41 protein-coding genes and 1 tRNA gene (1 of these 42 running past the window's edge) are annotated in these 47633 nt (G+C 67.3%); 16 read left to right on the top strand and 26 right to left on the bottom strand.

Going from position 1 to position 47633, the window contains the following annotated elements:
• Positions 1-235: 235 nt before the first annotated feature.
• The 7 genes from K3F48_RS07275 (at position 236) to K3F48_RS07245 (ending at position 7019) form a co-directional block, all read left to right on the top strand.
• A complete protein-coding gene (locus K3F48_RS07275; protein ID WP_255608581.1) occupies positions 236-916 on the top strand; it encodes a cyclopropane-fatty-acyl-phospholipid synthase family protein in 681 nt (226 codons plus the stop codon).
• 234 nt (positions 917-1150) lie between these two features.
• A complete protein-coding gene (locus K3F48_RS07270; RefSeq protein WP_255608568.1) occupies positions 1151-2146 on the top strand; it encodes an ABC transporter substrate-binding protein in 996 nt (331 codons plus the stop codon).
• Positions 2143-2898, top strand: coding sequence for an ABC transporter permease (locus tag K3F48_RS07265; RefSeq protein ID WP_222574746.1), 756 nt, complete (start codon positions 2143-2145; stop codon positions 2896-2898). Before K3F48_RS07270 ends, K3F48_RS07265 begins: the two co-directional genes overlap by 4 nt.
• Complete coding sequence (locus K3F48_RS07260; RefSeq protein ID WP_222574745.1) at positions 2849-3586, top strand: ABC transporter ATP-binding protein; 738 nt, start codon at positions 2849-2851, stop codon at positions 3584-3586. The genes K3F48_RS07265 and K3F48_RS07260 overlap by 50 nt, the downstream gene beginning before the upstream one ends.
• Before the next feature lie 278 nt (positions 3587-3864).
• Positions 3865-4557, top strand: a complete 693-nt coding sequence (locus K3F48_RS07255; RefSeq protein ID WP_222574744.1) for a glutathione S-transferase family protein — start codon at positions 3865-3867, stop codon at positions 4555-4557.
• 29 nt (positions 4558-4586) lie between these two features.
• Positions 4587-5684 carry a tRNA epoxyqueuosine(34) reductase QueG gene (gene queG / locus K3F48_RS07250; protein ID WP_222574764.1) on the top strand — a complete coding sequence of 366 codons (1098 nt, stop codon included), beginning with the start codon at positions 4587-4589 and terminating at the stop codon, positions 5682-5684.
• A 105-nt stretch (positions 5685-5789) separates the two neighbouring features.
• Positions 5790-7019, top strand: coding sequence for a hypothetical protein (locus K3F48_RS07245; protein ID WP_222574743.1), 1230 nt, complete (start codon positions 5790-5792; stop codon positions 7017-7019).
• A gap of 85 nt (positions 7020-7104) precedes the next feature.
• On the opposite strand, the gene K3F48_RS07240 is transcribed toward K3F48_RS07245, so the two are convergent.
• The 3 genes from K3F48_RS07240 to K3F48_RS07230 form a co-directional block, all read right to left on the bottom strand.
• A complete protein-coding gene (locus tag K3F48_RS07240) occupies positions 7105-7425 on the bottom strand; it encodes a hypothetical protein (RefSeq protein ID WP_222574742.1) in 321 nt (106 codons plus the stop codon).
• 367 nt (positions 7426-7792) lie between these two features.
• On the bottom strand, positions 7793-12466 hold the full coding sequence (locus K3F48_RS07235) for a tetratricopeptide repeat protein (RefSeq protein ID WP_222574741.1): 4674 nt from the start codon (positions 12464-12466) through the stop codon (positions 7793-7795).
• A gap of 42 nt (positions 12467-12508) precedes the next feature.
• On the bottom strand, positions 12509-12838 hold the full coding sequence (locus K3F48_RS07230) for a hypothetical protein (RefSeq protein ID WP_222574740.1): 330 nt from the start codon (positions 12836-12838) through the stop codon (positions 12509-12511).
• Positions 12839-13370: 532 nt separating this feature from the next.
• On the opposite strand from K3F48_RS07230, the gene K3F48_RS07225 reads away from it, so the two are divergent.
• Entirely contained in the window at positions 13371-16358 is a 2988-nt protein-coding gene (locus K3F48_RS07225; protein WP_222574739.1) for a glycosyltransferase, read from the top strand.
• A gap of 36 nt (positions 16359-16394) precedes the next feature.
• On the opposite strand, the gene K3F48_RS07220 is transcribed toward K3F48_RS07225, so the two are convergent.
• Positions 16395-17951: a HAMP domain-containing sensor histidine kinase gene (locus K3F48_RS07220; RefSeq protein ID WP_222574738.1), complete on the bottom strand. Its 1557-nt coding sequence runs from the start codon at positions 17949-17951 to the stop codon at positions 16395-16397.
• A 201-nt stretch (positions 17952-18152) separates the two neighbouring features.
• On the opposite strand from K3F48_RS07220, the gene K3F48_RS07215 reads away from it, so the two are divergent.
• The 3 genes from K3F48_RS07215 (at position 18153) to K3F48_RS07205 (ending at position 20495) form a co-directional block, all read left to right on the top strand.
• Positions 18153-18785 (top strand): uracil-DNA glycosylase family protein, encoded by a 633-nt coding sequence (locus tag K3F48_RS07215; protein WP_222574737.1) that lies wholly within the window; start codon positions 18153-18155, stop codon positions 18783-18785.
• Positions 18786-18858: 73 nt separating this feature from the next.
• Positions 18859-19779, top strand: a complete 921-nt coding sequence (locus K3F48_RS07210) for a polyprenyl synthetase family protein (protein WP_222574736.1) — start codon at positions 18859-18861, stop codon at positions 19777-19779.
• Positions 19780-19787: 8 nt separating this feature from the next.
• Complete coding sequence (locus K3F48_RS07205) at positions 19788-20495, top strand: DUF1345 domain-containing protein (protein WP_222574735.1); 708 nt, start codon at positions 19788-19790, stop codon at positions 20493-20495.
• 2 nt (positions 20496-20497) lie between these two features.
• On the opposite strand, the gene K3F48_RS07200 is transcribed toward K3F48_RS07205, so the two are convergent.
• Both K3F48_RS07200 and K3F48_RS07195 read right to left on the bottom strand, forming a co-directional pair.
• Positions 20498-20779 (bottom strand): ribbon-helix-helix domain-containing protein, encoded by a 282-nt coding sequence (locus tag K3F48_RS07200; RefSeq protein WP_222574734.1) that lies wholly within the window; start codon positions 20777-20779, stop codon positions 20498-20500.
• Positions 20727-22730, bottom strand: coding sequence for a glycosyltransferase (locus tag K3F48_RS07195; protein ID WP_222574733.1), 2004 nt, complete (start codon positions 22728-22730; stop codon positions 20727-20729). Before K3F48_RS07195 ends, K3F48_RS07200 begins: the two co-directional genes overlap by 53 nt.
• A 112-nt stretch (positions 22731-22842) precedes the next feature.
• Between K3F48_RS07195 and K3F48_RS07190 the strand changes: the two genes are divergently transcribed.
• A complete protein-coding gene (locus K3F48_RS07190) occupies positions 22843-23667 on the top strand; it encodes a transporter substrate-binding domain-containing protein (protein ID WP_255608561.1) in 825 nt (274 codons plus the stop codon).
• A gap of 22 nt (positions 23668-23689) precedes the next feature.
• On the opposite strand, the gene K3F48_RS07185 is transcribed toward K3F48_RS07190, so the two are convergent.
• Positions 23690-24961 carry an Hsp70 family protein gene (locus K3F48_RS07185; protein ID WP_370631367.1) on the bottom strand — a complete coding sequence of 424 codons (1272 nt, stop codon included), beginning with the start codon at positions 24959-24961 and terminating at the stop codon, positions 23690-23692.
• Positions 24962-25096: 135 nt separating this feature from the next.
• Here K3F48_RS07185 and K3F48_RS07180 point away from each other — a divergent pair, with 135 nt between their 5' ends.
• Entirely contained in the window at positions 25097-26035 is a 939-nt protein-coding gene (locus tag K3F48_RS07180; protein WP_222574732.1) for a LysR substrate-binding domain-containing protein, read from the top strand.
• Here K3F48_RS07180 and K3F48_RS07175 read toward each other — a convergent pair.
• Positions 26017-26637, bottom strand: a complete 621-nt coding sequence (locus K3F48_RS07175) for a L,D-transpeptidase (protein WP_222574731.1) — start codon at positions 26635-26637, stop codon at positions 26017-26019. The genes K3F48_RS07180 and K3F48_RS07175 overlap by 19 nt on opposite strands.
• Positions 26638-26911: 274 nt before the next feature.
• Here K3F48_RS07175 and mepA point away from each other — a divergent pair, with 274 nt between their 5' ends.
• Positions 26912-27826, top strand: coding sequence for a penicillin-insensitive murein endopeptidase (gene mepA, locus K3F48_RS07170; protein WP_222574730.1), 915 nt, complete (start codon positions 26912-26914; stop codon positions 27824-27826).
• A 47-nt stretch (positions 27827-27873) separates the two neighbouring features.
• Here mepA and msrA read toward each other — a convergent pair whose 3' ends face one another.
• Together msrA and K3F48_RS07160 are read right to left on the bottom strand one after the other, a co-directional pair.
• The gene (gene msrA / locus K3F48_RS07165; protein ID WP_222574761.1) at positions 27874-28452 is read right to left on the bottom strand and encodes a peptide-methionine (S)-S-oxide reductase MsrA; all 579 of its coding nucleotides are present in this window, start codon (positions 28450-28452) and stop codon (positions 27874-27876) included.
• Between the two features lie 81 nt (positions 28453-28533).
• Entirely contained in the window at positions 28534-28842 is a 309-nt protein-coding gene (locus tag K3F48_RS07160) for a hypothetical protein (protein ID WP_222574729.1), read from the bottom strand.
• Between the two features lie 191 nt (positions 28843-29033).
• On the opposite strand from K3F48_RS07160, the gene K3F48_RS07155 reads away from it, so the two are divergent.
• Both K3F48_RS07155 and ispG read left to right on the top strand, forming a co-directional pair.
• Positions 29034-29123 (top strand) — tRNA-Ser (locus K3F48_RS07155).
• 202 nt (positions 29124-29325) lie between these two features.
• Positions 29326-30621: a flavodoxin-dependent (E)-4-hydroxy-3-methylbut-2-enyl-diphosphate synthase gene (ispG, locus tag K3F48_RS07150; RefSeq protein WP_222574728.1), complete on the top strand. Its 1296-nt coding sequence runs from the start codon at positions 29326-29328 to the stop codon at positions 30619-30621.
• Positions 30622-30716: 95 nt separating this feature from the next.
• Here the strand turns inward: ispG and K3F48_RS07145 are convergent, their stop codons facing one another.
• From K3F48_RS07145 to K3F48_RS07070, 16 genes are all read right to left on the bottom strand, one after another.
• Positions 30717-31406 (bottom strand): fumarylacetoacetate hydrolase family protein, encoded by a 690-nt coding sequence (locus K3F48_RS07145; RefSeq protein WP_222574727.1) that lies wholly within the window; start codon positions 31404-31406, stop codon positions 30717-30719.
• A gap of 6 nt (positions 31407-31412) precedes the next feature.
• Positions 31413-32606, bottom strand: a complete 1194-nt coding sequence (locus tag K3F48_RS07140; protein ID WP_222574726.1) for a DUF1624 domain-containing protein — start codon at positions 32604-32606, stop codon at positions 31413-31415.
• Positions 32603-33727 (bottom strand): GTP-binding protein, encoded by a 1125-nt coding sequence (locus K3F48_RS07135; protein ID WP_222574725.1) that lies wholly within the window; start codon positions 33725-33727, stop codon positions 32603-32605. The genes K3F48_RS07140 and K3F48_RS07135 overlap by 4 nt, the downstream gene beginning before the upstream one ends.
• A gap of 195 nt (positions 33728-33922) precedes the next feature.
• The gene (locus K3F48_RS07130) at positions 33923-34867 is read right to left on the bottom strand and encodes a metal ABC transporter substrate-binding protein (protein ID WP_222574724.1); all 945 of its coding nucleotides are present in this window, start codon (positions 34865-34867) and stop codon (positions 33923-33925) included.
• A gap of 3 nt (positions 34868-34870) precedes the next feature.
• On the bottom strand, positions 34871-35740 hold the full coding sequence (locus tag K3F48_RS07125; RefSeq protein ID WP_222574723.1) for a metal ABC transporter permease: 870 nt from the start codon (positions 35738-35740) through the stop codon (positions 34871-34873).
• Positions 35730-36488, bottom strand: coding sequence for a metal ABC transporter ATP-binding protein (locus tag K3F48_RS07120; protein ID WP_222574722.1), 759 nt, complete (start codon positions 36486-36488; stop codon positions 35730-35732). The genes K3F48_RS07125 and K3F48_RS07120 overlap by 11 nt, the downstream gene beginning before the upstream one ends.
• A 216-nt stretch (positions 36489-36704) precedes the next feature.
• Positions 36705-37982, bottom strand: a complete 1278-nt coding sequence (locus tag K3F48_RS07115; RefSeq protein WP_222574721.1) for a glycerate kinase — start codon at positions 37980-37982, stop codon at positions 36705-36707.
• 213 nt (positions 37983-38195) lie between these two features.
• Positions 38196-38564: an endonuclease domain-containing protein gene (locus K3F48_RS07110; RefSeq protein WP_255608548.1), complete on the bottom strand. Its 369-nt coding sequence runs from the start codon at positions 38562-38564 to the stop codon at positions 38196-38198.
• 302 nt (positions 38565-38866) lie between these two features.
• Positions 38867-39841 carry a CoA ester lyase gene (locus K3F48_RS07105; protein WP_222574719.1) on the bottom strand — a complete coding sequence of 325 codons (975 nt, stop codon included), beginning with the start codon at positions 39839-39841 and terminating at the stop codon, positions 38867-38869.
• A 27-nt stretch (positions 39842-39868) separates the two neighbouring features.
• On the bottom strand, positions 39869-42613 hold the full coding sequence (locus K3F48_RS07100; protein WP_222574718.1) for a phosphoenolpyruvate carboxylase: 2745 nt from the start codon (positions 42611-42613) through the stop codon (positions 39869-39871).
• Positions 42614-42694: 81 nt separating this feature from the next.
• A complete protein-coding gene (sucD, locus tag K3F48_RS07095; protein ID WP_222574717.1) occupies positions 42695-43582 on the bottom strand; it encodes a succinate--CoA ligase subunit alpha in 888 nt (295 codons plus the stop codon).
• Positions 43583-43604: 22 nt separating this feature from the next.
• Complete coding sequence (locus K3F48_RS07090; protein ID WP_222574716.1) at positions 43605-44774, bottom strand: malate--CoA ligase subunit beta; 1170 nt, start codon at positions 44772-44774, stop codon at positions 43605-43607.
• A gap of 50 nt (positions 44775-44824) precedes the next feature.
• Positions 44825-45454, bottom strand: coding sequence for a methenyltetrahydrofolate cyclohydrolase (gene fchA, locus K3F48_RS07085; RefSeq protein ID WP_222574715.1), 630 nt, complete (start codon positions 45452-45454; stop codon positions 44825-44827).
• A 33-nt stretch (positions 45455-45487) separates the two neighbouring features.
• The gene (locus K3F48_RS07080) at positions 45488-46348 is read right to left on the bottom strand and encodes an NADP-dependent methylenetetrahydromethanopterin/methylenetetrahydrofolate dehydrogenase (protein WP_222574714.1); all 861 of its coding nucleotides are present in this window, start codon (positions 46346-46348) and stop codon (positions 45488-45490) included.
• 195 nt (positions 46349-46543) lie between these two features.
• Complete coding sequence (locus K3F48_RS07075) at positions 46544-47485, bottom strand: D-2-hydroxyacid dehydrogenase (protein WP_222574713.1); 942 nt, start codon at positions 47483-47485, stop codon at positions 46544-46546.
• A 118-nt stretch (positions 47486-47603) separates the two neighbouring features.
• Positions 47604-47633 carry the final stretch of an aminotransferase class V-fold PLP-dependent enzyme gene (locus K3F48_RS07070; RefSeq protein WP_222574712.1) on the bottom strand. Its footprint extends 1164 nt past the window's final position, so only the last 30 of its 1194 coding nucleotides appear in the window; its start codon lies off the right edge, out of view; the stop codon is at positions 47604-47606.

Here is a 47633-nt window from a genome sequence, read left to right as displayed (position 1 = left end):
CGCCTGATCCTGCCGGCCAAAGCCGGAAATCCCAGTGTCCGCCTCGATCCAGCTACACCACGCTCTGGGACACGATCACGCCACATCCGTAGTCCCATGATGCGGACTCTGGCGGCGCGGTCGCTTGAGCTGGAGAATTGCGTTGAACATTTCAAATGATCTGCGTGCGCGCCTGGTGAAACCGGCGTTCCCGCGCTCGGCGAACTATGACGCCGCATGGCAATTCGAATCGTGGATGGGCCCAAATGTGCTTTGGCTCGCGGAGTGGACGAGCCAAGCGGTCCCCTTGCGGCCCGGCATGCGCGTTCTGGACATGGGCTGCGGCAAGGCGGCGAGTTCGATCTTTCTGGCGAAGGAATTCGGCGTTGCGGTCTGGGCTGCCGATCTATGGATCAAGCCTTCCGATAACTGGCCGCGAATCGAGGCGGCCGGGGTCGCGGACCGGGTTTTTCCGATCCAAGCCGAGGCGCATGCGCTCCCCTTCGCGCACGACTATTTCGACGTCATCGTCAGTTTCGACGCCTACCATTACTTCGGCGCGGACGATCTCTTCCTTGGGTATGTCGCGAAGTTCCTGCGTCCAGGCGGCCGCCTCTGCTTCGTCTCGCCGGGCGTAACGGAAGAGCTGCCGGACGGACCACCTGAGATGCTGCGCCCCTATTGGGAGTGGGAGTTTTGCAGCTTTCACAGCCCGGCGTGGTGGCGGCGGCACTGGGAGAAGACCGGGCTCGTCGAAGTGGAACTGGCCGACCTGCTCCCCGACGGTTGGCGACACTGGCTCGAATGGAACGAGGTCTGCGCCGAAGTTGGTGCTGGCTTCGATCTGACCAAAGAGAGCGAAATGCTACGGCTCGATGCGGGGCGGACGCTCGGATTCACGAGGGTCGTCGCCGCCAGACGACCCTCAGGAAAATAAATTCGGCGCCTTATTCCCTCTCTCCGTCAGCGGAGAGAGGGTAGCAAATTTATGACCCTCGCGAGGCTCGAGCAGTTCATCGGTTCGAAGCGACCTCACCCTCGCGAATGGCAGCGGTCAGACGACGAACTTCGGCCTTTGAGCGCATATCGCCGCATCGGAACCGCGCACAAAGCGCCGGGAAATATGCTAGTTTCGGATAGAGGCGTTTCCCACGAGCCGAGCAGGACCGAATTGCCGTCAGCCTTCCAAAGAATCCTCGTCGCCCTCCTCCTCGCCGCCTTCAGCGCGCCGGCGCAGGCGGCCGATCGCATCCGCCTCGCGCTGCAGAAGACTGGCACGGGCGCGTGGGAGGTTGCGGTCGCGAAGGCCTTCGGGCTCGATAAGCAGGCGGAGCTCGAGCTCGACGTCGTCGAGCTCGCCAGCACCGACGCCGGCAAGATCGCCATTCAGAACGGCGGTGCCGACATCGTCATTGCGGACTGGCTGTGGGTCGCCCGCCAGCGCGGCGACGGGGCCGGGCTCGTCTTCTATCCGCATTCCACCTCCATCGGCGCGGTGATGGCGAGGGACGCGAAGATCAAAAGCGTCGCCGATCTCGTCGGCAAAAAGCTCGGCGTCGCCGGCGGGCCGCTGGACAAGAGCTGGCTGCTGCTGCGCGGCTACGCCGAGCGCCAGGGCATCGATCTGCCGAGCAAGGCGACGATCGTCTATGGCGCGCCGCCGCTCATCGCCGAGAAGCTGGCGCAGGGCGAGCTCGACGCGGCGCTGGAGTTCTGGACCTTCGCCGCCGATCTCGAGGCGCGCGGCCTCGTCCGCGCCATCGACATGCGTGCGGTGGAGACGGCGCTCGGCGCCGCCGCCGCGCCGATCGTCACCGGCTATGTGTTCGACGAGCGCTTCGCGGCGCGCAACCAGAAAGCCCTCGTCCGCTTCTTCGCCGTGGCGGAGAAGGCCAAGCGCCTGATCGCCACCTCGGACGCCGCCTGGAAGATCGCGGCCGCGCGCATCGGCGCCAAGGACGAGGCGACGCTCGCTGCCTATCGCCAGCGCTACGCGGAAGGAATTCCGACCCGCTCCATCGCGGAGGAGCGCAAGGACGCCGCCGCTCTCTATGCGACCTTGGCAAAGATCGGCGGCTCGGCGCTGGTCGGCAGAGCGGCGAGCCTGCCGGCGGGAACCTTCTATGACCCGGATCTGGACCCGGACCCGGCGGGCGCGGAGCGGTGATCCGCCTCCTCTCGATCGCCCTGCTGCTGCTCTGCTGGCAGGCGGCGGCGCTATTCGCCGATCCGCGCCTGCTGCCCGGTCCCGCGCCGGTGTTCGCCGCGATCGTCGAGCAGGCGCAATCGGGCGCGCTCCTCGTCAATCTCGCCGCCACGCTCGCGCGCGTGATCGCGGCCTTTCTCATCGCCATGAGCCTCGGCTCCGCGCTCGGCTATGTGATGGGCCGGCGCGCGCTCCTCGATCGGCTGCTCGACCCTTTCGTCGTCGTGCTGCTGAATCTCCCCGCGCTCGTCGTCATCGTGCTCGCCTATCTCTGGGCGGGGCTCACCGAGGCGGCGGCGATCGGCGCGGTGGCGCTGAACAAGCTGCCCAACGCCATTGTCGTGATGCGCGAGGGCGCGCGGGCGCTCGACGCGCGGCTCGACGAGATGGCCGACGTCTTCCGCTTCTCGCGCGCGGCGCGGCTGCGCCACGTCGTGGCGCCGCAGCTCGCGCCCTATATCGCCGCGGCGACGCGCTCGGGGCTCTCGCTGGTCTGGAAGATCGTGCTGGTGGTGGAGCTGATCGGCCGCTCCAATGGCGTCGGCTTCGAGATCAATATGGCGTTCCAGCTTTTCGACGTGCGTTTGCTGCTCGCTTATGCCATCCCCTTCGTCCTCTTGATGCTCGGCGTCGAAACGCTTCTGGTGCAGCCCCTCGAACGACATGTCTCACGATGGCGCCGCAGCCCTGCTCGAGGTCAGGGTCTCGTCTAAGGACCATGTCACGGCCGGCGGCCGTTCGCTGTGCGTCCTTCGAGATTTGCAATTCACCCTGCCCGCCGGACGCGCCGGCGCGGTGGTCGGCCCGTCCGGCTGCGGCAAGACCACGCTGCTGCGCCTCATCGCCGGGCTCGACAGGCAATATCGAGGCTCGATCCGCCTGCCCGCCGGCGGGCGGCTCGGCATGGTGTTTCAGGAGCCGCGCCTGCTGCCCTGGCGCAGCGTCGTCGACAATCTGCGTATCGCCGCGCCGCAGGCGAGCGCGGCGACGCTCGCCGCTCTGCTGGCGCGGCTCGGGCTCGCCGAGCACGCCGAGCATTTTCCGGGCGAATTGTCGCTCGGCCTCGCCCGCCGCGTCGCGCTGGCGCGGGCGCTCGCCATAGAGCCCGATCTCCTGCTGATGGACGAGCCCTTCGTCTCTCTCGACGCGGCCCTCGCTCGCGAGCTGCGCGGAGAAATCGCCGCGCTGATCGACGAGAAGAAGGTGACGACCTTGATCGTCACCCATGACATTCGCGAGGCGATCGAGCTCGCCGACCGCGTCTTTCTTCTGTCGACGCGCCCCGCGCGGGTCGGCGCGACGCTGGAGATCGGGACGCCCCGCCGCGCTCTGACGAAAGAGGCCGCCGATGCGCTGCAGCGCGAGGCCGATGCCGCCATAGAGGCAATGCGGCGGCGATAGGTCCCGCCTGCCGAGGAGCCAGCGCGAGCTTTTGGCCGACGCCGTTCCGAACGTTAAGGACCTGCTAACGCCAGCTTCGAAAATGGCGCGGCGCCGGCGATGCGCCCGCCGCGCCGGCAGTGAAAAGAATTGTATAAAATCTCAACAAGATGACCCATAAAATTGGGCCAGTGTCCAGCAATGGCCGCGCTTGTCGCGCCGCGCGGTGGGGCCTATACGAAAAAATCCGCAGCGACGCGCCTCATTGTTCCTGCGTCGCGCTGTCAGACAAAGGCTCCATGCCCACTCTCTATCATCATCCGCTCTGTCCCCATTCGCGCTTCGTTCGGCTGATCCTCGCCGAATATGGAATCGAGACGACGCTGATCGAGGAGAGGGCCGCGGAGCGAAGGCGGGAGTTTCTGCTGCTCGATCCGGCCGGCCGCACGCCGGTGCTCGTCGACGACGACGACAGCGTCGTCTCGGGCGCCATGGTGATCGCCGAATATCTCGAGGAGACGACCGACCCCGAGCCGAGCCGCCCGCGCCTGCTTCCGCGCACGCCGCGCACACGCGCCGAGACGCGCCGGCTGACCGAATGGTTCAACCTCAAATTCTTCGAGGAGGTGACCAATTGGCTGGTCACCGAGAAGGTCTACAAGCGCTTCCTCGCCCCGGAGATCGGCGGCGGCGCGCCGGACATGGACCTGCTGCGCGTCGCGCGCGCCAATATCCGTCCCCATATGCGCTACATCGGCTATCTGACCGCGGCGCGGAACTGGCTGGCGGGCGAGACCTTGAGCTTCGCCGATTTCGCCGCCGCCGCGCATCTTTCCTGCGCCGATTATCTGGGCGACGTTCCATGGGACGAATACGAGACGGTCAAGCACTGGTATCAGCGGATCAAGTCGCGCCCGGCGTTCCGACCGCTGCTCTCGGACCGCGCCGTGGGGACGATGCCGGCGCCCCGCTACGCCGATCTCGACTTCTGACCCTCGAGGAGGAGCTGCGCCGCCGCGCCGTGGAGCTCGGCTTCGACCTCTGCCGCGTCGCATCCGCGAGCGCGCCGCCGCAGGCCGGCGAGCGGCTCGCCGACTGGCTCGCGAGCGGGGCGCATGGCGATATGGAATGGATGGCGGCGACGCCCGAGCGTCGCGCCGCGCCCCGGGCGCTGTGGAGCGATGCGCGCTCGATCATCGTTCTCGGCTCCAATTACGGCGCGGACGCCGACCCCCTCGCCGCCCTGGCGCGCCGCGAGCGCGGCGCGATCTCGCTCTACGCCCGCCGGCGGGACTATCACGAGATCATCAAGGGCCGGCTGAAGCAGCTCGCCTCCTTCCTGCTCGCGCGCGCCGGCTCGGGCGAGGCGAAAGTGTTCGTCGACACGGCGCCGGTGATGGAGAAGCCGCTGGCGCAGGCGGCCGGAATCGGCTGGCAGGGCAAGCACACCAACCTCGTTTCGCGCCGCTTCGGCTCCTGGCTGTTCCTCGGCTCGATCTTCACCGATCTGGCGCTCGCGCCCGACGCGCCGGAGCGCGACCACTGCGGCTCCTGCCGCATATGCCTCGACATCTGCCCGACCAACGCCTTTCCTGCTCCCTATCGGCTCGACGCGCGCCGCTGCGTCGCCTATCTCACCATAGAACATAAGGGTCCCATCCCACGCGAGCTGCGCGCGGCCGTCGGCAATCGCGTGTTCGGCTGCGACGACTGCCTCGCCGTGTGCCCCTGGAACAAATTCGCACGGCGCGCCACGGACCTGCGGCTGGCGTTGCGTCCCGAACTGGACGCTCCGCCGCTCGCCGACCTCGCCGCGCTCGACGACGCGGGCTTTCGCGCGCTGTTTGCCGCGACGCCGGTCAAGCGGCTCGGCCAGGCGCGGTTCTTGCGCAATGTGGCGATCGCCATCGGCAATTCCGGCGACGCGCGCCTCGCCGCAGCGCTGCGGCCGCTGCTCGACCATGCCTCGCCCCTGCCCCGCGGAGCCGCCGTGTGGGCGCTGGCCCGCCTCCTGCCGCCCGCAGAGCTCGCATCGCTGGCGCGCGAATATGCTCCGCGCGAGCCGGACGCTCTCGTCCGCGCGGAATGGGCAAAAGAGACACAGTGGGAGAAAAAATGACGCCGCTTTCGCTCCGCCGCAGCGCAACCGGCCGCTCACGCATGGATTCCTCGAAACTCTGCCTGTAGACTTGGGTCCCGACCGCAACCGCCGGCGAACTTCGCCATGCCGAATCTTCCGCGACGCACCATAGACGATCCGGCCGTGGACGCGGCGCGGCTGCTGGCGCGGCTCAGCATCATGCTGCTGTTCGTGATCTCGCAGGTGGCGCCGATCCTCGCGCGGCAGACGATCTATATCCTGCTGCCGATCGGCGCGGCGCTGCTGCTGTTGTCGGCGAGCCTCGCTCCCGATTCGCGCAAGCTCGCCGGGATCGTCGCCCTGGCGCTGAAGCCGACGACGCTCGCCGCGCTGTTCTTCGTCGGCTGGACCGCGCTGTCTCTGGCCTGGACGCCATTCGGCTCCGGTCCGGCCGAGCGCTTCGGCAAGAGCGCGGCGACGCTGGCGCTGGTGGCGGCCGCCTGCGCGCTGCTGCCCGCCCGCACCAAGACCTCCAATCTCAATCTCCTGCCGATCGGCACCGCCGCCGCGGCCGCGGCGCTGCTCGCCGTGGCGCTGGCGGCGCGTCCGGCCGAGGCGGCGGCCGATCTCGACAGCGATGCGCTGCAGCGCGCCGGCCTCGGCCTCGCCCTGGTGCTGTGGCCCGCGCTCGGGGCGCTGGCCTTGCGGGGACGCTGGATTTCAGCCGCCGCGGTCGCGGCAGTCGCCGTCGCCGCCTGCGCGCTCGCCCGCGCGCCCAGCGCTCTGCCCGCTCTGCTCGCCGGGGCGCTGGTGCTCGCCTTGTCTTTCGGCAAGGCGCGGCGCGTCTCGCGCATCCTCGCGCTCACGGCCGCGATGGCGATCCTCGTCGCGCCGCTGACGGCGATTCTCGCCGTCTATGCGCTGCCCGAGCATGCGCCGGCCGCGCTCGCGCCTTTGGCGGTCTGGGGCCGCATCCTCGTCAGCGACGGGCCGCGGCTGCTGCTCGGCCATGGCTTCGGCGCCGCCATCTATGGCGTGCTCGGCCATTATCTCTATCAGGAGACGCCGCGCAGCCTGGTGTTTCAGGTCTGGTTCGATCTCGGCGCGATCGGAGCCGTCGCTCTCGCGGCGGTGACCGCGCGCGCCTTCATCATCGCCGGCCGGACGCGGCCGGTGCTCGCGCCCTTTTTGCTCGCCGGGCTGGCGACGGGGCTCGCCATCTCCATGCTCGGCCCCGCCGGCGAGCAGCTCTGGTGGCTGACGCTCGCCGGCCTCGACGCCATCGCCTTCGCGCTGGTGATGAAAGGCCAGTTCCGCACGCGGCGCCCTTATGTCCAGCCCAATTGGGTCGCGGGGCGCATCGCCGGGCGCTGAATGCGCCGCTTCGGTCGAACTGAAGGGGACGTAACGCGCCTGTGGCCTGCGCCACTCGGAGCTGAACAGCCGAAGGCCTCCCCCGTTAATGCGCGCAGGCCACGCCGCGCGTGACGCTGACGCCTCCCTTCGCATCCTCGACCTTGGTGACCGCGAGGACGCAATCCTCGTCCTCATCGCCATAGGCGCGATCGACGCGAATGACCGTTCCCTGGCCGAAGGGACGCAGAGCGGTCGCTCCGTCGCCGAATGTCGCGCGCTGCGCGGGCGAGACGCCCACGGCCTCGTGAAGCGTCGCCACGGCGGGAGCCGCGGCGACGGCCGCGCAAAACCCCGTGACGACCATCGCCGCGGCGAGGAGACGCGACGCGGTCGTCGAAAAAATTCGGGTTCCGGAAGGCTTCATGACGCAGCTCTCCTTTTCGAGAACAACGCGGAGAGCCCCGCTCTGGTTGCGGGCCCGTAGCGGAAAATCCGCGCGCGCTGCTCGAAATCACTGCGCAATCGTTAATTATGGCGGGCGTCCGCCGATGTGCGGCCGCGCACACGCCAGACGAGAAAGGAATCGTCGAGCGATCAGCATTCGCTGCACACAAAAATCAGGCCGTGCGAGCCTGACGCTCGCGGTCGTGTTCGAGCCGCGCCATGGCGACCCGATGAAGGCAAAAAGCGAGTTCACCCTCCCTTTAAGGCTACCGCATGCACACATCTTGAAATCCACGGCGCCGTCATGGCCGGGCTTGTCCCCTTCAGGCTCCCCCCTCTCGAGGCGCTTATCGGAGGTCGGCCAGATCGGCGTCGATCGCGGCGGCGACCTCGTCGAAGCCGATCTCGTCGATGCATCGGCATTTGGCGAGCTTGGCGGTGTCGAACTGGCAGGGGGAGCAGCTCTTGTCGAGCTTGATGACCCGGCTGCTCTTGCTCAGCGGGCCGTTCTTGACGACGGAGGTCGGGGCGAAGATCGTCGTCAACGGCAATTCGAGCGCGTCGGCGACATGCATGAGCCCGCTGTCATTGCCTACGAAATAATGGCAGTCGGCGAGATTGCGGATCGTGGTCGGAAGATCGACTCCCGTTAGGTCGAGCGTGCCGGGAACATATTCGCCGCAAGAGCCGAAAGATGCGACCTCATAGCCGCGCTCGCGCAGATGCGTCGCCAGCTGTTCGAATCTCGGCCATTGCTTGGCCGCCCAAACGCCCGCCTTGCTGCCGGCGTGGATCGCGATGCGCTTGCGCTCGCGGCCGGTGCGCTGGAACGCTCCGAGGAAATAGCGGCCGATGTCTTCACGCCGATAAGGAACCCCGAGCAGCTGATCCGCGTGCATCAAGTTGAATTCGGATTCGTGGATCGTCGCCATTTGGCTGAAATTGAAACGGCGTCGACCCGTATGCACGACTTCCGCGTTGAACTGCGGAATGAGCGCGCCATAGCAGTCGAGGACCAGCACCGCGTCGTAGCGCACGGCCGAATCGCTGGCGGTGACGACGGATCCGACCCAGGGGGCTCCCTCGAACAGGCACGAGCAATCGGAGAAATCGCCGCGCAGCAGCACATCCACCGGACGGTCCGTATGCTCGGCGACGCGCCTGATGGTCGGGCTGCATTGGATCAGATTGCCGATTCCCGAGCCGACGGCGACCGCGATTCGGCCGAGCGATGCTTTGACGAGTCGTCCGACCCGCTCATATTGCTGCTCGAACCGATAGCGATCCGAGTTCTCGCGAGCTTTGCGCGAACGCTCCCGCCAATAGGCGTCGTCGTCGAACAGACGGCGCACCTCGTCCGCCCATTGCGCGGCGTCCTCCTCGAGCACGCGGCCCGATTGCTCGAGCAGGTTCGGAACATTGCCGCGATTGCTGCCGATGACGGGCGCGCCGTGCCGATGGGCTTCGATGGCGACCCGCGAAAATGTCTCGACGAAAGAATAGCTGGGAACGAGCACCGCGCGCGCGTTGCGATAGAGCGTCGCCGTGTCGGCCGTCCAGTCCGCGATTTTGATGTTGACGGCGCCGGCGCTCTCGATCAGCTCCTCCACCTGCTCGCGCGCGACCTGCGCGGCGACCACCACGAAATCGATCTGCGGCAGCCGCTCGGCGAGCTCGAGCATCAGGCCGAAGCCCTTGTCGAGCCGGCCGTTCATCAACAGGCAGTAGCTCCTCTGCTCGATCGCGACATCGGCGGCCTCGCAGTCGAAAGGCAGAGAATAGACGACGGGCTGCCATTGCCCGAAATGCCGGCCCACCATGTCGCGCGTGTAGAACGAATTGACATAGGGCTGATCGACGCTCGCGCAGAGCTGCGCGAATTCCGCTCGCGGTCGCGGATTGAGATCGACATTCTCGAATGATCCGGAGCCGACGAACATGTCCCGCCAAAAATGCGAGCCATAGATGACGCGCGTCGCGAGACCCTCGAGGCCCGCGGTCAATTCGAAGCCGATGCCGGTCGTTCCATGGGCGATGACGGGCCGGCGCTCATATGCGAGACGCCGGATGGTTTCCGGCGTGCGCAAGATGTTGATGAAGGGGACGCCGTCCGCTTCGCCGGAGGGCTCGCAGCCGTCCAAGCGTTCGAGAAGCCCGATGATGACCGGCTTCATGCCCAAGGAGCGATAGATCGGCGCCATGGTGCGCAGGAACTGCTCCACGCCTCCGAACAGCTTCACTCCGGAGGAGGATACGAGCCACGCCTCCCGGCCGATCGCAGCGCTCGCCGGCAATATGGCGTCGAGCCCTTGCGCCGGCTCGACCGATCGGCGTTGCGCCCATTCGGCCAAATCCGTCGCGAAACTGTCCCAATCATGGCTGCCGTTCAGCGCGAGCCCCGCCAGCAGCAGCTCGCGCCGCCACAAGGCGGGCGTCTGCGAGGCGGGCCGGTCGACATCATGGACGACGCCGACGCGATGACCGAAACGCTTGCGAATTCGCGCGATCGTCTCCGTGCTCGGCGCAGCCTGCGGAATGGTGAGAACCAGGCTGCTCGAAGCGGATGCGATGCAGTCGCGCCAATCTCCCGTCACGGCGCGAACGCCCGCCGGCAGCGGATCGAGAACGGGGGCGGCGACGCTGACCAGCACTTCCCGCACGTCTTCGAACGCCGCCGCCAGCTCGAGCAGCGACGCGCCGGACGTCCCGCCCAGGAGACAAATGGAGACGGAGAGCGTCTCCGCATTCGTGTCTATGGTTCGGCTGATCCACCTCGAATAAAGCGCGGCGTGACGATTGTCGGGATCGAGCTGCAGCACGCGCTCGCATTTGGCCGCGGCGCCGTCGATGTCGCCCCGCTCGAAATCGATCCGCGCGAGCGACAGGAGGGCGCCCGTATGGGAGGGCGCGGCCGCATGCGCCAATTCGAATTGGCGGCGCGCGCTGTCGACGTCCCCGAGACTGTCATAGATTTGCCCGAGCTCGATGAAGGAGGTCACGCGCTTCGGATTGATCGCGAGCGCGCGATCGAGCTCCTCGATGGCGAGGGGCAAATCTCCGCCGAGGCGCGCCACGGCTCCGAGGCCGTGATGCGCGTCATGATTGTCCGGCGACAGCCGAACCGCAGCCTGAAAGGCGGCGCGCGCGCTTTCCACGCGCTTTTGCCGCGCCAGCGCGCGACCGAGATCGACGTGATAGCCGGCGTGGTCCGGAAAGGCTTCGATCGCCATCTCGAACAGCTCGGCGGCGATGTCGTCCTGCCGAAGGCTGTACGCCGCCTTGCCGGCGAGCAGCGCCGCCGGAGCCTTCGCCTTGCTGATCGTCACGACGCGCTCGAAGCATTCGAGCGCTCGTCGGGCATCCTTGTTCAGGATGAAGCTTTCCCCTCTCGCCCGCCAGATCTGCTCGTCATTCGCATTGGCCTCGAGCGCGGCGTCGAGCGCTTCGATAGCCTTGTCGTTCAGATTGGCGGCGGTCAGCGCGCGCGCCAATCCGCAGACGACGGCGACATTGCGCGGATCGCATTGGCGCGCCGCCTCGAATGCGGCGAGAGAATCGGCGGCTCGTCCATGCTCGAATCGAATCCTGGCCGCTTCGAAATAATGCGACATGCGCGCGCCCGCTTCCGGCTCCTGCTCGGCGAGAAGGAGGTAGCAGTCGGCGGCTTCGTCGTAACGCCTCAGCTTGCGCAGAAGGCGCGCCTGCTCTTCGACCAGCGCCTTGTTGCGCGGCTCGATCCCGAGCGCTTCCGAATAGCATCGCGCCGCCTCCTCGAGCCGATGCGCATCGGCGAGGCAGCGCGCCGTTTCGATGCGTATCTCGACGTTCTGTGGTTCGATCCTCTGCGCCGATGCAAAGGCGCTCAGCGCCTCGGCGCAGTTCCCCAGCGCCGCATGCGCTCTCGCCAAAGCGAGGACAGCCGCGCAATCGTCGGGGCGAGATGTCACGAGCTCGTTCAGCGCGACGACCGCGTCCTCCGCTCGGCCGGCGATGACGAGCGCGTTGCAATACTCCAGCCGGCACGGCGCATGATCGGGCCTCAGCGCCATGGCTCGCTCGAACTCGGCGAGAGCTTCTTCGTCCGGCGCGATGCTCGACAGCGCGCGGGCGAGCGTCAATCGGATGACGAAGTCGTCGGGAAATTTCGATGCGCCGCCGCGCAGCAACGCGGCGGCTTCGCGGAATTGGCGCGCGGCGATCTTGCGGCCGGCGCTCGCCAGCACGTCCTCGACCGAAAGGAACTCGCCCGGATCCGACGTGTCGACATCTTTGCCAGCGGCGTCCTGTGCGAGCGCCTCACGAGCGGCGTGCTGGCTCGACTCGGATTTTTCCGAAGGATGGCGCCCTTCGAGATAGCCCGTCGGCATGAAGTGATCGAGCGCGCTCCGCCAACGACCGTCTGCGATCGCGTCCCCGATGTCTTCGTATCGCAGGCGATACCAGGCCTCGTCGAACCCCTCGCTCACGCGGCAGCGCCGCATCGCCGCCTTCAAAGGCTCGAAGTCCAGCTCGACGCGAGCTTGTCCATCCGGTCCTTTCCGATTGTTGACATGTCCGAGCGAGCGACGTGGCGGAAGAGAGAACGCGCCAGACGAGATCGCGTCGCCATTCAGCGTCACCGCTGCGCCGATCTGCTGCCTGCTCGAGGCTTCACGAATGTTCAAGCTGAACCTGTCGCTCGGCAAGCAGCCGAAGCGCACGGCAAATTCGAAACGGCCGGCGGCCTCTCGTCGCAACAAGCGTCGCCGTTGCGTGGATCGCGCGGCGACGACGACGCCGTCGATCAGCAACTCGACCTCGATCGGACGTCGCGGCGCCGACGCCGGATGAGCCCACCCCCAGACGCGGCCGTTCGCGACGCCCTCGATCTCGCCGATGAATCTCTCGCCGCTTTCCTTTTCGGCGGCCGCCTGCGGAACCACCTTGCGAAGCATCCGCAGCCAATAGGGGCCCGCCAGATCGAGATAAGCGACGCCGCCTGCAGGGCGTGACGTGAATTGGCGCAAGAAGCGAAAGACCACCGACCAGCCCTCTCAATTCGAGATGCGCATGCCTTTCGATCCTCACACAAGAAGGAATCGGCGACGAAACTCGTTGAACGCGCCCGCGTCGAATTGAACGCGCCGCGAGCCGCCCGCATCACGGGCCGAATGCCGCACGACCGGGAATTCGTCCAGCGGCAGCTCGACCATCGAAAATCGCGAGAGCTCTTCCGAGGTCAGGATCGCGATCGAGGGCAGCTCGTCGGGAGCGCCGACGACGCGCGCCTTCAGGACATTCAGCTCGTCGACGGGCGCGCCGAGAACGAGCGGAATTCTGAACCCGTATCGCCCCGTGCCGATCTTGGCGGCAGAGAGATCCGCGCGAGGCAAATCGGCCTTGGCCGAACCCACGACGACGTCATTGAGGAGGAGTTCTACTTCGACTGCGGAGTCGGGCCCGGCCCGATCGTAGGCCCATCCGCGAACATGGCCATCATCGTCAATACCATCCAAATGTCCAACAACGGAATAGGGTCTTCTCGTCAATGCAGCGCCCTCCCAGAGGCGATTGCCGTCACTTTCAGGGCTCTTGGTTCCACTTAGCTCTTGCGCTATTTGCCGTCAAGCTCGTCGCCGAGCCAGATAAGTGCGGGAGGGGCAGCGGTGGTCGATTTGATTTCCGTGTCGAACCCATGTCGCTGATCTGCAGTTCAATCATCGCGAGCCGATCACGGCGAGGCGCGACGAAGCGTCGCCGGCCGCAATACTTGCCGACTTGTCGCGCTGCGGTTCGAAAAAAGCTATGCTCATCTTCGAGTTACATGAATCTTGTCCGAGTGTCGACATTTCCACGGCGAGCGCCTATAAGCCTTCGCCATGTGACAAATGGACGGGGCGGGTCTCGGCGCCGAGCCGGATCTGCAAGACCATCGGGCTCTCGCGAATGATGTCGTTCGGCAAGACGAAGGAGAGGCTGCTTCGTGCTTTCCTGAACGAAAAACGCTTTTTCGACGAGAAATACTATTTGCAGACCCATCCCGACGTCGCCAAGACCAGGATGAACCCCTTTGCTCATTTCATGCGTCACGGATGGCGCGAGGGTCGCAATCCGTCCGAGGCGTTCGACACTCTCTATTACTCGGCGACGCGCGATCTTTTGTTCGAAACCAATGCGCTGACCCATTACGTCGATCGCGTTTGGCCGCGCTCGGAGGGGCTGAAGCCGGCGACCGAAGACGAGATCGTCGCCTTTCAGCTGGAGAAAATCCGGCCCTATGTGGACGAGGGCTTCTACCGCGCCCGCTATGGCGTCGACAAAGAGGTCGACGCCGCCGAGCATTATCTCCGCATCGGCTGGAAGCTGCTGTTCGATCCCTCGCCGTTCTTCTCGACAGAGCAGCATCTCGCCGCGCATCCTTTCGTCCGGGCCCTGAGCGCGTCGCCGCTCTATCACCGGCTGGCGACGCGGCCCGAAGGCCTCTCGAACCTCGGCGTCGCGAGCCGCGCCGCGTTGGCGGCGAATATCGAGCGGGTCGACCCGCATTCGATCGTGGGCTGGGCCTATGACCGGGCGTCGCCCGATCAGCCGGTCACATTGGACGTTCGCATCGACGGGATATTTTACGCGCAGGCGACGGCGAACATTGCGCGACGCGATCTGCGGAAATTGGATCTTCGCATCGTCGGCGGCGGCTTCGAAATCCTGCTGCCGCCCGGAGCGGGACGAGCGGTGGTCGACATTCTCTGGCGCGGCGCGTCGATAGCGGGCGCGCCCTCGACCGTCGATCTGCGGCCGCACAGGCCGAGGATCGTCTCCAGTCGCCGCGCCCGGCGGCCGCTCACCATCATCGCGCCGATCCATGATGCGCCGCAGGAGACGCGACGCTGTCTCGAGTCGGTGCTGCGACATACGAATGGGTCCGTCTCCCTGCTGTTGATCGACGATGCGAGCGCGAAGGCCGAAATCGCGGCGCTGCTCGGCGCCTTCGAAGGTCTCCCGCAGGTCGAGGCAAGGAGAAACGCGGAGACTCTCGGCTTCACGCGATGCGTGAACCTCGGATTGGAGATCGCGCGAGGATGCGACGTCATTCTGTTGACGTCGGATACGGAAGTGGGACCGCGCTGGGCGGACAATTTGCAGAACGCCGCCTATAGCGCGGAGGACGTCGCTTCGGTCAGCGCCATTTCGGACAATGCCGGCGCTTTCACCGTTCCGGACATGCATGGTCACGCTCCGCTGCAACCAGGCTGGACGATAGAGGATTACCAGCGGCTCATATTGCAGCGCTCGCCGGTCTTTCTTCCGGAGACGCCGACGGGAAACGGGGTTTGCATGTTCCTGCGGCGGGACGCCGTGGACGAGATCGGCGGTTTCGACGCGCAATTCTTTCCTTTCGGTCCTGGCGCGGAAAGCGACTGGTCGATGCGCGCCGGCAGAAAGAGCTGGCGCCATCTGATCGACGATCGCACGCTGGTGAGCCATGTCGGCTCCGCCGGCTCGCAAGACCAAAGTCAGGGTCTCGCCGAGCGAGCTCGGACGATTCTCGAGCAGCGCTATCCGGACTATCGCGCGCTGACCAATCGTTTCAACCTCGATCCGAGGATCAATGCGGTTCGTCACGGCGTGCGGCGCCTGCGCGAGGAGATGGCCTCCAATCTCGTCGAGACGCCGAGGCCGCGTGTTCTCTTCGTGATTTCGACCCTCACAGGCGGCACGCCGCTGACCAATCGCGATCTCATGCGAGGCGTGCGCGACCGCTTCGAGGCGTGGCTCCTCCACTGCGATCGGCGAATGCTCACGCTCACCAAGGTCGGACTCGACGAATCGAATGACGAGATCGTCGAAAGGCGGGAGCTCGACGAGCCGATCGACATCATCGATCATTCGAGCCGGTCTTATGCCGAGATCGTGAGCGACTGGCTGGCGCGATATGCGATAGAGCTCGTTCATATCCGCCATCTCGCCTGGCACAGCTCGGCTCTGCCGAAGATCGCCAAGGGCGCCGGGATCGCGGTCGTCATGTCGTTTCACGACTTTTATTCCGTCTGCCCTTCGTTGAAGCTGTTGGACGAGACGGGCCGCTACTGCGGCGGAATCTGCACGCCGACGCCGGGCGACTGCGTCCCGGAGCTGTGGAACACGCAGAACATTCCGCCGCTGAAGGGCGCATGGGTGTTCCGATGGCGGGAGATATTCGCCGAGGCCTTCGAATTCTGCGACGCTTTCGTCACCACGTCGAATGCGGCGAAGGCGATTCTGGAAGCGGTTTTTCCGCGCCTCGCCGGCCGCGTCGACATCATCGAGCACGGGCGTGATTTCGCGCATTTTCATGCGCCGCGCGTGCGCGCGCCCCGCTCCGCGCCCGTCGACATATTGGCGCCCGGAAACATCTCTTCGGCGAAGGGGCGCGACCTGATCCTGTCGCTCGCCGCGCTCGACGTCGAGCGACGCTTGCGGTTTCATCTCGTCGGCAATGTCTCTCCACCCATCGAGAGCCCGGGCGTCGTGACGCACAGTCCCTATTCGCGGGAGCAATTCGCCGAGCGATTCCTCGAGACGGGCGCGCGGGTCGGCGCCATTTTGTCGACCTGGCCCGAAACGCATTGCCATACTCTGACGGAGCTGTGGTCTGCCGGAATGCCGGTCATCGGCCTCGATTTCGGCGCGGTGGCGGAGCGCATTCGCGCGACCGGCGCGGGCTGGGTGTCGAAGCTCGACTCGATACAGGAACTCTATCGCGAAATATGTCGGATCACATGCGACAGCGACGAGATCGCGCGCGCGCAGGCGGCCGTCGCCGCGTGGCAAGAAAACGAAGGCGCCATCAACACCGTCGCATTCATGGCGACGCGATACGAGCAGCTCTATCGCGAGACGCTGCTCGCGCGAACATTGGGCTCGGCGAGCGCTCGGCGCGGTCGCGAGGCGTGACCGACGCCTGCAAGACCTCTGATCGCGCGTCGCCGCTCACGCGGCGGGACGCCGTCGCTCGCCGGCCGAAAGATGCGGCTGCGCATTGTCGTCCGGCTCGAATTTCGGCAGCGCGTTCATCACGCGCTCGGGCGGGAAGACGACGATCGCTTCGGTTCCCTCGCGCACCTTGGACTTCAGCTTGAACATGCCGCCGTGCAGATCGATGAGGCCCTTGACGATCGGCAGGCCGAGGCCCGTGCCCTCCTCGGCGTTCTTCTGCGCCAGAGTGCCGCGGCCGAAGGAGGACATCACCACCGCGATCTCCTCCTCGGGAATGCCCGGCCCCGTGTCCCTGATCGCCACATATTGCCCGCCGGCGCTGGTCCAGCCGATCTTCAGCGTCACCTGCCCGCCCTGCGGCGTGAACTTGATCGCATTGGTGAGGAGATTGAGCACGATCTGCCGCACCGCGCGCTCGTCCGCCCACAGGCGCGGCAAGTCGGGCTCCTTCATCTCGATCATCTCGATCCCGCGCTTTTGCGCGCGAATGGTGAGCAGATGGCGGCAATCCTCGACGACGTTGGAGAGCGACACGCTCTCCTCCTTCAGCTCGTAGCGGCCGGCCTCGACGCGCGAGAGATCGAGAATCTCGTTGATCAGCATCAGCAGGTGCTGGCCGCTCGAATGAATATCCTTCGAATAATCCTTGTAGACCGCGACCGCATGGGAGCCGAACAATTCGTTCTTCAGCACCTCGGAGAAGCCGAGAATGGCGTTGAGCGGCGTGCGCAGCTCGTGGCTCATGGTGGCGAGAAAACGCGATTTGGCGAGATTGGCCTCTTCGGCGCGGCGCCGCGCTTCGTCCGAATTGGCCTTGGCCTGCTCCAATTCGCCGATCAGATCGTCCTTCTCGATGCGGAAGAACAGGCTCTCGCGCGTCACATGATGGAAGCGCTTGGCGAGCACCACGAAGAACACCTGCGCCGCGCCGACCAATGCGAGCAGCGACAAGCTGGTATCCGCGAGCGAGGACACCCGCAGGCAGGCGACGATGGCGATGGAGATCGGCGTCACCGTCGCATAGACGGCGATCGGAATGGTGGCCGTCACCATCGTGTTGAACGCCGCCGCCAGCACCAGCATGGCGAGCACGAAGGCCTTGGCGTTGGGATCGCTCGCCTGCAGCAGCAGCGCCGCCATGGAGGCCCAGACGAGGCCATGGGCGAATTCCGCGGCGACGATCTTGCCGCGCCAATGCACGACATTGATATCCGCGTCGGCGAGCCGACCGAGGCTCTTGGCGAAGCCGTAGCAGAGCAGCAGGGTGGAGAAGGCCAACGCCGTCCAGACGATCTCGAGCTCGCCGTTCATCCAATAGCGCGTGAGCCCCGCGACCATGGCGATGAGCGCCGAGGCCGGACCGGCCGAATGGAGGCGCGCCGACGCATAGGCGCGCAGCAGCCCGACGTCGCAGCCGCGATGACCCGTGTCGGAGGTGGTGAGCTTCTCGCGCGCCTGGCGCACCCTGGCGCCGCGACGGCGGCGCTCCGAGGAGGAGCGGCCGCCCTTCTCGCGGCCGCGCTCGATCATCTCGGCGGTAATCTCATCCATGACACGCGGGATCCGAAGCAACGAAACGATCGACGCTCCTGCCGGGAGCCGCAGGGTCCCGCCTCCTCGCAACGACGAGAGAAGCCTAAGATTTCCGCGCGATCTGGTCGGCAGGTCGAGCCTTGCCGATAATGAAACACAAAGGTTAACGGGGGGCTCACGGAACATGTCCAATTGTCCGCATCGGCCGGGGACGGAGCCGTGAGCCGCGCCGGCCTCGCCGCCCTCGTCGACGCGATCGGCGCCTGCCGCCTCTGCGCCGAGCGGCCGGACGGCCCGCCGCTGCCGCATGAGCCGCGGCCCGTGGTGCGCGTGTCGGCGACCGCCAAGCTGCTCATCGCCGGCCAGGCGCCGGGGCTGCGCGTGCATCGCTCGGGGCTGCCCTTCGACGATCCCTCGGGCGACCGGCTGCGCGCCTGGATGGGCGTCGACCGCGCGACCTTCTACGACGTCGCGCGCATCGGCGTCGCCGCCATGAGCTTTTGCTTTCCGGGCTATGACGCGCAGGGAAGCGACTTGCCGCCGCGGCGCGAATGCGCGCGGCAATGGCATGACGCGCTGTTCGCCGCGCTGCCGCAGGCGGAGACGATACTGGCGGTGGGCAAATATGCGCAGACCTATCATTTGCGCCGGCTCGGCTGCGCGATTCCCGCCGGCGCGAGCGTGGCGGCGACCGTCGGCCGCTGGCGGGAGTTCTGGGATCTCGAGCCGCGCGTCATTCCGCTGCCGCATCCCTCCTGGCGCAACAGCGCCTGGCTGAAGCGCAATCCCTGGTTCGAGGCCGAGGCGCTGCCGGCCCTGCGGGCGGAAGTCGCGCGGCTCGTTCTCACTTGAAAGCGTGGCGGCGGAGCCATATTGACGTCCCGGCGCCGTTGCGCGCCATCCTCGACAGCGCGAGCCCATCTTCATGACCGACCAGGATTTCCGCCGCCGCCTCGACGAGGCCGCCGCCGTGACAGAGGCGACCCTCGACGCGCTGCTCGCGCCTTCGCCGCTCGCCGGCGAGATCGCGCGGCCCGCCCGGCTGCTGGAGGCGATGCGCTATGTCGCGCTCGGCGGCGGCAAGCGGCTGCGGCCGTTCCTGGCGCTCGAATCGGCGCGCCTCTTCGGCGTCACGGGGCCGGGCGCCGCGCGCGCGGCGGCGGCGATCGAGATGATCCATTGCTATTCGCTCGCCCATGACGATCTGCCGGCGATGGACGACGATGATCTGCGCCGCGGCCGCCCCACCGCGCATAAGGCGTTCGACGAGGCGACCGCCATTCTCGCCGGCGACGGGCTGCTGACTTACGCTTTCGACGTTCTCGCCGATCCGGCGACCCATCAGGACGCGCAAATCCGCGCGCGGCTCGTGCTGGCGCTGGCCCGCGCCGCCGGGCTCGGCGGCATGGTCGGCGGCCAGGCGCTCGATCTCGAGGCGGAGACGGCCGCGGCGCCGCTCGCGCAGGACGAAATCCTGCTGCTGCAGGCGATGAAGACCGGCGCGCTGCTGCGCGTCAGCGTCGACTTCGGCGCCATTCTCGGCGGGGCGTCGCCCCAAATAGCGGCGGCGCTCGGCCGCTACGGCGACGCGCTCGGCGCCGCCTTCCAGATCGCCGACGATATATTGGACGCCGAAGGCGACGAGGCGGCGCTCGGAAAGCGCGCCGGCAAGGACGCCGAGCGCAATAAGGCGACGTTGATCGGCCTGCTCGGCCTCGGACAAGCGCGGGCGCGGCGCGACGCGCTGGTGGAGACGGCGATCGCCGCTCTCGCCGAAACCGGGCTCGGCGCGGCCACCGCGACGCTGGCCGAGGCGGCGCGCTTCGTCGCCCTGCGCAGCAGCTGAGGCGCGGGGTGGCGGAGGCCGATCTCATCGCCCGTCACCGCCGGCGCCCGCTGCTGTGGCGCATTCTGCGGGCGCGCTCGCGGCTGTTCCTCTGCGCGATCGCCGGGACGATCGTCGGCCTGCTCCTGCCCGCGCCGTGGCGCGACGTGACCCGCGCGCTCATCGGCTGGAATGTGTTCGCGCTGCTCTATCTCGCCGTCTCCGCCGAGCAGATGGCGCGCTCGACTCCGGCTTCGATGCGCCGCCACGCGCAGCTGCAGGACGAGGGGCGCCTCGTCATCCTCCTGCTCGTCATCGCCACGGGCTGCGCCTCGCTCGGCGCGATCGTCGCCGAGCTCGGCCCCGTCAAGGGCCTCGACGGCTGGTCGAAAGCAACGCATATCGGGCTCGCCGTGCTGACCGTGATCAGTTCCTGGCTGTTCATCCATCTCGCCTTCGCGCTGCATTACGCGCATGAATTCTATCTCGAGCGGGCGAGCGCGTCGGAGCGGCCGTCCGAGCTGCGCGGCGGGCTGATCTTTCCGGGAACGGAGCCGCCGACCTATATCGATTTCGTCTATTTCGCCTATGTGATCGGCGTCGCCTGCCAGACGGCGGATGTTTCCACCTCCTCGGCGCCGATGCGCGCCGTGGCGCTGACCCAGGGCGTTCTCGCCTTCTTCTTCAACACGGCCATATTGGCGCTGATGGTGAATATCGCGGCCGGCCTCGTCTGATCTCAGCCCCGCGTTTTCGCCAGCGCCCGCTGCAGCGCGAAAACGCGCAGAGCCGAGGAGAGATTGGCCGCGCCTCTCCCGGCGTCGACGCGGGCGACGAGCGCGGCGAGCGAGCAGCCCTCCTCGGCGGCGGCGGATTTCAGCGCCTCCCAGAAGGCGCGCTCCAGCGACACGCTGGTGCGATGGCCGGCGACGACCAGCGAATGCTTGGCGAGCGCAGTCGGCGGCGAGTCAAGCGGCGCGGGGTCGGCGGAAGGCTGCGGGTCGAGGCGGCTTTTGCGCATGGCGACTGGGTTCGGGCGCGGCGGCGGCGCCATGCTCGGTCTTGTCCCAATGGTAGGGCCTGATCCACAGATCGCGCAAGGCGCGCCAGGCGGCGAGCATGAGCATCAGAGTCCATAGCGGCCGGAACAGCAACGCCGGCCACAGGCGGAAAAGGCCGCCGCGCCGCATAGCGACGAAGCGCGTCGCGAGCTCGGCGTAGAAAGCCATGACGACGACATAGCACCAGAGCCCGCTCTGCAAATTCTCGATCGGAGTCTCTGGCTGCAGCAGCCGGCCGAACGCCGCGTCGAGCACGAGCGTGCAGGCGAGCAGCGGCCCATGCAGCGGCGCCAGCACGCCGCCGACGAACATGGCGAGGACGGCGAGCGCGCCGGCGCCGCCGAGATCGCGCATGAGCCCAATGGGCGCGCGGCAGTGAACGAGCGCGGTCTGCATCCAGCCCTTCATCCAGCGCGAGCGCTGCGCGACGAGCTTGCCGAATTCGACCGGCGCCTCCTCATAAGTGCGCGAGCACATGGTGCGGGCGACATAGCCGCAACGGGCGAGGCGCAGGCCGAGATCGGCGTCCTCGGTCACATTGAACGCGTCCCAGCCGCCGAGCGCGCGCAACGCCGTCACGCGGAAATGATTGGACGTGCCGCCCAGGAAGAACGGCAGGCCGGCGGCCGAGGCGCCTTGGTTGAAGACGAGGAACAGCAGCGCGTAGTCGATCGCGAACAGCGCCGTCATCCAATTCTGCCCGCTATTGTGGATGCAGAGGCTCGCCTGGAGGCAGGCGAGCCTGTCGTCGCCCCGCGCGAACAGGGCGGCGGCCTTGCGCAACTGGTCGGGTTCGGGCGCATCCTCGGCGTCGAAGACGGCGACGAGCGAGCCGCGCAGGAACGGCAGAGCGACATTGAGCGCGCGCGGCTTGGTTCGCGGCTCGCCCGGCGGCGCGACGATAATCTCGCAATAGGGCGGCAGCGGCGCCGCGCGCAGCGCCGCCGCCGTCTCGCCGTCGTCGGCCTCGACCACGAATTTCACGTCCAGCTTGGCGTGCGGATAGTCGAGCGCCGCCATGGAGCGCGCGAGCTGCCGGGCCACGGGCGCCTCCCGGTAGAGCGCGACGACGACCGAATAGAGAGGCAGCTCCGCCTCGGCCAGCGCCCGCGCGCGCTCTTCGGCTGCGCTGTGCGCGCAGGCGTAGAGCCGCAGCAGCACATTGCCCAGAAAGGCCAGCGCCAGCAGCACGGCCGTGCCGGTGAAGGCGTCCGCGGCCGGCGCCGTCCAGGCGGCCGCCAGGATGAAGCAAAGGGGCGCGCCCGTCGCCAAGGCGCGCCGGACGCAAAGATGCGGCAGCACGCGCTCCACCGAATGGGCGGCTCCCTGTGCGAGCGCGTCGGCGGTGGCGCGGCGCAGCGATTCTTCGAACAGCGTCGGCGCGGTGATCGCATAGAGCGGACGTCCCACGGCCGCGCGAGTGAGGCCCATGAGGCGGATGATCTGCGCGCCGCGCGGCGCGAACAGCCAGCACGCCCCAGCCGGCGCGCCGGAGGCGAGGCGGGCGTATCCGCGCGCCGCATCGGCCTCGAGATCGGCGGAGGCCGCGAGGCCCTCCGGCTCGGACAGGTAAGGAACCTTCAGTTCGGCGGCGAGCGCCCGATAGAAGCGCTCCTCGGAGACGAGCCCCTCGGCGATCAGCACGGAGTCGGCGCTCGCCCGCTGCCGCCGCGCGATCGTCGCGCCATATTGCAGCAGGACCAGCGGCACGCGATGCGCGGCGAGAAAGGCGATCTCTTGCGGCAGCGGGCGGCCGGCTCCGGGCGCTAGGCTCTCGGGCGCGGCAATGGCGCGCCGACGCGGGGCGTCGGCCGGCTCGGGCGCGGCGTCCAGGCGCCGCGCAAAGCCGGATGGATCGTCGCGCCGCCCGGGCGGCCGCGGGTAAAACCTATCGACCCTGTCGACGCTCATACGCTAATGTCTCCGCGAACCGCCGCGCCGCCGTTCGCGGGACCCGCTTTCGACCGAAATGATGAAGCCAGCGAAAAAATCGATAGCTCGAGCTTGGCAAAGGCGCGCGGCTTTGACAAGCCTCCTGCTCGCGCTCGTCGCTCTGCCGCCCTTCGCGGCGGCGGGGCGCGCCGCCGAGCCCGCGCCCTCCTTCTGGGATCCCGGGCGCAAGCTGGAGAAGCCGGATCTCTCGACGATCAAGCAGATCCGCTTTCTCACCGAGGATGATTATCCGCCCTTCGACTTCGCTCTGCCGGACGGGACCATCGCCGGCTTCAACGTCGATCTCGCGCGCGCGCTCTGTGAGGAGCTGGAGGTCGCCTGCACCATCCAGCGCCGCCGCTGGGATCTCGTGATCGCCGCGCTCGAGGACGGCGGAGGCGACGCGGCCGTGGCCTCGATGGCCGTCACCGACGAGGCGCGCAAGGCCGTGGACTTCACCGCTCCCTACTATACGACGCCCGGCCGCTTCGTCATTCGCAAGGATTCGCTGCTGCCCGCCGCGACGCCGGCCGGGCTCGAGGATCGCACTGTCGCCGTCGCCGAGGGCAGCGCTCACGAGGCGTTTTTGCAGGCTTTCTTTCCGAAAGCCCGACTCGCGACCTTTCCGACCGCGCAGCAGGCGCGCGCGGCGCTGAAGGACGGTCGCGTCCATGCGATGTTCGGCGACGCGATCTCGCTCTCCTTCTGGCTCAATGGCCAGGAGGCCGGCGATTGCTGCCAATTCAAGGGCGGGCCTTTCACCGATCCCCGCTTCTTCGGCGACGGCGTCGGCATCGCCGTCAAGCGGAACAATGTCGCGCTGCGCCGGGCGCTCGACTATGCGCTTGCCCGCATCGCGCAGAAGGGCGTCTATTCGGAGCTATATTTGAAGTATTTTCCGATCGGCCCGTACTGAACACGAGCCGACCGGGCGCGCCTCACGAAAAGCGCCGCGCCGCATCGAGGCCGAGGCCGAGGCCGACGCTGCCGAACATGTCGCCCTCGACGACACGCGCCTTCGGCGCGATCGCCGTCACCGCGGCGCGTACCGCCGGAATGGCGGTCGAGCCGCCGGTCAGGAAAATCGCGTCGATCCGCTCCGCATCGAGGCCGGCCTGGCGCAAGGTCTCGGCGCTCGCCGCGCGCAAGGAGGCGAGGCGGGTCTCGACCGCCGCCTGCAGATCGGCGCGCGTCGCCGCGATCACGAGGCCCGCTTCGATCTCGGTGAGATCGATCGCGCCATGCTCCTCGGCCGATAAGGCGATCTTGGCCGCCTCGACGCCGAGCGCGATCTGATGTCCCTGCCGCGCCTCGATCGCGCCGCGCAGCCGGCGCAGCAGCCCCGGCGTCAGCGAGCGCTTCTCGAGATCGAGGAGCTCGCGCGAAATCTCCGGCGTGTAGAGAAGATTGATCCGATGCCAGGTGGCGAGGTCGACGAAATAGCCGTTGGGCACGGGGAGAATCTTGCCGCCGAAATGGCTCTTCGTCTCGCTGGCGAGGCCGAAATGCGGCATCACCGCCTTCATGCTGAGCAGGCGGTCGAAATCGGTTCCGCCGATATGGACGCCCTGATTGGCGAGCACGTCCTCGGCGCGGTCGGCCTTGGCGCGGCCCTGCGGGGAGACGCGCACGATGGAGAAGTCCGAGGTGCCGCCGCCGATGTCGGCGATGAGCGCATATTGCTCCTCGGCGACCGTCCGCTCATAGTCGAGCGCCGCCGCGATCGGCTCATATTGGAACTCGACATGGGCGAAGCCCTGCGCTCGCGCGATGCGCTCCAGCGCATCCTGCGCCTTGCGGTCGGCCTCGGCGTCGTCGTCGACGAAGCGCACCGGCCGGCCCATCACCACATGGGTGACCTCCGCGCCCGCCGCCGCATCGGCCGCGCGCTTCAGATGCGCGAGCAGGAGGCCGATGATGTCGCCATAGGTATAGGCCTTGCGCTTGATGCGCACGGTCTCGTCGAGCAGCGGGTGGCCGAGCACGCTCTTGAGCGAGCGCATCAGGCGCCCGTCGATCCCTTCGACATAGCAGCGCAGCGCCTCGCGGCCGAAGCGGGCGCCGCCCTCATCGAAATCGAAGAAGATCGAGCTCGGAATGGTGAATTTGTCGCCCTCGACCGGAATCAGCGCCGCTCCCTGCGCCAGCGCGCAGGCGACAGTGGAGTTGGAGGTGCCGAAGTCGAGGCCGCAGAAGGTGGTTTGCATCATTTGTCCAGGAGGGAGGCAGCGGGAGCGCCGGAGGAAGTCGGGCGCATTTCTAAAGATGAGGAAATTTCATCCATAGCTTGACAGGCCGCGGCTCGTCCATAGAGGATGAATCCTATTCATCTATGGAGCCGGGCGATGCGTCATCTCCCTTCGCTCGCCGCATTGCGAGCCTTCGAGGCCGCCGCGCGGCGGCAGAGCTTCAAGCTCGCGGCGGCCGAGCTCGGGGTGACTCCGACCGCGATCAGCCATCAGGTCAAGCTGCTGGAAACAGAGCTCGGCTTGCGCCTCTTCACGCGCCGCCCGCGCGAGGTCGCGCTCACGTCCGAGGGGCGCTCATTGTTCCTCGATCTCCGGCGGGCGTTCGACGCCATCGCGGATGCGATCCGCGCGCGCGGCGGCGGCGAGCGTGGAGGCGGCGAGCGTGGAGGCGGCGAGCGCCGGCAGACGGCGACTCTCGCCGCGCCCGCATCCTTCGCGGCCCGTCGGATCGTCCCGCGCGTCGCCGCCTTTCGCGCGCGCTGCCCAGGCTGGGAGCTGCGGCTGCAGATCTGCGACGACGGCGCCGACATCGGCGCCGGCGCGGCGGACGCCGCGATCGGTCACAGCGCCGGCGGCGACGGGGCCGGGCTGGCCGCGCTTCCGCTCTATGTCGACCGTTTCGCGCCGGTCTGCAGCCCCCGTGTCGACGTCCGGCGGCCTCGTCATCTCGCGACGGCGACGCTCATCCATTGCGCATCGAGCCCGAGCTGGCGGCGCTGGCTCGAGCAGCGCGGCAAGGGCCGCCTCGATCCCGACGCCGGCCTCGCCTTCGGCGACCCGGACAGCGCTATTCGCGCGGCCGTCGCCGGGCGAGGCGTGGCGCTCGCGAGCCTGACGCTCGCTGCGCCGGAGCTCGAATCGGGCGCGCTGATCCAGCCTTTCGGCCCCATGCTCGAGGGGCCGCGATACGACTTCGTCGCTCCGCTCGGCGGCGAGGAACGACCCGAGGTCGCCGTATTGAGGGACTGGGTCGTCGCCGAATTCGCGGACGAGACGGCGGCCTTCTCCGCCGCGGCTCAGAAGCCGAAGGGATAGCTCATCGGCGCGCTCTGCCAGCTCTTCACGCTGGTCACTCCGCGAGTGCGGCCGCCCGGCCCATAGGCCAGCGCGCGCGAGCGATCGGGCGCAGAGGCCAGCGCCGGAGCGGCGCGATGCGGACGATGAAGTCCCGCGACATGGCGCTTCTGCCCGCCGTGCGCGGCATAGCGGGAGGAGCTCGGCGACGAGCCGGTGATCGAGATCTGCGCGCCCTCGTCCTGCACCAGCTTGTAGAGCGCCGCGGCGTTGCCGGGCGAAAGGCGCACGCAGCCGTGCGAGGCCGGGCGGCCGAGCGCGCCGGTCGCGTAAGTGCCGTGGATCGCATAGCCGCCGTTGAAGAAGATGGAATGCGGCATCGGCGACATGTGATATTTGCGCGAATAATGCATCTTCTGCAGCCCGGTGGGCGCGAAGCTGCCGCGCGGCGTCACATAGCCGGCGCGCGCCGTGGACACCGGCCAGCTATAGGAGCCTTTGGAGGACTCGACATGCATGCGCTGGGTCGAGAGATCGATATGAATCTGCACGGTGGCCCATGCCGCGCCGATCGACGCGAACAGCGCCGGCACGACGAGCGCGAGAACTTTCAAGAAACGCATGACTATACTCCCACGAACTCGAGACACATGCCGCACAGCTAGCGCGGCATAGAACCGTGGTCTCTACGTAAGGGCAATCTATATCCGACGGTAAGGTTGACGCCAAAGCCGAAATTTTCGTCGCGGCGCCGGAGCGGAGACGAATCCACTCGTCGTTTTCCTGCTCGATGACCAAAATCCGCCGGAATTTCGCCGGATTGCGGCGTTTGATGCGAAACGGCCGCCGCGCGGCCGCCACGAGCCGTCGGCCCTCGGGCCGAGAGGAGCCGCTCCCATGGTTTATCTGCGACCCGCGATTTTTATGCTTGCGCTGCTCGTCGGCGGCGCCGCGCTCGCGCAGGACCGAGGGACGCTCGATCCGAGGCCCCTGCCGCCGCTCGCCCGTCCGTCCGATCCGGCGACGCCGGCCAAGGAGCTGTTCGGCCGCGCCGCCGGCCCGGCCCCGCTCGATCCCGAGCCGATCGGCTTCTATTCCCACGGCTGCCTCTCCGGCGCCGAGGCGCTGCCGGCCAATGGGCCGAGCTGGCAGGTCATGCGCCTATCGCGCGGCCGCTATTGGGGGCATCCCGATCTCATCGCCTTTCTGCAGCGGCTGGCGCCGGCGGCGGCGCAGGCCTCCGGCTGGCCGGGCCTGCTCATCGGCGACATCTCACAGCCGCGCGGCGGACCCATGCTGACCGGCCACGCCTCGCATCAGATCGGCCTCGACGCCGACATCTGGCTGACCCCCATGCCGCGGCGCGAGCTCTCCCGCGCCGAGCGGGAGGACATGTCGGCGACCAATGTCGTGCGGGAGGATCGGCTGGACGTGGACCCGCAGGTCTGGACCGAGGGGCATATGGCGGTTCTGCGGACCGCCGCGCAATCGCCGCAGGTGCAGCGGATTTTCGTCAACGCCGCGATCAAGCGGGCGCTCTGCCGCTCGGCGAGCGGCGACCGGCGCTGGCTCGCCAAGGTGCGCCCGATGTTCGGGCACGATTACCACTTCCATGTCCGGCTGTTCTGTCCGCGTGGCGCCGACAGCTGCAAGGATCAGGACGAGGTGCCGCCGGGCGACGGCTGCGACGCCTCGCTCGCCTGGTGGTTCACCGAGGAGGCGCTGCACCCGAAGAAATCGGCCAAGACCTGGCCGCCGATGACCATGGCGGGCCTGCCGGCCCAATGCCGGCAGGTGCTGAAGGCCGAATAGAGCGCTTTCCGATCGAACGGATCGTTCGATCGATCAGAATTCGCGCGTCAGGCGGGCTCCGCGCCGAGTCCCGCCGGGCAGGCGACGCCGGTGCCGCCGAGCCCGCAATAGCCGTCGGGATTCTTGGCGAGATATTGCTGGTGATAGGCCTCGGCGTAATAAAAGGGCGGAGCCGGCGCGATCTGCGTGGTGATCGGGCCATAGCCCTTCGCGCTCAGAGCCGCTCCATAGGCGCGGCGCGACGCCTCGGCGAGCCGCAGCTGCGCGTCCGAAGAACAGAAGATCGCCGATCGATATTGCGTGCCGATATCATTGCCTTGCCGGTCGCCCTGGGTGGGGTCGTGGCTCTCCCAGAAGGTCTGCAGCAGGGTCTCGTAAGAAATCTGCGCCGGATCGAACACGACGAGCACCGCCTCGGCATGGCCGGTGCGGCCCGTGCAGACCTGCTCATAGCTCGGATTTTCGGTCGTCCCGCCGGCATAGCCGACCGCGGTGACGAAGACGCCGTCCCCGAGGCGCCAGAAGCGCCGCTCCGCCCCCCAGAAGCAGCCCATGCCGAACACGGCCTGCTCGAGGCCCTGCGGGAAGGGACCGCGCAGGGGGTGATGATTGACGAAATGCTCCATCTCGGTCGCCGCCTTTCCGGCCTGCCGCTGCGTTTGCGCCAATATGGGATCGGCCGGCCGCGGGCGGAAGGCCCGCGGGCGTCATCGCGCTGGAAAATCGATGGCTCGGCGGCGCTTGCGGCTGGAGACGATGAGCAGGGCGCCGAGGAGGGTGAGCGTGAAGCTCAGTGGGGCGCGCAGCAGCAGGCTCGCGAGCGGCCCCCAGAACTGGCGCTCGGCGGCCGCCTGCCAGGCCTTCATTTGAAGCGGGAAGAGATCGGCCGCGGCGGCGCCGAGCGGAACCGCGCGCAAATCGCCGCCGGCGAGCGAGCGCGTGCCGTCCACGATGAGGGCCGCAAAGCCGCCGGCGAGCAAGAGGAGGCCCGCGAATCGAATGAGCAATCTGAGCATGGGGTCGTCTCGACGCGCCGCTGCGCAACCTCGAGGAATAGATCGCGCGCGCGCCGCTGTCCACGCCGGGACGGCCGCAAAGCGAGAAAAGCGGAAAAGCGCGCCTCGACGCGTAGATAAGATTTGCGCTCGGCCCGCGCCTGAATATAGTGCGCCGCCATCCCGCCCGGCGATTTGCCCGGCGGGAACACGGAGGGGTGGCCGAGTGGTTGAAGGCGCACGCCTGGAAAGTGTGTATACGGGAAACCGTATCGCGGGTTCGAATCCCGCCCCCTCCGCCAGAAGATTTGTGCAAATGTATCGACCTTATTCTGTATGCGCGGCTCTGGTGGATTGCAGTCCCGGCATCTGCCCAGCGCGTCTCTTGCCGCCGCCACGAACATGCGCCCCATCGTCGACTTTGCGGGCGCGCGTCCGCTCAAAGGCTTGACGGACGCCTCGTTCCGCCCCACCAAGGGCTCGAGCCCAATGGGGAGCCAGACTATGACCGACGCGACCGATTCCGCCCTGCCTGAGCCGGTGGCCGCCGAGCCGGCGCCGCGCCAAAGGACGCGCGCCGTCGTGATCGGCAGCGGGGCCGGCGCCGTCGCCGTCGGCGGCGGCGCGCCGATCGTCGTGCAATCCATGACCAACACCGACACGGCCGACGTCGAATCGACCGTGGCCCAGGTCGAGGCGCTGGTCCGCGCCGGCTCGGAGCTGGTGCGCATCACCGTCGATCGCGACGAGGCCGCCGCCGCCGTGCCGCACATCCGCGACCGGCTGGCGCAGAAGGGGATCGAGGTCCCGCTGGTCGGCGATTTTCACTACATCGGCCACAAGCTGCTCGCCGATCATCCGGCCTGCGGCGAGGCGCTGGCCAAATATCGCATCAATCCGGGCAATGTCGGTTTCAAGGAGAAGAAGGACCGGCAGTTCGGCGCCATCGTCGAGCTGGCGATAAAGCACGGCAAGGCCGTGCGCATCGGCGCCAATTGGGGCTCGCTCGACCAGGAGCTGCTGACCCATTTGATGGACATCAACGCCAAGGCCGCGGCGCCGCTCGATATGCGCGCGGTGACGCGCGAGGCGCTGGCGCGCTCGGCGCTGCTCTCGGCCGAGCGCGCGGAAGAGATCGGCCTCTCGCGCGAAAGAATCGTCATTTCCGCCAAGGTGTCGGCGGTGCAGGATCTCATCGCCGTCTATCGCATGCTGGCGCAGCGCAGCGACTATGCGCTGCATCTCGGCCTCACCGAGGCCGGCATGGGGTCGAAGGGCGTCGTCGCCTCGGCGGCGGCGCTCGGCGTGCTGCTGCAGGACGGCATAGGCGACACCATCCGCGTCTCGCTGACGCCCGAGCCCGGCGGCGACCGCGCCAATGAGGTCCGCGTCGCGCAAGAAATCTTGCAGACGATGGGCTTCCGCACCTTCGTGCCGCTGGTCGCGGCCTGTCCCGGCTGCGGGCGCACCACCTCGACCGTGTTCCAGGAGCTGGCGCGCGATATTCAATCGCACATCCGCGAGCGCATGCCCGCTTGGCGGCGGCAATATGCCGGCGTCGAGACGCTGAATGTCGCGGTGATGGGCTGCATCGTCAACGGGCCGGGCGAATCGAAGCACGCAGACATCGGCATCTCGCTGCCAGGGACCGGCGAGGCGCCCACGGCGCCCGTGTTCATCGACGGCAAGAAGGCGATGACCCTGCGCGGCGAGGGGATTGCGGAAGAGTTCACCCGCATCGTCGACGATTATGTGGCTCGCCGCTTCGGCGGCGCCACGGAGGGCGAAGCCGCCGAGTGACGCGCGATCCTTCTCCCACGAGTGGGAGAAGGATCGCGCGTCGAGAGTCGGCTCACGAAGCAGTTATTTTGCCGTGTCGCCGCTCTCGAGCTCCGTTACCGCTCGACTGCGATCTCCACCGCGCCCACGCCTTCGATCTCTCCGGCGACATGGTCGCCCGGAACGATCGGGCCGACGCCCGCCGGCGTGCCGGTGAAGATCAGATCGCCCGGCTCCAGCCGCACGAATTGCGAGAGAATGGCGATGATCTCGGCGGTGCTCCAGATCATCTCGGAGAGATCGGCGTCCTGCCGCGTCGCGCCATTCACCGCGAGGCGGATGCGCCCGGCGCGCGGATGGCCGATGCGCGCGGCGGGCGCGATGGCGCCGAGCGGCGCCGACTGGTCGAAGCCCTTCGCGAGGTCCCAGGGACGCCCGGCCTTGCGCGCCTGCGATTGCAGATCGCGGCGCGTGAGATCGATCCCCGCCGCATAGCCGAACACATGCTCGAGCGCCGCCTCCTTCGCTATGTCGGCGCCGCCGCGCGCGAGCGCCGCGACCAGCTCGATCTCGTGATGCAGATCATGCGTGCGCGGCGGATAGGGAAGGGTCGCGCCGCTGGCGACGACGGCGTCGGCGGGTTTTGTGAAGAAGCAAGGCTCCTCGCGCGGGTCTTTGCCCATCTCGCGCGCATGGGCCGCGTAATTCTGGCCGACGCAGAAGATGCGCCGCACCGGAAAGCGCCGCGCCGCGCCAGCGATGGCGACGCAGGGCGGCGTCGGCGGCGGAAAGACGAATTCGCTCATCGCGCCTCACAAATAGCCGAGCCACCAGTCGCGCCGGCGCCGCTTCACGCCGGCGAACCAGACACAGGCCGGATAGATTGCGGCCATGATCGCGATCCAGGCGAGATAGACGCCGGCGAGGCCGACGCCGTAATTTTCCGGAACGGCCCCGGAGCGGAAATCGAGCCCCTTCAGATCGACGCCCTTTATCGTCTCGACGACGAAGGCGGCGATCAGGATCGCATAGAGATGGAGAACATAAGCGAAAAAGGGCACGCGGCCGAAGGTTGCGAGCACGCGCGCCGCTGCGCCTCCGAGCCGCTCCAGCGCCGGCAGCAGCAGCAGGCCGATGCCGAGCGTGACCAGAGCATAGAGCAGTGAGGGCGGGTATTTGGTGACATTCACGAATGACAGCGCCGTGCGCGCGGCGTCGGGATAATGCGTCCAGAGCTTCGCGTCGCCATAGACATTCGACGCGCGCAGCAGCGCAAACAGCGCGAGCGCGGCGAGGCCGAGAGCGGTCAGCGCGCGGGCGCGCCGCTCCGGCGGCCACAGGAACACGGGGCCGAGGCCATAGCCGACGAAGATGACGCCGATCCAGGGCAGGATCGGATAATAGACTTCGCCGCGCAGGCCGAAGGGCAGCGGGCCTTTCTCGTGCAGAACGGTCCACAGCGGCGCGAGATCGCCGAGCTCTCGCGCATGCACGCCGTCGAGCAGATTATGCGAGGCGAGGATGACGACGCCCGTCGCCAGCGTGACGCCGGTCGGCAAAAAGACGAAGGCGGCGAGCGCGATCATGCCGCAGCCGATCGCCCACAGCGTGCCGAGCTCGATCGCGCCGGAGCCGACCGTCCACACCGGGCTGATGAGAACAGCGTCGATCAGGATCAGCCAGAGGCCGCGCGTCCATAACAGGCGCGACAAGGCGCGCGGATCGGCGAGCGCGAGGCCGTGCAGAAAAGCGGAAACGCCGGCCAGAAAGGTGAAAGTCGGCGCGCAAAAATGGGTGATGAAGCGCGTCAGGAACAGCGCCGGATAGGTGCGGTCGAGATCGGTCGGATCGAAGCGCAGCGCGTCGCCGTCGAAGAAGTCGCGCACATGATCGAGCGCCATGATCACGATCACGAGGCCGCGCAGCCGGTCGATCGACGGCAAACGCGCGCCGGCCGCGAGCGTCGCGGCCGGCGCGGCGGCGCTCGCGTCCGCCGTCGCGCTCATGCGCGGGCTCGCAGCACATTGGTCTCGAAGGCCTCGCGGATCGCCATCTCGTCCAGCTTGCGGCCGATGAAGACGAGGCGCGAAACGCGCGTCTCGTCCGCGCGCCATTCGCGCTGCAGATCGCCGTCGAGGATCATATGCACGCCCTGGAAGACGAAGCGGCGCGGCTCGTTCTCGAAGGCGACGATGCCCTTGCAGCGCAGGATATCGGCGCCTTCCGTCTGCACGAATTCGTTGAGCCAGGGCACGAAGAGATTGGGGTCGACCTCGCCCTCGTGACGGATCGACACCGAATGCATCTCCTCGTCGTGATAATGCTTCAGCCCATGGCTCTCGCCATGATGGTCATGTGCATCATGGTCATGGTCATGGTCATGGTCATGGTCATGGTGATCGTGGCCGCAGTCCGGACCGCATTCGTGATCATGCGCGTGATGCTGATCATGATGGCCATGATCGTGGTGGTCGTGATCCTCCGCCTCGAGGAAGCGCGGCTCGATCTCGAGGATGCGGTCGAGATCGAAGGCGTTGCGTCCCAGCACCGCATCGAGCGGAACGGCGGCCTTCACCGTGCGATGCAGCGTCGCGTAAGGGTTGATCGCGCGAATGCGTCCCTCGACCTCGGCGAGCTCCTGCCCGGTGACGAGATCGGTCTTGTTCAGCACGATCACATCGGCGAAGGCGATCTGGTTCTTCGCCTCGGGCGCGTCGGCGAGGCGCTGCGCCAGAAATTTCGCATCGGCGAGCGTCACCACGGCGTCGAGCCGCGCCGCCTCCTTCACATCGGCGTCGACGAAGAAGGTCTGCGCCACCGGCGCCGGATCGGCGACGCCGGTCGTCTCGACGATGATGGCGTCGAATTTGCCGCGCCGCTTCATCAGCCCCTCGATGATGCGGATGAGATCGCCGCGCACGGTGCAGCAGATGCAGCCGTTGTTCATCTCGAAGATCTCTTCATCGGCGCCGACGACGAGGTCGTTGTCGATGCCGATTTCGCCGAATTCATTGACGATGACGGCGTAGCGCCGCCCGTGCTGCTCGGTGAGGATGCGGTTGAGAAGCGTCGTCTTGCCGGCGCCGAGATAGCCGGTGAGAACGGTGACGGGAATTTTGTCGGTCAAACTCTGTCTCCTGATTCCGGGCGACCGCGTGAGGCTCGCTCAAAAGCGCCCGAAGCGGCGCGTCCGCGTCCCGGCGTCATGACATCGCCGTCTTTTTGTCGGCTCGCAGGGCCGAGCCCTTCGTCTCGAAACTCCGAAGGCGCGGCGCTCGCTTGCGTCAGTATAATCGAAATTCGTCCGAAAAAATCCGCTCTTTCACGGCGCGAGCGCCGCGGTCAGCTGCTTCACATTGTGCCGCATCATCTGCACATAGGTGGGGGCGGGGCCGGCGGCGTCCGAGAGCGCGTCGGAATAGAGCGTGCCGCCGATCTTCGCGCCGGTCTCCTCGGCGATGCGCTTGGCGAAGCGCGGGTCGACGACATTCTCGAGGAAGACCGCCGCGACCTTATGCGCGCGCGCCGCGTCGATGATGCGGGCGACGTCGCGCGCGCTCGGCTCCGCCTCTGTCGAGACGCCTTCCGGCGCGATGAACTCCACGCCATAGCGCCGGGCGAAATAGCCGAAAGCGTCATGGGTCGAGACGACGCGGCGGCGGCTCTTCGGAATAGCCTCGACCGCCGCCTTGATGTCGGCGTCGAGCGCGCCGAGCAGCTCGAGATAATGCTCGGCGTTGGTCCGGAAGACGTCGGCGGCGTCCGGATCGGCCTCGATCAGCGCGTCGCGGATATTGGCCACGTAAATCTTGGCGTCGGCGACATTCTGCCAGGCGTGCGGATCGAGACCCTCTATGTCCTTGCGGGGGGTGACGCCGCGGCTCGCGGTGACGATCTTGGCCTTGCTTTTGGACGCAGCGATCAGCCGGTCGATCCAGCCCTCGAAGCCGAGGCCGTTGACGAAGACCAGCCTCGCGCCGGCGAGCCTTCGGCCGTCCTTCGGCGTCGGCTGGTAGACATGGGCGTCGCCGTTCGGGCCGACGATGGTCGCGAGCTCGAGCCGATGGCCGCCGACTTCGGCGACGAGATCGGCGAGGATGGAGAAGCTGGCGACGACCGGCAGATGCGGCGGCGTCGGCGCTTGCGCCCATGCGCGCGGAGCGGCGAGCGCCAGCGCGCCGGCGGCGAGCAGGTCGCGGCGGCTCGGCCCTCTCTCCCGCGAAGCAAGGGAGGGCCGGGGCGAGAAAGTCTCACGAGTCGTCGGCATAGGTCAGCCCTCCAAATGGCGGCGCGGCCGGCGCAGGCGCATGACGCCTCCGCTCCGGCCGAAAATCAGCGACAGGAAATAGGCCCCTCCGGCCGTGAGGATAATGACCGGCCCGGCCGGCAGGCCGGTACGAAACGATGCGACGAGTCCGAAATAGGAAGACGCCGCGCCGACGGCGGCGGCGAGCGGCAGCGCGATGGTGAGGTCCTGCGTCCACAGCCGCGCGGAGGCGGCGGGCAGCATGATGACGCCGACCGCCATCAGCGTGCCGAGCGCATGAAAGCCGGCGACGAGATTGAGCACGACCAGCGCCAGAAAGGCGAAGGGAATGGCCTCGCCGAGCGGGCCGACGCGCCGCGCGAAGACAGGGTCGAGCGTGTCGAGCGCCAGCGCCCGATAAAAGCCGGCGAGCGCGAAAAGGGTGAAGCTGGCGATGGCGGCGAGGAAGATCAGCGTCTCGTCGTCGAGCGCCAGCGCCGAGCCGAACAGCACGTGAAGCAGGTCGATATTGGAGCCCTTGAGCGAGACGAGGGCGACGCCGAGCGCCAGCGAGACCAGATAAAAGGCCGCGAGCGAGGCGTCCTCGCGCAAGGCCGTGAAGCGCGCGGCGGCGCTGGAGACGACGGCGACCGCGAGGCCGGCGGCGAGGCCGCCGAGCGTCATGGCCGGCAGAGAGAGGCCGCAGACGAGATAGCCGAGCGCGGCGCCGGGCAGAATCGCGTGAGACAGCGCGTCGCCGGCGAGCGACATGCGCCGCAGGATCAGGAACACGCCGAGCGGGCTGCCGGAGACGGCCAGAGCGAGAGCGCCGACCAGCGCGCGGCGCATGAATTCATAATCGGCGAAAGGCGCGATGAGCAGCTCATGCAGCATGAGGGGTCTCGTCGCGCCGGCATTCCCGCGCCTCGCGGTCGAACGCCTCGACCATGCGGCTCGCCTCGCCGAGACGGCTCTCGGAGAGGGCTTCGCGCGTCGAGCCCCAGAAGATCGGCTCTCGCGCGAGCAGCAGCGTCTGCGGGAAGGCGCGGCGCGCCAGCTCGAGCTCGTGCAGCACGGCGACGATGGTGCGCCGCTCCTCGCGCCAGCGGGCGAGGATCTTCACCAGATCGTCGATGGTCGACGCATCGATGGCGCCGAAGGGCTCGTCCAGCAGGATGACGCGACGATCCTCGACGATGAGCCGCGCGAACAGCGCCCGTTGCGTCTGCCCGCCCGAAAGCGCGCCGAGCTGGCGGTCCTCGAAGCCCTCGAGGCCGACGGCGGCGATGGCGGCCTCGACGCGCTCCTCCTCGCGGCGGTCCATGCCGCCGAAAAAGCCGATGCGCCGCGTCGCGCCCGTCGCGACGAAATCGAACAGGTCGATCGGGAAGGTGAGATCGATCTCGGCCGCCTGCGGCAGGAAGGCGATGTCGCGCAGCGACAGCTTCTCGCGCAGAATGCGGCCGCCGATGGGCTTCAGCAGACCCGCGAGACCCTTGAGCAGCGTCGATTTGCCGGCGCCGTTGGGACCGCAGACCGCGAGAGCGTCGGCCGGCCCGATGACGCCGGTCAGATGATGCACGGCCGGCCGGCGCTCATAGCCGAGCGTCACATTCTCGAGGCGGATCGCGCCCGCGTTCATGCGCCGCCCCGCTGCAGGGCCCAATAAACCGCCGCCCAGAGCAGGGCGACGATGAACGCCGCGCCGGCCAGGCGTTCCGCGGCAGAGAGGCGCAGGAGCGAGAATCGCTCCAAACGCCGATGCGCCTGCGCGGACTTTTCGAGAAGCGCCGATGGCGAACGGGTCATTTCGACACGTTATAGTATTACACCGGCCGGCCGCAAGCGCCGATCGGCTTCAGCGCGCGGGCTTCGGCACGAGGATGACGCGGAAGTCGTTCACATTGGTGCGCGTCGGGCCGGTGACGACGAGATCGCCGAGCTTCTCGAAGGCGGTATAGGCGTCGTTATTGGCGAACAGCGCCTTGAGGTCGACGCCTTGCGCCGCCGCGCGGGCGAAGGAATCGGCGGTCATGATCGCCCCGGCGTTGTCCTCGCTGCCGTCGATGCCGTCGGTGTCGCAGGCGATGGCGGAAACGCCGCCGAAGCCCTCGAGCGCCAGCGTCAGCGCCAGCAGAAACTCGGCGTCGCGTCCGCCTCTGCCCTTGCCGCGCACGGTGACCGTGGTCTCGCCGCCGGAGATGATGGCGACGGGCGGCGCAATGGGCTGAGAGTGGCGGGCGATCTGCCGGGCGATGCCGGCATGGACCAGCGCGACGTCGCGCGATTCGCCCTCGAGGTCGCCGAGGATCAGCGGCGTGAAGCCGGCCCGGCTCGCAACTGCGGCGGCGGCGTCGAGCGAGCCCTGAGGCGTGGCGATGAGAATGTTCTCGACACGGTCGAAGATCGCGTCGCCGGGCTTGGGGGTCTCGCAATCGGGCGTCGCCAGATGCGCGAGCACCGCCGCCGGCGCGTCGATCTTATATTTGGCGATGACGGCGAGCGCGTCCTCGCGCGTCGTCGGGTCGGGCACTGTGGGGCCGGAGGCGATGACGGAGAGATCGTCATTCGGCACATCGGAGATCATCAGCGCGACGACCTTGGCCGGCGCCGCGGCGCGGGCGAGACGTCCGCCCTTGATCGCCGAGAGGTGCTTGCGCACGCAATTCATCTCGGAAATGGTCGCGCCGCTCTTCAGCAGCGCCTTGTTGACGGCCTGCTTCTCCTCGAGGCTGACGCCATCCGCCGGCAGCGCCATCAGCGCCGAGCCGCCGCCGGAAATCAGCGCAAGCACGAGATCGTTTTCGGTGAGGCCCTGGACCTTGGCGAGGATGCGGCCCGCGGCGGCGCGGCCAGCGGCGTCCGGCACCGGATGCGACGCCTCGATCACCTCGATCTCGGAGGTGGGGGCGCCATGCTCATAACGGGTGACGACGAGGCCCTCGATCGGATGCGGCCAATGCTTTTCGACCGCCGCGGCCATGGACGCCGCCGCCTTGCCCGCGCCGACGACGATGGTGCGCCCTTTGGGCGGCGCGATCGTCTCGAGGAAGGCCGGCAGGCAGACGGACGGATGCGCCGCGTCGATGGCGGCGTCGAACATGGCGCGGAGCAGCGTGCGGTGGTCTTCGGACATGGCTCGATTCCTGAATCTCGACGTTCTCCCTTCTCCCACTTGTGGGAGAAGGTGGCCCGGCGAAGCCGGGTCGGATGAGGGTCCGCGCCGATTTGCGATTGTCTTAAGCGCGTCGCGGATGATTGCCAACGCAGCGCGAACTCTCGCCGACCCTCATCCGACCCCGCTCCGCGGGGCCACCTTCTCCCGCTCTGCGGGAGAAGGAAGAGCGCCCTACGATCTCGACGTTCTCCCTTCTCCCGCTTGCGGGAGAAGGTGGCCCGACGAAGTCGGGTCGGATGAGGGTCCGCGACGATTTGCGATCGTCTTTATCACCTCCCGAATCCGCTCCAGCGGAATGTTTCCGCCGCCGATGACGAGGTCGTTGTCGAGGCGGAGGATGTGGTAGCCGTGGTCGCGCAGCCATTCGTCGCGAATCGTGTCATGGCGGCGTTGGTGTTCATTCTCGTGCGGCCGGCCGTCCAGCTCGACGATCAGCCTGTGCTCGATGCAGAGAAAATCGGCGACATAATTCCCGACCGGGACTTGTCGCCGGAATTTCAGGCCGTCCAGCCGTGAGCCGCGCAGCGAACGCCAGAGCATCTCCTCCGCATTCGTCATCTCGCGGCGCAAGCGACGAGCGAAAGCGGTTTTCGACTTCGAGACTCGTGCGGGCATCGAGAGCCCTCATCCGACCCGGCTTCGCCGGGCCACCTTCTCCCACAAGTGGGAGAAGGAACGCGCCCGGCCATTCCTGTATATAAACGCAATACAACGGCCCTCGCCGTTCTCCCTTCTCCCGCAGGGTGGGAGAAGGTGGCCCCGCCATAGGGCGTCCTGGAGGACGCCCGTCGCAAGCGACGGGCTTTGGCGGGGTCGGATGAGGGCCGGGACGATGTCCCGCCTTACGCAGCGCCGATCTGATCCGCCTTGTCGATCAGCGCCTGGGCCATGCGGATGCTGGCGATGTCGATCAGGCGGCCGTCGAGCGACACGGCGCCGCGGCCTTCCTTGGCCGCCTGCTCCATCGCCTCGAGAATGCGGCGGGCCTTCTTCACCTCGGCCTCGGAGGGGGTGAAGACCTGATTGGCGAGATCGATCTGCGAGGGATGGATCGCCCATTTGCCCTCGAAGCCGAGAACGGCAGCCCGCTTGGCGGCGGCGATATAGCCGTCCGGATCGCCGAAGTCGCCGAAGGGCCCGTCGATCGGACGCAGGCCATAGGCGCGCGCGGCGACCAGGAAGCGCGTCTGCGCGGCGTGCCACTGGTCGGCCCAGAAATACTGACGATTGCCCTCGGCGTCCTTGTCCGAGAGGACACCGTAATCCGGGTTGACGCCGCCGATGACGGTGGTGCGGGCGCGGGTCGAGGCGGCGTAATCGGCGACGCCGAAGGAGAGCGCCTCATTGCGCTTCGAAGCCTGAGCGATCGCCTCGACATTGGCCATGCCGAGCGCGGTCTCGATGAGCAGCTCGAAGCCGATGCGCTTGGTGCGCTTCTTGTAGCTCTCGATCTGCGTGACCAGCATGTCGATGGCGTAGACGTCCTGCGGAACGCCGACCTTCGGAATGAGGATCACATCGAGACGCGGGCAGTTCTCGACGACGTCGACCACATCTCGATAGCAGAAATGCGTGTCGAGGCCGTTGATGCGCAACGTCATGGTCTTCGAGCCCCAATCGATCTCGTTGAGGCCCTGGATGATGTTCTTGCGCGCCTGCTCCTTGTCGTCCGGAGCGACGGCGTCCTCGAGGTCGAGGAAGACCTGGTCGGATTTGGAGGCGGCGGCCTTCTCGAACATGCCGGGGGCGGAGCCCGGAACGGCCAGCTCGGAGCGATGGAGACGCGGCGTCGCCTGCTCGATCAAAGTGAAGCTCATGATCTTACCCTTTCCTCTCGTAAGTGATTAGCCGGTGGCGCCGAGGCCCGCGGCGATGCAGCTGATCGACAGCAGCAGCGCCGATTTGTATTCCTCCTTCAGCGCTTCCTCTTCCGTGGTGCGGAACAGGCGCAGCAATTCCACCTGCTCGCGGTTGACCTCGTTGATGGTGGCGAGGCGATGCGCCAGACGCGCCTGATATTCGGCGAAACGCTCGCCGATCTCGCCGCCGCCGGTGATGCGCAGCAAAGTCTCGCAAGTGAGGTGATATTCCGCCTCGATCGCCGCGAAGATTTTTCTGCGCACGGCTTCGTCGGCCACCAGCCCGGCATATTGCCGCGCGATCGCGAGATCGACGAGCGCGAGCGTCTTCTCCACCTCGTCGAGAATCAGGCGGAACAGGCGCGAATCCTCGAACATGCGATGCAGGAGCTGCAGGCCCCGCTCGCCGCGCACCTCGATGAAGCTCGCAAGGCCCGAGCCGACGCCATACCAGCCGGTGATGGCGTGACGATTCTGCGCCCAGGCGAACACCCATGGAATAGCGCGGAGATCCGCGAGGCTGCGCGCGCCGAAACGCCGCGCGGGCCGCGAGCCGATATTGAGCAGCGAGATTTCCTCGAGCGGGCTCGCCGCCTGGAAATAAGCGACGAGATCCGGGTCGGCGACGAGCTTGCCGTAAGCCGCGAGCGAAGCGCCGGAGAGCGCCTCCAGCGCATCGTCGAATTCCGCGCGGGGAACCAGCGCGTCCTCGCGCTCCGACTTCAGCGCATGGGCGAAGACGCTGCTCGCCAACAGCTCCAGCTGATAGGCCGCGGTGCCGCGATTGGCGTATTTGAACGAGACGACCTCGCCCTGCTCGGTGACGCGGAAGCGGCCGCGGATCGAGCCCGCCGGCTGCGCGGCGATGGCGTGGCCGGTCGGCGCGCCGCCGCGGCTGACCGATCCGCCGCGTCCGTGGAAGAAGGCGATGGCGACGCCGAGCTCCTCGCCGAGGCGGGTGAGCTTGGATTGCGCCTTCGCCAGCTCCCAGTTCGACGCCATGAAGCCGCCGTCCTTGTTGGAGTCGGAATAGCCGATCATCACTTCTTGCACATTGCCCTGCCAGCGCGTGCTGCGGCGCACGACCGGCACGCGCAGCAATTCGCGCATGATGACCGGCGCGGCGCGCAGATCGGGAATGGTCTCGAACAGAGGCACGATCGGCAGAGTGCAGAGCTCGAGGCCGGCCTCGTCGAGGAAGAGGCCGCCCTCCTTCGCCAGCACATAGGCGCCGAGCACATCGGCGACCGAATGCGTCATGGAGAGGATGAAGCTGCCGAAGGCTTCGCGATCGAGCCGCGAGCGCATGTCCGCGACCAGCGCGAACATGTCGAGCGTGTCCTGCGACTCGGGAGCGAGGCCGGCGAGTGGAACGCCGGTGCGCGGCTGCGCCAGCTCGGCGATGAGCCAGGCCTGCCATTCGGGCGTGTCCTCGCCCGGGGCGTCCTTGCCGGTCTTGACGCGATGAATGTCGCGCAGCGCGTTGTTGGTGCGCGTCGTGTTCTCGCGCAGGTCGAGACGCACGGTGCTGAAGCGGAAAATCTCCACGGCGCGGCGCGCCGGACGCACCAGCTCGGCGGCGAGCGTCTCGCTGCGGCTGTCGATGAGTCCCTGCTCGAGCACGCGAAGATCGTGGATCAGCTCGTCCGCATTGGCGTAGCGCGGCTTGCCGCTCCCCGCGTCCTTCGTCGCGAGAATCGTCTCGTCGAGCTTGCGCAGCACGCAGGTGAGATATTGCCGGAAAGCTTCGCCATGATTGCGCGTTCTGATCTTGTCGGCGTCCTCGACCTGCGCGAGCTGCGCCTCGAGCGCCTCGCGAAAGCTCGCCGGAATGGCGACGGAGCGCTCGCTGATCGACAGCACGCGCACGAGATCGAGCACGCGCTGGTGGTAATAGCGAAGGCTTGCGAGCGCGTTGACGATCATCGTCTCGCGCGTCACGGAATTGGTGACGAAAGGATTGCCGTCGCGGTCGCCGCCGATCCAGGAGCCGAACTGGAAGAAGGGCGTCACATCGAAGCGCTCGTCGGGATAATGGGCGGCGAGGGCGCTCTCGAAGGCGGCGAGCATCTCCGGCGCGAGATCGAAGATGTTCTCGGCGAAGAAATGCAGGCCCCAGGCGACCTCGTGCTCGACGGTCGGCTTCTCGAGATGCAATTCGCCGGTGAGCCACAAGAGCTCGATCTGGTCGCGAACGGCGGCCATGCGCGTCGCGCGCTCGCGATCGGTCCAGCGCGAGGACTCGAGCTCCTTGAGCAGAAGATAGATTTTTCGGTTCTTCTCGAGGACGGTGACGCGCTTCGCCTCGGTCGGATGCGCCGTGATCACCGGACGAATGCGCAGCGACTTCAGCTGCGCGCGGATTTCATCGGCGGTCACGCCGGCTTCGGCGGCGTCGGCGAGCACATGGGCGAAGGAGCCGAGGATTTCGTCGCGGCCCTTGGCGCGCTCGATGGTGCGGCGCCGGCGCATGGCCGAGGCCTGCTCGGCGATCGACAGCAGTTGAAACCATATCCCCTGCGCCTGCAGCGCGCGGCCGAGCAGCGCCGGCGGCAGGCCGGCCGAGGAGACGAAGCCGCGCAGCACCGGCTCGACCTCCGGCTGGTGGCGTTTCACCACGCCGGCCAGCTGGTCGAACAAAAAGGCCGCCGCCTCCTTGACCGATCGCGTCGCGAGCGCCGAAGGGGCGGCGGGCGAAGTCGAGGGCGTGACCTTCGATTCTGCGGGCATGCGGGCTCCTGGTTGTTCGGGAGGGGGCAGTCGGCAATAGGCGGTCGACTGCCTATTGCCCTATTGCCGACTGCCGTTTCATCACGCGCGCTTCAGCACCGAAGCGACGGCCGAGCCGAACTCCGCCGGGCTCGGCGCCACGGTGAGGCCGTAGGACTTCATGATCTCGGTCTTCTCCGCCGCGCTGTCGCCGGTGGCCGAGATGATCGCGCCCGCATGGCCCATGCGGCGGCCCTTCGGCGCCGTGAGGCCGGCGACGAAGCCGACCACGGGCTTGGAAAAATTCTCCTTGATCCAGGCCGCGGCCTCGGCCTCCTGCGGACCGCCGATTTCGCCGATGATCAGCACCGCTTCCGTCTCCGGGTCCTGGTCGAACAATACGAGATGATCGAGGAAGGACGAGCCGTTGATCGGATCGCCGCCGATGCCGACCGAGGTCGAGATGCCGATCCCGAGCTCCTTCAATTGCGAGGCCGCCTCATAGCCGAGCGTGCCGGAGCGCGAGATGAGGCCGACATTGCCTTGGCGGTAGATGTGGCCGGGCATGATGCCGAGCATGGCCTTGCCGGGGCTGATGATGCCGGCGCAGTTCGGCCCGACCATGGTGGGCCGGCGCTCGCGCGAATAGCGCAGGAAGTAGCGCTTCACGCGCATCATGTCCTGCGCCGGAATGCCGTCGGTGATGGAGCAGATGAGACGGATGCCGGCGTCCGCCGCCTCCATGATCGCATCCGCCGCGAAGGGCGGCGCCACGAAGGTGATGCTGGTGGTCGCGCCGGTCTGCTTCACCGCCTCGCGCACCGTGTCGAAGATCGGCACGCCGTGCACCGTCTTGCCGCCTTTGCCCGGGGTGACGCCGGCGACGACATTGCTGCCGTAGTCGATCATCTCCTTGGCGTGGAAGCTGCCCTTGTCGCCGGTGATGCCCTGGACGAGGATCGGAGTCTTTTCGTCGATCAGAATGCTCATTGTTTCCTCCCGGCCACGCCGCTCACTTCACTGAGCGGTAAGCGGCGACGGCCTTTTGGGCGGCGTCGGCCAGCGAATCGGCGGTGATGACATTGATGCCGCTCTCGTCGAGCAGCTTGCGGCCGGCCTCGACATTGGTGCCGGCGAGACGCACGACCAGCGGCGCCGTGATGTTGGTCGCCTTCACCGCGTCGATGACGCCCTGCGCGACCCAGTCGCAGCGATTGATGCCGGCGAAGATGTTGACCAGCACCACCTTCACATTGGCGTCGGAGAGCACGAGACGGAAAGCGGTCGCGACGCGCTCGGCCGAGGCGCCGCCGCCGACATCGAGGAAGTTCGCCGGATTGCCGCCGGCGTGCTTGATCATGTCCATCGTCGCCATCGCGAGGCCCGCGCCATTGACGATGCAGCCGATCTCGCCGTCGAGGCCGATATAGTTCAGCGAATGCTCGAGCGCCTGCGCCTCGCGCGGGTCGGACTGCGAGGGATCGTTCATGTCGACGATGTTGCGGCGACGGAACAGGGCGTTGTCGTCGAAGGACATTTTGGCGTCGAGCGCGAGCACCTTGTCGTCCTTGGTGACGACCAGCGGATTGATCTCCAGCATGGTCGCGTCATTGTCGCGGAAAGCGCGATAGGCGCCGAGGATCGACTGAACCGCGCGCGAGACCTGCTTGAGATTCAGGCCGAGCTGAAAGGCCAGCTCGCGCGCCTGGAAGGGCAGCAGGCCGACGGCCGGCTCGACGATGACCTGGAGAATGGCGTCGGGATCGGTCTTGGCGATCTCCTCGATCTCCATTCCGCCATGTTTCGATGCGATGACGCGCACGCGCTCGAGCTTGCGGTCGAGCACGAAGCCCAGATACAGCTCACGCTCGTAAGGATCGGCGAGCTCGACATAGACGCGCTGCACCGGCTTGCCTTCCGGCCCCGTCTGCTTGGTGACGAGACGCTTGCCGAGCAATTCGCGCGCGGCCTGCTGCACCTCGTGATAGGTGCGGCACAGCTTGATGCCGCCCGCCTTGCCGCGCGCGCCGGCGTGAATTTGGGCCTTCACGACCCAATGCGAGCCGCCGAGCTCGGTCGCCGCGTAAACGGCCTGGTCGGGGCTGAAGGCGACGGTGCCGGGGGGCACGGCGACGCCGCAGCTCGCCAATAATTCCTTGGCTTGATACTCATGGACGTCCATGTTCCCTCTCCCGCTTGCGTTCGTTTCGCCGGTCGCCGGCGTTGAATTCTTTACGAGCCGATCTTGCCTCTCACGGTCGCATAGACGGCTTCGGTCTTCTCGGCGGCCCGCGCCAGCAGCCCCTCGACCTCGGCGATTTGCTTTTCGGCGAAATCGCGATCCTTGATCGACTTGGCGTTGATGTAGACGTTGAGCGCTGCGCTGCGCAGTCCAGCATTGGCGGCGAGAACCGCGACGCCGGCGTCGCTGATGACGTTGAGATTGCCCTTGTCGGCGGCGGCCTCCGAAAGGAGGATCACCTCGAAGCAGGCCCGTACCGCGCGCAGCGGCGCGAGTGTCGCCTCCTTGAGCGCCGCCTGGATCGCCGCCGTGCGCGCGGCCTTCTCGTCGTCGGTCGCGCGCGGCAGGCCATAGGCGCCCATCACCGAATTGAAGGCGACGACGTCTTCCTCGATCGCCGCGGTCAGCTCGGCGCGCAGGCGCTCCGCCTCGGCGCGCGCAGCCTTCAAATCCTCTTCGACCGCCTCGTAATTCTTCTTGCCGATGGTGAGATTGGCGACCATCGACACCAGCGCCGCTCCGATCGCGCCCATCACCGCCGCGGCGCCGCCGCCGCCCGGAGTCGGCCGCTCGCTCGCGAGATCATCGAGGAACTTACCGATGGCTTCGTCCTTGGTCATTCTCGTAAATTCCTCGCTGGTGACTTCCTCGACTCAGGCGTTGGCCTTGGCCTGGGCGTAGATCTCTTCGGCGTCGAGCGCCTTGTCCGAGGCTTCGAACAGCTGGCCGATGCAGGCGCGATGCAGCTTCAGCTTCAATCCGCCGACGCCGAGCGCGCCGATGACGATCTTGCCGTGACGCTCCTTGGCCTTGTCGGTCGCCTCGACGCCGCCGATTCCGAGCGGCGGCTGCGCGTTCACATCGGCGATCAGCTCGATGGTCGGATCGTTCTGCCAATCCTTTTCTTCCAGCAGCTGCACGCCGATGGCGCCGGCCGCGAACACCACATGCGTTCCCTTCACCGCCGAGGCGCGGGCGGCGTTGTCCGTCGCCTCGATCGCCGTGGGCGTGAAGCCGAAGCGATCCTGCAGCGCCTTGGCGGCGGCGTCGGCGCGCGCCTTGCTGCGGGAGGTGATGGCGACTTCCGCGCCCTCCGAATGCAGGAAGGCGGCGGCGCGCAGGCCGACGGGGCCGGTGCCGGCGAGCACGATCGCCTTCTTGCCGGCGAGCGGCTTGGCTTTCGCCAGCAGAGCGACGCCCGCGGCGGCGGTGGTGTTCGAGCCATTGGAGTCGAGCATCACCGAGACGCGGAAGTTGGCGAAGAAGCGCTTGCGCACCGCTTTGAACAGCGCCTCGCCCGCCACCATGTCGCCGCCGCCGACGAACAGCGCGGTGAACTGCTTCTCCTTCGGCCCGCGCGTGTAGATCGCGCCGTCGACCAGCGCGCCGACATTTTCCGGCGTCACATTGGCGTAGCCGATCACATGATCCGCGCCGCCGTCATAGGCGACGACCGTGTCGAACACGCTCGGAACCGGATCGGTGTCGAGAAGGAAGAGGAGCTTTTGAGTCATAGCAGTTCCTGCGAAAGGCTGTCCGTCCTGGCCGGGCTCGTCCCTGCCACCCACGCCACGAGATCGCGCGAAGCGCCCGAGGCGCTGTCGATATGTTTCAACTTCGTCTCGACCGCTGCGCCGCCCTCGGGCGTGGATGGCCGGGACGAGCCCGGCCATGACGCCGGGGCAGACGCGAGGCGACCGCGAGGCCGCTTACGCGGTCACCACATTGCGCGGCGCGCCGGCGACGAAAGCGTCGACATTGTCGATGAGCTGATCGGCGAGCACCTGCATCGCCTCCTTCGACGCCCAGGCGACATGCGGCGTGACGATGAGGTTCGGGATCGTCGGATCGAGCAGAATATTGCCCTGCTTGGGCGGCTCGACGGTCAGCACGTCGAAGCCGGCGCCGGCGATCACGCCATTGCGCAGCGCGTCCGCGAGCGCCTGCTCGTCGACGATGCCGCCGCGCGCCGTGTTGATGAGGATCGCCGTCTTCTTCATCGAGGCGAGCTCTTTGGCGCCGATCATATTCTTGGTCTGCGGCGTCAGCGGCAGATTGAGCGTGACGACATCCGCCTCGCGCAGAATGGTCGGAATATCGACGATGTTCGGACCCGGCACGACGTCGTTGACGAGCATCTTCATGCCGAGCGCCTCGGCGCGCGTCGCGATCGATTTGCCGAGCGCGCCATAGCCGATGATGCCGAGCGTCGAGCCGGCGATGTCATAGATCGGATAGTCGAAATAGCAGAACTGGCTCGCCTCCTGCCAACGGCCGCGACGCACGGAATCCACATAGTTCACGAGATTGCGGCGCAGCGCGAAAATGAGCGCGATCACATGCTCGGGAAGCGTGTTGAAGGCGTAATTGCGGATGTTGGAGACAGTGATTCCATTGGCCGTCGCATAGGCCTTGTCGATCACATCCGTGCCGGTGGCGGCGACGGCGATCAGCTTCAGATCGGGAAGCTGCTTCAGCGTCTCCTCGCGCAGCGGCACCTTGTTGGTGATGGCGATGGTCGCGCCCTTCAAACGCTCGACCACATCGGCCGGAGAGCTCTGGGCGTATTCGACATAGTCATGCGGGAAATTCGGCTTGCGCAGATCGGCGTCGAGCGTCTCGCGATCGAGAAAGACGATTTTGTGCGACATGATTGTTTCTTCCCCCGCAGTCGCGGCCAATTCGACACAGCCGGCGTGCGACGTTTATCGTCGCGCATCATTCTGAAAGAACGGCCTCGCCCCCGCGAGGGCGAGGCCGTGAAAATCATCAGACCTGCAGCAGCGGATTGGCGCGATA

Source organism: Methylosinus sp. Sm6 (genome assembly GCF_019802345.1).
Taxonomy (GTDB): Bacteria; Pseudomonadota; Alphaproteobacteria; order Rhizobiales; family Beijerinckiaceae; genus Methylosinus.
This window is presented reverse-complemented; position numbering and strand designations above follow the sequence as displayed.

Bases quoted from the DNA above. Each gene is read 5' to 3' on its own strand.
- K3F48_RS07260 (WP_222574745.1), top strand. From the start codon at position 2,849: ATGTCTCACGATGGCGCCGCAGCCCTGCTCGAGGTCAGGGTCTCGTCT.
- K3F48_RS07200 (WP_222574734.1), bottom strand. From the start codon at position 20,779: ATGCGCAAAAGCCGCCTCGACCCGCAGCCTTCCGCCGACCCCGCGCCG.
- msrA (WP_222574761.1), bottom strand. From the start codon at position 28,452: ATGGAGCATTTCGTCAATCATCACCCCCTGCGCGGTCCCTTCCCGCAG.
- K3F48_RS07195 (WP_222574733.1), bottom strand. From the start codon at position 22,730: ATGAGCGTCGACAGGGTCGATAGGTTTTACCCGCGGCCGCCCGGGCGG.
- K3F48_RS07240 (WP_222574742.1), bottom strand. From the start codon at position 7,425: ATGAAGCCTTCCGGAACCCGAATTTTTTCGACGACCGCGTCGCGTCTC.
- K3F48_RS07145 (WP_222574727.1), bottom strand. From the start codon at position 31,406: ATGAGCGAATTCGTCTTTCCGCCGCCGACGCCGCCCTGCGTCGCCATC.
- K3F48_RS07090 (WP_222574716.1), bottom strand. From the start codon at position 44,774: ATGGACGTCCATGAGTATCAAGCCAAGGAATTATTGGCGAGCTGCGGC.
- K3F48_RS07125 (WP_222574723.1), bottom strand. From the start codon at position 35,740: ATGCTGCATGAGCTGCTCATCGCGCCTTTCGCCGATTATGAATTCATG.
- K3F48_RS07110 (WP_255608548.1), bottom strand. From the start codon at position 38,564: ATGCTCTGGCGTTCGCTGCGCGGCTCACGGCTGGACGGCCTGAAATTC.
- K3F48_RS07275 (WP_255608581.1), top strand. From the start codon at position 236: ATGGGCCCAAATGTGCTTTGGCTCGCGGAGTGGACGAGCCAAGCGGTC.
- K3F48_RS07120 (WP_222574722.1), bottom strand. From the start codon at position 36,488: ATGAACGCGGGCGCGATCCGCCTCGAGAATGTGACGCTCGGCTATGAG.
- K3F48_RS07175 (WP_222574731.1), bottom strand. From the start codon at position 26,637: ATGCGTTTCTTGAAAGTTCTCGCGCTCGTCGTGCCGGCGCTGTTCGCG.
- ispG (WP_222574728.1), top strand. From the start codon at position 29,326: ATGACCGACGCGACCGATTCCGCCCTGCCTGAGCCGGTGGCCGCCGAG.
- K3F48_RS07105 (WP_222574719.1), bottom strand. From the start codon at position 39,841: ATGAGCTTCACTTTGATCGAGCAGGCGACGCCGCGTCTCCATCGCTCC.
- K3F48_RS07130 (WP_222574724.1), bottom strand. From the start codon at position 34,867: ATGCCGACGACTCGTGAGACTTTCTCGCCCCGGCCCTCCCTTGCTTCG.
- K3F48_RS07100 (WP_222574718.1), bottom strand. From the start codon at position 42,613: ATGCCCGCAGAATCGAAGGTCACGCCCTCGACTTCGCCCGCCGCCCCT.
- fchA (WP_222574715.1), bottom strand. From the start codon at position 45,454: ATGACCAAGGACGAAGCCATCGGTAAGTTCCTCGATGATCTCGCGAGC.
- K3F48_RS07225 (WP_222574739.1), top strand. From the start codon at position 13,371: ATGATGTCGTTCGGCAAGACGAAGGAGAGGCTGCTTCGTGCTTTCCTG.
- K3F48_RS07220 (WP_222574738.1), bottom strand. From the start codon at position 17,951: ATGGATGAGATTACCGCCGAGATGATCGAGCGCGGCCGCGAGAAGGGC.
- K3F48_RS07115 (WP_222574721.1), bottom strand. From the start codon at position 37,982: ATGTCCGAAGACCACCGCACGCTGCTCCGCGCCATGTTCGACGCCGCC.
- K3F48_RS07160 (WP_222574729.1), bottom strand. From the start codon at position 28,842: ATGCTCAGATTGCTCATTCGATTCGCGGGCCTCCTCTTGCTCGCCGGC.
- sucD (WP_222574717.1), bottom strand. From the start codon at position 43,582: ATGAGCATTCTGATCGACGAAAAGACTCCGATCCTCGTCCAGGGCATC.
- mepA (WP_222574730.1), top strand. From the start codon at position 26,912: ATGGTTTATCTGCGACCCGCGATTTTTATGCTTGCGCTGCTCGTCGGC.
- K3F48_RS07255 (WP_222574744.1), top strand. From the start codon at position 3,865: ATGCCCACTCTCTATCATCATCCGCTCTGTCCCCATTCGCGCTTCGTT.
- K3F48_RS07245 (WP_222574743.1), top strand. From the start codon at position 5,790: ATGCCGAATCTTCCGCGACGCACCATAGACGATCCGGCCGTGGACGCG.
- K3F48_RS07180 (WP_222574732.1), top strand. From the start codon at position 25,097: ATGCGTCATCTCCCTTCGCTCGCCGCATTGCGAGCCTTCGAGGCCGCC.
- K3F48_RS07080 (WP_222574714.1), bottom strand. From the start codon at position 46,348: ATGACTCAAAAGCTCCTCTTCCTTCTCGACACCGATCCGGTTCCGAGC.
- K3F48_RS07185 (WP_370631367.1), bottom strand. From the start codon at position 24,961: ATGATGCAAACCACCTTCTGCGGCCTCGACTTCGGCACCTCCAACTCC.
- K3F48_RS07210 (WP_222574736.1), top strand. From the start codon at position 18,859: ATGACCGACCAGGATTTCCGCCGCCGCCTCGACGAGGCCGCCGCCGTG.
- K3F48_RS07075 (WP_222574713.1), bottom strand. From the start codon at position 47,485: ATGTCGCACAAAATCGTCTTTCTCGATCGCGAGACGCTCGACGCCGAT.
- K3F48_RS07140 (WP_222574726.1), bottom strand. From the start codon at position 32,606: ATGAGCGCGACGGCGGACGCGAGCGCCGCCGCGCCGGCCGCGACGCTC.